Genomic DNA, 55,689 nt, shown 5'->3' on the forward strand with positions numbered 1-55,689 from the left:
GCAGGGGGCAGGGAAGAAGAGAGAAGAAGCTCAAAATATTATTATCAATTTTTTGGTGTGCTGCAAGACAGACGTTTATGGGTAAGTGTGATAGTCTCAGTGCCAACTTTGCAAACTTCGATCGCGGATATCCAGTTTGCTTTTTCTCTTTAAATTAATTATCCTTTCTGTCTAGCAGAGTATTTTTAAACACAACAAGAGATATTATATGTATCGGTTCCAGGTAAGGGCGCACACGCAAAGGGGAGAATTCATAGCACTTGTCGGTTCGACTCCTGAGTTAGGAATGTGGGATATAAATAAGTGTGTACCTCTACATACCAGTGGCGAAAGTTACCCTTTGTGGTGGACGGAAATTGAAATCAAGACACCTTTGTTGTTGGAGTCACCCGATAATCAAAACATTCAATACAAGTATGTGCGATTTAGTGCAAATGGTAGTGTCCAATGGGAAGCTTGGGGCGAGAATCGTTGGATACCGATCGAATCTGACCTACCACCATCCCCAATTATTGTAGAAGATGGTTGGTTTGGCTGGTTGCGGCATTTTCCCTACGGATATTTTCAAGAACCTGTTGCCCAAAAACCAGTTATTAAAGGAAATGAAGGTCTAAAAATTGCGGTTATAGGCAGTTCTGTAGCCTTGGGTTGCAATTCCTGGTTGTTACGCGGTTGGGCTTGGCATTTGTCACAAGCATTGCAGGAAAAATACGGTCACATACTGGTGAATGTATCAGAAGTGGGGGCTAATGTCAGCAGGACGATCGACAGATTTCCTTTGGTAGTTGCGCCAGAACAACCGGATATGGTGATTATTGCCCTTTCTCTGGGTAATGAGGGGTTGGCTTATTGTCCGCCTCAGCAAAGACGGGTGGTACAACGCCGTTTTGAAAGGGGATTGCAGCAACTTGTCAAAATGACCAAGGAATTGGGAGCAATGCCGATTTTAGCTGGATTATACCCAAATGGGGATTACTATGCAGAACATAATTGGCTGTTGCGAGATACGCACCATCGAATGCTGAGTTGGGGCGTTCCGGTGTTAGATTGGCTTGATGTACTTGATGATGGGGCGGGGCGTTGGAAACCTGGGATTTCGTCCGATGCGGCTCATCCTAATAGTTTAGGGCATCGTTTGATGTCTGAGGCGATCGATCTGCGCTTATTCGACATCAATAGAAACAAATTAACTCAAGCGAAGCAATTTTCTACTCAAAAGCAGGAATTACCAATTTATCGTGATAATTTAGGTTTCCATGTTTTTGCTTGTCAAGAAGAGAAGAGTTTGCGAGTTATTAATACGGCAAAAAATACTTATACGATCGCAACCTATTGGGAAGAATTACAAGCACATATTCAAAGTAAAGCGGGATTAATACCTGGGATTTATATTAGCAAAAAGGTGGAAAAAGATACACTTCCCTACTTTTGGGTGCGAGAGGATGGTGCGATCGAAACCAGTGTCAATATTCCTCCTGGCGCGGACATTGAATATAGCGCCGCTTTCAATTTATTTTCGCCAAAATCCGCACAAGTTTTACACTACGACGAACTTTTGGGATTATGGAAAGAAAGCGATACTACTCTGCGAATAATCAACGAATCAGACCACGAATATAACATCCACCCAATGTGGAAGGAAGTACGCAACGCCCTGAAACAAATGCCAGAGGGTGTTTATGAAGATTTAATGGAACCAAATCAACCTTTTCGCACTATGATGATTGGCAAAGATGGACTGGAAAGCCGAATTAAAGTACCAGCTAAATCATCAGTAATTTTTCAATACAAGTGTAAATTAACAGATATTAGCCGAGTGGCGATTCTTCCGTTAGGCGATCGATGTGCTGCCAGAATGTTGTTATACAAAATGGAATATGACGGGCCAGCTTTTCCCTTCGACCTAACACGAAGCACCAATCTTGGTGATGTAGCAGACATGATTGAAAATGGATTTTCTGATATGTGGAATCCTGAATTTCTACATTACAATCATGACGAAAGGAGAATTTATCACGGCAAATGGTCGGGTTTATCTTTCGCCCACGAAGTAGAAGAAACAGACGATCCATTAAATGATATGTCTCCCGTTTATGAAAGAATGCGTGTGCGTTATTCGGCACGTTCAGAACGCTTTTGGTATACCCTAAAAAAATGTGATGAAGTGTTGTTTATTCGCACAGGAATTACTAATCGCGGTTATGTACTCAATTTGGTGGATAAGTTGACAGCAAAATGTCAAGGAAAACCTTTCCGAGTTTTGTTAATTTCTCCCCAATCTTCCGATGAATTTGCCGGAATTCCTAATGTGCTGCATTATAATTTGGAGTTCAATCCAGATAAAATGTATGATGATTTAGGATATTGGATGTATTGCACAGATCTAATGCGAGAAATTATTGAATCGTTGGGAGTGACTAGTAAAAATTTGTTTTGGTGTCCGCCAAATCCGCCGAAAGATTGGTTGAAAGAGTGAGAGGTTTGCAGAAGAAGGAGTTTAAAAACGAAATGGAAGACGAATTATGTCCTGAATACGACTTTGCTCAAATGCAAGGAGGAGTTAGAGGAAAATATGCCGATCAATATCAATCAGGGACGAACTTAGTACTTCTAGAACCTGATGTTGCCCAAGCTTTTCCTAATGATGAAGCTGTGAATAACGCATTGAGATTGTTGATCCAGGTAGCCCAACGTCAGCTACCCAACAGTGGTGTACAAATGACAGAATAAAAAGCTGATTGTGGCGATCGCATAATTGATATTATTGGTTAGATGTCATCTGAAATAGAAATAGAAAGTGTCTCGCAACGATATTGACCGCATCAGAGAGAAAATTAGATTTGGTGAATATGATATGTCAGCCCATGCGATGGAAGAAATGGCAGAGGATATGCTGACTATCTTAGATGTGGAGGAGGCTATTTTAAATGGTCAAATTACGCGGGTTGAAAAAGACGACCCAAGAGGAACAAAATATATAGTAGTGGGGACTGCATTGGATAGACAAACACCTGTTGGAGTAGTTGGACGTTTTGCCAGTAATGGACGTTATCTCATCATCACTGTTTACGAAGTCACCGAGTTTGAGGGTTAAAGTATATGTACGGATATCAATGTGAATATTGCGAAGGAACCGTTCAACCTCGAATTGTGAAGCGCGAGGCATTTAAACATAGAGATGGGTTTGTTATTTTGGAAGATGTCACAATTGGTATTTGCGATAATTGCGGCAATCGCTATTATTCAGCTGATATTCTTCATGCTGTTCATGCTGTTGCAACTGGGGCGAAAAAACCTGAAAGAACAGAACAGATTCCAGTTACTCATTTAGAATCAGTGTAGAAGGAAATAATGTTAAAAATAATTGAAATCAAAGGCTTACGGGGATTTGCTACAACTCAATCTATTCAATTTGCTTATGCAGGACAGGGATTAGGTAGCGGTCTTACAATTTTAGTGGGAGCGAATAATACAGGAAAGTCAACAGTAATTGAAGCACTCCGCGCTTTAACTATAGCCCAGCAATACCAGCAGAGTCCTAGCTTTACTCAAGGAAGACGAAATCGAAAAGCTGGTGATATGGTGCAAATAATTATCAGAGATGAAAATGAAAATTTAATCGAGCTTCATAGTGTAGATTCTGGTTCAAGTGAAACAGAACTATGTCCCCACTTGTCAGCAGTAGATTTAAGTAAGGTTTTGGTTTTACCATCACGGCGTACATTCAACCCATATTTCAGTCGCTCTGAAGTTAAACGCAGCGAGTATATGAGGAACATAGGATTTCCTTCTATTCGTACATCTACTATCGATCAGTTTGCGTATCGACTGTTCACAGCCCTAAACAATAAAGAAGAATTCAATAAAATATTGGCGAGGGTGCTTGATCGAGTACCCGATTGGACAATCGATCAGATGGATAATGGACCGTATTTTCTGAAGATAAAGGCTGGGGATGCTTCGCACAGTAGTGAAGGACTTGGTGAAGGGCTAGTAAGTCTTTTCTATATCATTGATGCTTTATATGATTCAAATCCTGGTGATGCAATAGTCATTGATGAACCGGAGTTGTCACTACATCCATCATTACAGCGTAGATTAGCAACTCTTTTCACAGAGTACGCAAGGGATCGTCAAATTATCTTATCTACTCATTCCCCCTACTTCTTAAATCTTGAGGCACTGGAAAATGGTGCAACAGTAGCACGTATTTACCTAAAGGATGGTGAGTCAACAATTTCACAGTTATCGAAATCTTCCGCAAAAGGAATTTCCAAACTTTTGCGAAACTACAATAACCCCCACATCTTTGGACTAAACGCTCAAGAAGTGTTTTTTCTTGAGGACAAGGTTATCTTGGTCGAAGGACAGGAAGATGTTATTTTCTACCAAATTGTGCAAGAACAAATCAATGTACACTTGAGCGGAACTTTCTTCGGTTGGGGTGTGGGAGGTGCTGACAATATGGAAAAAGTCGCAAATGTTTTAAAAGATTTGGGTTTCACTCGCGTGGTTGGTATTCTAGATGGAAATCGTAACTCATTAGTACCCGATCTGTCTGTTAAGTTTCCTAATTTCCATTTTTTTGCAATACCAGCAGATGATGTTCGCACAAAAACTGAGCGGGTGATTAAACCTGTAACTGGTTTACTAGATGATGAAAATAAAAAAATTCGGATGGACTATGAAGATACAACACGCAAGGTATTCATTAAAGCTAATGAATACCTTGCAGCGCTTCCAGCATCCTGAAAATCCCAATGAACCCAACGGTTTTAGATCTATAAGCAATGGTATTCTTGCAATAACCAGCATAAATTAATTAACTAACGTGAATCTCCCATTGATCGATCGCGCCCAACAAAACCCAACCAAAACTGCAATTGTCGCCACTGAAGGAACTTTTACCTATCAGGATTTACTTCAAACTTCGGCTAAAATTGCTACTAAACTTTTAGATAATATAGAAGATTTGCAAGAACAGCGAGTTGCTTTTCTCATACCTTCGGGATTTCAATATGTCGCTACACAATGGGGGATTTGGCGTGCGGGGGGAATCGCTGTACCTTTGTGTGTTTCTCATCCAAAACCTGAGTTAGATTATGTTATTTCCGATTCAGGTGCATCAATTATTGTTGCACATCCGAGTTTTGAAAATCAATTGCTTCCTATAGCTGAAGAGAGAAATATCAGATTTATTCTAACTTCCGAAACTCTTCCCGAACAAGTTAGTTTGCTGCCAAAAATTGAGCTTACCAGACGAGCTTTAATCCTTTATACTAGCGGTACAACTGGAAAACCCAAGGGTGTTGTTACCACACATCAAAATATTCAAGCGCAAGTAACAAGTTTAATTTCTGCTTGGGGATGGACAAAGGACGATCGCATTTTGCACGTCTTACCTTTACATCATATTCATGGCATTATTAACGTCCTAACTTGTGCTTTGTGGAGTGGGGCTCAATGTCATATTTTACCTAAGTTTGATGCGGAAGTTGTTTGCGATCGCATTAGTCAAGGTGACTTAACTTTATTTATGGCTGTACCGACGATTTATGTTAAATTAATTGCAGCTTGGGAAAAGGCAGATGGCGATCGACAAAAAAGAATCTCCGCTGGTTGCGCTAAAATGCGGTTAATGGTTTCCGGCTCAGCAGCTTTACCTGTTCAAGTATTAGAAAAATGGCAAAATATTAGCGGTCATTTTCTCTTGGAACGCTACGGAATGACCGAAATTGGCATGGCTTTATCTAACCCTTTGCACGGTGAAAGATTCGCGGGATATGTGGGAAAACCTTTGCCGCAAGTGGAAGTTAGATTAGTAGATGAAAGTGGGGAATTAGTAACTCCGGGAACTCCGGGAGAAATTCAAGTTAAAGGCGCAACAGTTTTTCTGGAATATTGGCAAAAACCAGAAGCTACTATTAAAGCATTTCGCGATGGTTGGTTTTGTACAGGGGATTTTGCAATAGTAGAAAACGATAATTATCGAATTTTGGGGCGGATGAGTGTTGATATTATCAAAACTGGCGGTTATAAAGTTTCGGCATTGGAAATTGAGGAAGTTTTACGCACTCATCCAGAAATTCAAGATTGTGCAGTTGTGGGAGTGGAAGATGCCGAATGGGGTGAGCGAGTTTGTGCAGCTTTGGTATTAAAATCGGGTAGCGATCTAAGTTTAGAAACTCTCAGAAATTGGGCGAAAGAACGATTAGCTACTTACAAAGTTCCTAGTAAAATTATGGTGGTTGAAGAGTTACCTCGGAATGCGATGGGGAAAGTAACTAAACCTAGCGTGGCGAATCTATTCAAGTAATTCTGGCATTTTTCCCTACTTCGATTTATCATATAACCCAAGTGTGTCATTGTGTTGAAATTAGCGATTATCGCCAAAACTGTAATAAGTGACGCATCCTACAACTGATTAACTTGATTAAATAACTCAAGTTGCTAGTTACAAGTCTGGCTCTTTCTTAGCCCCCCTTGATAAGGGGGGTTGGGGGGATCAAAACCCAGTAATCACAGCGTTAGATCCCCCCTAGCCCCCCTTACTCAAGGGGGGAACTCCGAAAGAATTAATAACTAGCAACTTGCGTTAAATACTTAATTGCGCGATCGATCTTAGGGAATTTGAGGAGACATTAATGGATCTTTCACAGTCGAACACTGCTAAAAACTTAGAAGCTGCTTTTGGTGGCGAGTCAATGGCGAATCGCAAATATTTGTTTTTTGCGGAAGTGACTCGGAAACTAGGGATGAGTGAACTGTCAAAGTTATTCAAAGAAACAGCGAATCAAGAGACAGAACACGCTTTTGCACATTTTCGCTTGTTGCATCCTGAATTAATTGTGGACGATCCAGCTAAACTGAGTGAGGAGGAAAAAAAAGCGATCGCTGCTCGTTGTCTAGAACTGGCGATCGAAGGAGAAACTTACGAATACACTACCATGTATCCCGGTTTTGCGGCAGAAGCCAAAGCTGATAAAGATAGTGATGCTGTCGCCGAGTTCACCGCACAGACAGAGGAATCTAAAGAACACGCTACCATGTTCCAAACCGCAGCCAAAAATTTTGGTTTGTTAACGCACATTGAGCAACACCACGCCCAACAATACACCGAAGCGTTGGGTGCTTTGGATGGTAAAGCTGCTTTCCCCAGATCTGCAAGCGAAGATCCGGCTATGCAAAAATGGATTTGTCGCCAATGTTCGATGATTTACGATCCTGTGGAAGGCGATCCTGATTCAGGAATTGCTCCCGGAACTCCTTTTGCTGAGATTCCAGAAGATTGGCATTGTCCAATTTGTGGAGCGAAAAAGAGTATGTTTGTCGTGTTTCAAGAAGTAATCGCCGCTTAAAATAATCGTCCGTTGTGACGACTTCAGTCGTTTCTTTGTCAAAAAGAAGGACTAAAGTCCTTACAACAAACTGTTCGTTGTGACGACTTCAGTCGTAAGAAAAGGACTGAAGTCCTTACAACGGACTGATTAACTATTAATTCCTTTAAACCTTTCTTTTGCTGCTTTAAAAGACTCTTTCATGACATTTTGAATCTTCTTAGGATCGGGTTTTTTCCCACCGATTAAATCTCCGAAATAAACACAAGCAGCTTCACCTAAAGCCCAAGTATAAGCAGCTGCCCAAGATGCAGCAATGACGCTACCAAAAATGGGGATAAATTTAACTAATTCTCGTCCGATCGCTTGCGCTAAAAATCCACCTGCGATCGCACTTACAATCCCACCTGCTTGGGATGGGGTGATAGTTTGCCCATACAAATTTCCTAATAAAGTTACCATTGAAACTTGCAAAGCCGTTAATACAGGCATGGTAGCAAATGGCAAAGGTACTGCGGCTAAAGTAGCAGCCATAATCGAAAATGCCGTTATATAACGCCGTCCCACATCTCGATAAAGATTACCTAGTTTTCTGCCAGTTTCTTCTCGATCTAATAATTGATAAATCGCGTTAGCTTCAGCTTCTGGGAGTAAATCTGCTAAAGCATCTCTCAACGCTTCTAAACCGTAAAATACGGGAGTGTAACCATCTTCTTCTAGAGTGAAGTCGATTTGGATTGCGCGATCGTACAAACCCGAAAAAGCATTTTTTAACGCCGTAAATGTGCGATTAACTTCCTCAAAATCAGGCGGATAACTCGGATGATTATCTGTACCAGGCGGGTAAACTTCATGCAAACAAGTTACCGCCAACACACAGGGAATATCGGGATACTTTTTCCGCAATTCTTCTGCGATTTGGCGTAAAGTATCAGTAGCAAAATCATTACTTTTAACAGTCAGAATTAAAATTTTGGCGCGATTTGTTTTTTGTAAATCTCCAATTAATTCATCAATAATTCCCTGTGTATTCTGATTAACATCTCCCAAACCTACCGTATCAGTAAAAACCAGCAACGGCAAATCATTGGAAGGATAAACATAACGTTGAGTATTTTGGGTGTGAGGACGAAAACCTTGACCAACAATTTCCGCAGAAACGCCTGTTAGTCCGCGAACGATCGAACTTTTTCCCGCTTGCGGTTTACCAATTAACAAAGCTTCTGTTGTCGGTAATTCCGCCTGAACAGTTGCCAGAATTTCTGCTACTTGAGACTCGCTGACACTAAACAATTCTACAATTTTTTGTGCCACAGGCTCAACAGGTAGGAGTTTTTTAAACTCATTCAAATTATTACTAGTATTGTTCCAAACCTCAGCAATACGACCTTGCCAAGATTCATCAACTGGCTGTTTGGTAATGTTAGCAGTTGGTTGATTCAATTGCTGAGAATCATCTGATGGTAAATTAGTATCGTTTGGTTCTGTCATTGGCATCAAAACCGTGATTAGTTGACGACTCCATTTTGTCTCAAAATCAAGGATTGAGATTATTAAAATTAGGAGTTACACTTAATAATTCTAGATGATTAAATAAAAATCTCTATTTCGGTAAACTCTCCCAAAATTTCGGTAATCAACACCATGACGATTCAAATTTACGGCATTCCTAACTGCGGCACTTGCAAGAAAGCTCTGCAATGGCTATCTGATAATAATATTAAATATGATTTCATTAATACAAAAGAAAATCCTCCCTCTCGCCAGATAATTGAAAGCTGGGTGCAAACGCTTGGATCAAAACCAATGCGAAACACATCAGGACAATCTTACCGCGCATTGGGGGAAGTAAAACAAACTTGGACAGACGAACAATGGATTGATGCTTTTGCTAAAGATGCGATGTTACTTAAAAGACCTTTGTTTGTTAAAAATGGCACAGCAGTATTAGTTGGTTTCCGAGAAAAACCGGAAATCATTAAACAAAAATTAGAGTAAATAAAAACTCGGTTTCTTATTGATTATCTAATTGTTTGTTACAGATGCTTGGGATGGGCGGGTTTTGATTTGAATCTTATTCCTGGGTATTCCAAACTTTTGGCTAAACCCGCCCCTACACATTTGGATCGATCGTTTGTATAAACAAATATAATTTCGTGATTTTTGTAGGGGCGGGTTTAGCAGATAACATTTCCATCTCACAAACAATCTTTCAACAAAACCCGCCCTAATTAGGTTAAGAACAAAAAACTGGGTTTCTAAAGTCATAACAAAAGTGAATATGCTGAAGCTAAACTGCAAGAAATTACAGGTAATTAGAAATGGTGGGAATGGTGGAAATGGTGGAGTAAATAAAATCTTTTATAGCAGTTTCAACAATTTTTGCGACAGATAAGATCCCCCTAAATCCCCCTTAATAAGGGGGACTTTGAATCCGGTTCCCCCCTTTTTAAGGGGGACTTTGAATTTGGTTCCCCCCTTTTTAAGGGGGGTTAGGGGGGATCGAATTAAGAAGGGGGACTTCAGATTAATTAGAATTTGGCTCAACTTTTTAGAGAAATGCTAGGAGAACCAATTTCTTGAATTAATTGGGCGTAAGTTTCCGAAGGTCGATCGCCTAAATGGTCTTCAATTATGCGATCGCTATTCTTAGCAAAATCAATACTAAAAAGTCCAAACCGAGGTGTATAAGAACCCCATTCATAATTATCAGTTAATGACCAGTGCATATAACCAATTACAGGCACATTTTCATTTAATAATCTTTTGATTTGGTGAATGTGTGCTTTTAAAAAGTCACTGCGTTTAATTTGATCGCGACGATAACTAGAAAGACTATTGTCAGGTTTGCGACGTAATGCCATGCCATTTTCGGCAATCATAATTGGATAACCTAATGTTTCGGTATAATATTTGCAGAAAAAGTGTAATCCTTCTGGTAGCGATCGCCAATCCCACCATTTACTAGTAATTCCACTCATTAACCAACCGCGAAAATCTTTGGTTTCAAATTCAAAATCAGAGAAATCTGGTAGTCGAAAGATGTGCGCCAGAAAGGGATCGTAATAGTCAATAGCTAGGTAGTCGAAGATTTGCGATCGCGCAGATTTCGCCAACTCTTGTAGATAAACATCCAAATTTTTGGGATCGAAAATTCGATATCCTAATTTATTGGATATCTGATGAACTAATTTGCCTAGAAAATAAGGTAAGTTGCGACGAAAAGGCAACTTTGCCTGACTTAAAGTGCGGTCTAAGTGTTGGGCATTATTAACAATGTAGTCTGGTAAATCTTGAGTTTTAATTCCTACATTTTGATGATTCATTAAATCCCAAATTACCTTTTCTGACCAATACAAATCGCTACAATAAGTATTAAGAGTAACTTGGGGCGTTAGCCAACCTTCAGCAGCATAAAGGTCATGAATTACATTATAAGCCCGCACATGAGCCGCTAAAATGTGATTGTAACCTTTCATCATTGCCCCAATTCCCATAGCGGAACCTGCGGGAAATTGACCGCTTAAATAGGTATTGGATAGTAAAATATTTGGTTCATTTATGGTAATAAACCACTTAATTGGCGGCAGTTGATAGTAATCAGTTAAGCGGCGATTTATGTGAGCGATCGTCACTCGAACATATTCTACAAAACACTCAATTGTATCTGTTGATAACCAAGCATCTAAACCTAGCCATGCTGGATGGGTAAAATGATGTAAGGTAACAATTGGTTCTAAATTATGTTGATAACAAGCAGCAATTATTGACGTATAAGCATCTAAAACATCGGTGTCAAAGGCAGGCGCAGGGGCAGTTTCAGGGCTAGTAGAAGGTTGAATTCTCGCCCATTCTAAGCCTAAGCGGAAAGAATTTAAACCTAACTTTTGACAGGTTTTAAAGTCTTCTTGGTAGCGATGCCAAAATTCTGTAGCATCTTTTGTTGGCATTACTTTACCTTGCTTTTCCCAGAATGTCCAATTATTTTGGGGTTGGGAAAAACCATTGTAACCGCCTTCGCTTTGATAACCTGATGTGGCAACTCCCCAAAGAAAAGCTGCATCTTTCTGGTTTTTTGTAGTAATATTTAGAGAATTTGACATAGTTTTAAATCTTGCTAGGTTGTAACATTTTGGTACGCGATCGCCAATCTGATAAAATATGTTCAGCTATGTTTAAAGCTGCACGAGGTTTGCCTAATTCCAATGCGGATTGACGCATTTGAGTTAGCCTTTCTGGGTGATTTAAAAGATACTTGACTGCTGGGGCTACCATTTCTAATAATCTTAATTGGACTCCAGCACCAGCGGCAGTAATTACATCAGCATTTTGTTCTTCTTGACCGGGAATTGGATCTACAATAATGGTTGGTGTTCCCCTTGCCAAAATTTCGCTGGTAATCAATCCTCCGGCTTTGGTAATAATTAGATCGCTAGCTACAATTAAGTCATCTACATAGTCAATTGTGCTTAATTTACGTAATCTCACATGAGGGCTATCTGTTAAATCTGTTAAAGTGTCTAGCAAGTCTTCATTTCTGCCAGCCACTACTACAATCATAGCGGAACTCAGAGTTTCTAACAAAGAGGAAACGATCGCATAAACTCTGCGACTATTCAACCCTCCGCCAAATAACGTAACTACCGATAAATCTTGGGGTAAATGATGACGCGATCGCACTTCTGCTTTAGATTTTGGCTTACTAATCTCTAGTTTAACCGGAATTCCGGTAATATGAATAAGTGACGGATTGACACCCCGTTGTTTAAGAATATTGGCGCTCAAATCGTTCGGTAAAAAATAACCATCTACACCATAATTTAACCAGGTGCTATGAGCAATTAAATCAGTCACAACGACATATTGTGGTTTACTTACTTGGTCTTCCGGTTCTAATAATTGTAGCAGTCGGCTGGGAATTTGTTGCACGCAGACGATCGAATCTGGCGCTGTTTCCCTAATCAATCTTCCCAAACGTCTAAAGAAAGGAAGTTCTAATTTTGCCCAAGCTAAATTACTATCTAAAGACCTTTCTAAATCAGATATATCACTTCCTTCATATAGAGCTTTGTAAAGTTGTGGTACTTTTTCGCTAGAATTTTTGTAAGCTTGAATAACAGCATTGCGATAAACTGAACTAGCATAAGCCAAAGCATCTTCACTCAGCACTTCTATCCCAGGAAAGCAAGAGAAAGCCTGACTTAAAGCGTTAGCAGCACTAATATGCCCCATTCCTAGTGAAGCATATAAAATCATTACTCGCATTGTTAAGTATCCTCACAAAATTAACTTTCTTATGATTGAATAGTTTATACCATATTGCTGAAAAGTAACCAATTAAAAGACCAGTGTCGATAAAATCAACCTCCTTATATAGGCGAACTTAAGCTGATGATTCAGACAAAACTAAACAGTGGTATTGAATAATTATAAATACCTGAGACTGCTAATCAATACCACAACTTGAATTTAAATTGCTATAAATTAGAAAGAATAACAATTCGCTTTAAGATTTCATATAGTCAAATTTTCGATTCTATGCTATTAGACAGTGAAACTACTGCATCAGATAATAATCAGTTGCCTAAATCTCCTACTGGAATTCAGGGATTAGATGAGATTACAGGCGGTGGTTTACCCCAAGGAAGACCAACCTTGGTATGTGGAACAGCGGGGAGTGGTAAAACTTTAATTGGGCTTAATTTCTTGGTTTCTGGTGCCATTTCCTACTCAGAACCGGGCGTGTTCGTCTCTTTTGAAGAAACACCCGAAGAACTGATCCAAAATGTCCGTTCTTTAGGCTGGAATTTAAATCAATTAATTGCCCAGAAAAAGTTTTTAATCAGTCACATTCATATCGATCCTTATGAAATAGAAGAAACAGGAGATTATAATCTTGAAGCTTTATTTATTAGATTAGAACACTTAATTAATGCGATCGCAGCCAAAAGAATTGTCTTAGATACAATAGAAACATTATTTGTTGGTTTGTCCAATGACACAATAGTTAGATCGGAATTACAACGTTTATTTCGCTGGTTAAAAAGCAAAGGTGTCACAGCAATAATTACCGGAGAAAAAGGCGAAAATACTCTCACAAGACATGGGTTAGAAGAGTATGTTGCTGATTGTGTGATTCGTTTAGATCAACGCATCCAAAATGAAATTTCTACTCGACGTTTACAGATTATTAAATATCGTGGTTCTAGTCACGGTACTAACGAATATCCATTTTTAATTAACCAAAAAGGTATTTCGGTATTACCTATTACCTCAGTAGGATTAGACCACAAAATTTCTACCGAACGGATCAGTACAGGCATACCTCGCCTCGATACAATGTTAGGAGGTCAAGGATATTTTCGAGGTAGTAGTATTTTAATAACAGGTACAGCGGGTACTGGAAAAAGTACAATTTCGGCTCATTTTGCTCAAGAAACCTGTCTTCGCGGTGAACCTTGTTTATACTTAGCTTTTGAAGAAGCACCTCAACAAATTCTCCGCAATATGTTGTCAGTAGGATTAGATTTACATCCCTTTGTCCAGAAAGGTTTGCTTAAGTTTCAGGCAGTACGCCCGACGGCTTTTGGTTTGGAAATGCACTTAATCCAAATTAATAATTTAATTAATGAATTTCAGCCTACTGTGGTGATTGTTGACCCAATGAGTAATTTAGTTATCGGCGATAATTTACTTCAGTCTAAATCATTTTTCATGCGGTTGATTGATTCTTTAAAGAGTCAACAAATTACGGTTATGCTAACAAATTTGATCGCGGGTAGTAGTTCATTAGAACATACAGAAATTGGCATTTCATCATTGATGGATACATGGTTAGAATTGCGAGTTACAGAAAATAGTGGAGAACGCAACAGAGTTTTATATGTATTAAAGTCTCGCGGAATGGAACATTCTAATCAGGTGCGAGAATTCGTGCTGACAAATCAAGGTATAGAATTAAAAGATGTTTATTTAGGACAGGGAACTGTGCTGACTGGTACAGCACGAAATGTGCAAGAAGCAAAAGAAAAAGCTGCTAGCTTAGTTCGTCAGCAAGAATTTGAACGCAAACGGCGCGAGTTGGAAAGAAAACAAGCATTAGTGCGATCGCAAATCGAAGCTTTACAAACACAATTAGAAAACGAAAAAGAAGAGTTTCAATTAATGATTGAACAAGAAAATCTATATCAGGATGTTATCCTCCAAGAGGAAAGAAAAGTGGCGGATTTGCGGCAAGCTGATGTAGATTAGTTAGTTTCTCAGCCTGAATGGGTAAACTAACTAAGTAGAGCCTATTTAGAGCTTTTTTTTATGAGGAAAATATGGCAGAGATAGGTAATAAAGTCACCACTTTAAAACTAAACTTAGGGAAAATTTATGGAAAAAGAAGATGTTACAAAATTAACGAAAATATTTAATAAACCTGTATTAAAACCGATGATCAATGAGCGATACTGTTTTCGTTTGTACATTGCTGGAACTACACCTAATTCCGTTCGGGCTGTAAAAAACCTGCAAAGAATTGCTGAAAAATATTTTGCCGATAACTATGAATTAGAAGTGATAGACGTTTACGAACAGCCCGAACAACTATTATTAGAAAATATAGTTGCGATTCCCACGCTGATAAAAGAATCGCCCTTACCTGTCAAAAGATTAGTGGGTGATTTGTCCAATACTAAAAAAGTTCTATCTTCTTTGGGTATTTTTTTAAAGAATAAAGAAACTCACTATAAAAAATTGCATAGCGATTGGTAAAATCAAATAACTGTTGTATTTTTAATTGTAAACTGCTCTTTTAACTTCTTCAAAATTGGTATTTTCTGATATTGATCGGAACGAACATTATCCCAATTTAACCCTGTGGGACGAGGATAGTTAGAATTAGTTTCGATTACTTCAAAAGGTGTAACAATCCAGTTAAGTGACCAATCATGAGCTTGCATTGGTAAGCAGGAATCTGGGACAATTTGTAATGGATGTACTGTAGTAACAATGGGAGTATTTGACTCGATTAATCCAAAAGTTTTTAACATCGCCAGTTCCAAATCTGCAAATCCTGCACCTTTTCCAGTGCGTCCACCATTGCGTGTGACAGCAACACAACCTACCATTACTAAATCAATTGGTTGCATTTCTGCAAAAGTTACTAACTTACCAAATTTTAGTGCTTGACGTGCGATCGCACCTTCCTTCAATTCTACATTATTCTGACCCAAAATTTCCGCCGTCAATTCTACAAAACAGCGAGTATTTGTTAATTTAGGAACCGCCATATACAAACGTTTCCCATTTTTCAACGCTTGTAATCTTACCGTAACTTGAGGTGAATCAGGATTACATTTAATAGTTTTTGCTTCTTGCCAAATTGGTAACTCCGCCAGCTTTTTCGCCGCACTTTCCGCACCCACAAAATTAGGAATATGACCAAAAGGATCGCAAATTGAAGCTTTTTCCTGTTTCAGTAAAGCCCAAATTTCACTTCTTAACTGATCCTTTTCTAAATTGTAGCCACTCCAAGCCATTCTTTTAACCTCGTATCCTTTTTAACACTTTATTCATCAAACTTTGTGCTTTAAGTCTGTAAATTCGCATTTTAGTTAAATCTTTAATTTCACTTGTAAAATCCCGTTTTTGGTCAAAAAAATCGTTGACTTCGCCTAAAATCACCTGTAAACGCTTAACAATATTTTCGGTTCTATACTCAGCAAAAAACTGTTCCGGTAATGTAATAGTTGTTGAAGCTTTTACTACATTTAAAATCCTTTGTACATCAAATTCCTTTGAGTATCCAGCAATTTTATGACAATTAAAACCAGGGTCTAAATAATCAGAAAGCCCACCATTCACACTGGAAAAAACCTCACAACCGCAAGCAAGCGCCTCCATCGGTTGTAAACCAAAACCCTCACTTACTCCTTGTTGCGCCCAGTATTCCGCAGAGTCATATAAATAAACTTGCGATCGATTAAACACCCCTGGCAAATCTTCCACATAAGACTCAATAACTTCTACTTTGCAATGCTTTTTTAAAGCGGGTATTAACTCTTTAATTAAGTAAGTCGAAGATTTCCTCGCTTGCACCAAAACATCAATATCGCGTGACAAATTTAAGTTGATAAACTCATCAGAAATTTGATTAGGTAAATAGTAGATTAGCGAATGAGGAGACTTTTGCCCCCAATATCCTAAAGTATTTCTGCTGACAGTAATAATTGGAATATTTGCCGGAATGCTAAAACCATAACCTGCACTGTGAGCATGATAAATTAAGTTATGACCTTTAAGCTTAGTGATAAGTTTTGGGACATCAAAACCCCAACTAATTACAAAAATCGCCTTATCTAAATTTGGAGTTTTTAGTACATCATCAATAAAAAGTTGGTCTTTCTCTCTTTGCCGATAAGTAACAACATTAGCATCACATATTTGTTGGGCTAACTTCACGGTTTTTAATTCTGCCCAAAGTCCACCACAAGCAAATTTTCCTTTGGTTCCCGGAACTAAAAAATAAAGCTTTCGCATCACACCACCTCAATTAGCGATTTTAATTTGTAGGGTGCTTCAGAATCATAAAATTATTGTGATTTACCAAAATTGTGGTGTCTGACGTACCCTACGGAATATAACTAACAACTTGCGTTATTATTACTTAAAGCGTTAATTAAAAACAATATGGATCGTGACTTGTTAGCTTTTTTTGGTGGAGTTGGTTTGCTAGTAATATATCTAATTTTTTCAGCGATGACAGAAATGGGAACAAAATTACCCTGGAAAAAATAGGAAACCCCACTGCTAAGGGTGGGGAAACACAGCATAGTTTTTTGGGAGACACAGGCATAAAGCTTGTATCGCCACTTAACTATATTCTCGCAAAATTGCAATTTTTGCTACTTCATCCATAAGATTCACCCGATCGGGTAATATTTACTGTAAGAAGGCGGAAGGGAAATAATTATCTAGATTAGCAGTAAGCTATTTTAGGGCGTTTTTTGCAATTTAACATGGCAACCATCAACGACAACTACCTGAAGCTGAAAGCTGGATATCTATTTCCCGAAATTGCGCGACGAGTCAATGCTTTTGCTGAAGCTAATCCTGATGCGAAAATTATTCGCTTAGGTATTGGTGATGTTACCGAACCTTTACCAGAAGCTTGCCGCACAGCTATGATTAAAGCTGTGGAAGAAATGGGCGATCGCAACACATTTAAAGGATATGGCCCCGAACAAGGTTATGCTTGGTTAAGAGAGAAAATCGCCACTAACGACTTCCAAGCGAGAGGATGCGAAGTAGACGCTTCCGAAATCTTCATTTCTGACGGTTCAAAGTGCGATACTGGCAACATTCTCGACATTTTTGGCGATAACAATATTATTGCTGTAACTGACCCAGTTTATCCCGTTTATGTAGATACTAACGTAATGGCGGGACACACGGGCGAGGCAAGTGAAAAAGGCGAATTTGCAGGTTTAATTTATTTGCCAATCACCGCCGAAAATAACTTTACCGCTTCACTTCCCTCGGAAAAAGTCGATTTAATTTATCTCTGTTTTCCTAATAATCCCACAGGTGCAGTTGCGACAAAAGAACATTTAAAAGCTTGGGTAGATTATGCCAAAGCAAACAATGCAATTATTTTCTATGATGCAGCTTACGAGGCATTTATTACTGAGGAAAATATCCCCCATTCTATTTATGAAATAGAGGGGGCGCGGGATTGTGCGATCGAATTTCGTTCCTTCTCCAAAACTGCCGGATTTACCGGAACTCGTTGTGCATTCACAGTAGTACCAAAAACCTTAACCGCCAAAGCTGCCGACGGTTCCGATGTAGAATTATGGAAGTTATGGAATCGTCGCCAATCAACTAAATTCAATGGCGTTTCTTACATTGTGCAAAAAGGCGCAGAAGCAGTTTATTCCGAAGCAGGCAAAGCACAAGTTAAAGCATTAGTCAGTTTTTATTTGGAAAATGCCCGAATTATCCGCGAACAATTAACATCAGCAGGAATCGCCGTTTATGGCGGAGTAAATGCCCCTTATGTTTGGGTAAAAACCCCAAATAATTTATCGAGTTGGGATTTCTTTGATAAACTGTTGCAAAATTGCAATGTAGTAGGAACTCCAGGTTCTGGTTTTGGCGCAGCAGGTGAAGGTTATTTCCGCATTTCTGCTTTTAATAGTCGGGAAAATGTGGAAGAAGCGATGAAGCGAATTACCGAAAAGTTTAAGGTGTAAGTTAAAATTTGGGTGGGCTTTGCTCACCCTGAATAAATAGTTACACTTAATCTATGAGTATTGATAATAAGTTAGATTCATCATGCAAGCTAATATTTATTTCTCTAAAGTCCGAAGCCTGAGCCTCCCTCCATCATTTTCCAGTCCACAAGGTTCAACAGAGATTCAAGCTAAATCAAGTGTTGTAGTAGTAGGAGCTAATGGTTCAGGAAAAACCCGTTTGGGATCTTGGATTGAATTAGAATCACCGCAAAAATCCTTAGTCCATAGAGTCGGAGCGCAAAAATCTCTTTCGATACCAGAATACTGCTCGACATCTTCTATGGACGCTGCTGAAAATATCCTTCTTTACGGTTACTATCAGCATAACTTACCCTTAGAACAAATACAAAATTACAAAATTGGGCATAGATGGCAGTCTAAGCCTAGCACTTATCTCCAAAGTGATTATGACAAGCTACTTACTTATCTATTTACGGAAGAATTCGAGAAAAGTACACAATATCGCCAACGGGCTAAAACCACAGAGGAACTGCAAACTCCTCCAGAAACTCGTCTTGATATTATCAAACGTATTTGGGAGTTTGTTCTTCCACATCGTGAGCTTATTATTGGTGCAGGAAAAATAGAAGCGCGTCCTAAAAATGGTGGAACTTCTTATCATGCCTCTGAAATGAGTGATGGTGAGCGAGTAATCTTCTACCTTATTGGTCAATGTCTTGCTGTGAGGGAAAACGGTATTGTGGTTATTGACGAACCTGAGCTTCATTTACATAAAGCATTACAGAGTCGCTTGTGGGATGCTGTTGAAGTTGAAAGACCAGATTGTTTATTTGTATACCTGACTCATGACCTAGATTTTGCAGTAACTCGCGTGAATGCTACAAAGATTTGGCTTAAGAGTTACGAAAATAATCAATGGGATTGGTATCTAATTCCTGAAAGCGAAGACATTCCTGAACGACTACTTCTAGAAATTCTTGGAAGTAGAAAACCTATTCTGTTTATTGAAGGAGATAGGGATAGCTTAGATTCTTTTATATTTTCGCATCTGTTTAAAAATTTTACTGTGACTCCGTGTGGGGGTGCCTCAGCAGTTATTCATTCAACTCGCTCATTTTCTCATCTCAAACACCTTCACAGTCTAGAGTGCAAAGGTATTATTGACCGTGATTTTAGGTCGGATGAACAAATCAATAATTTAAAGGGTTTAGACATATTTTGTCTTAGTGTTTCAGAAATTGAAAATGTTTTCTTGTCAGAAGAAGTGCTGAGGGCTGTAGCGGCATCCTTGCATCGAGAAGATACAGATAGCATAATTGAGCAAGCTAAAAACTTAGTACTCACTCACATGGAAAGAGAGAAAGAGCGTCTGATTTCTGCTATTGTTGCTGCTCGTGCTGAAGATAAATTTTCACACTTTAATGCTAAAGCACTTGGAGAAGTAGATCTAAAACAAGCACTTGAAGATATGTTAACTGAAATTAATATTTCGTCCTTGTACGCAGAAACAAGTGATTCTATAAATACTATATTGAATACTCAAGATTACTCTGCTGCATTACGCCTCTATGACAATAAAGGCTTGCTTCCTCAAGTTTCAGGTATTTTCGGATTTAAACCTCACGAACTGACAGAGTATATAAAACGATTAATTTCAAGCAAGAGTAATGAAGTTATCATGGAGGCATTACAAAGAACACTAACTGAGTCGAAGGCTATCCTCGTTTAGGCAACATGGATCTGAAAATTGCTGCGATCGCTCTGACTAACAACGCAATTTTACTCACCCGTAATCAGTCAGATTTTGGACAAATTGTAGAATTGCGAATAGAAGATTGGACAACAGTATAGAGGCAATTTTTATGACTATTCGTGATAGTGCGATCGCCAAACTACAACAACTTCCCGAACCACTCTTACAGGAAGTGAGTGATTTCATCGATTTTATTACCCAAAAACATCTTGCCAAAACTGCTGAAAGCCAGCCTGATGAAAAGCTTGTCGAAGCATGGTTAAAATGGTTTGGAGGTGTCGATCAATTAGAAGTAACAACCGCAGAACCAAGCAATAAGCAACTACGACCATTTGGTTTGTGTGCAGGTGAGTTTACAGTTCCAGATGACTTTGATACTCCTAATTCCAAAGAGAATGATTGGTGGTTAAAAGTTGCGGGTAGCTTTGAAAACGATCCTACCTTTGATGAAGCGGTTCGTCTTGGACAAGAATGGCGCAACTCTGCTGAATAGGTTGCCAACACTTTACAATGTATATTCTGGACAACAGTATAGAGGCAATTATTATGACTATTCGTGATAGTACGATCGCCAAATTACAACAACTTCCCGAACCACTATTACAGGAAGTGAGTGATTTCATCGATTTTATTACCCAAAAACATCTTGGCAAAACTGCTGAAAGTCAGACTGAAGAAAAGCTTGTCGAAGTAAAAGAAGAAACTCAGCCAAAATTGAAACGGGGAAATCTATCTCGACTGCGAGGCATCGCCAAAATTTCAGCAGCTACAGACGATCCCGATTCCAAAGATGATTATGTTAGCTACCTCACCGAGAAGTATAAGTAATGCGAATTTTGATTGATACTAATGTAGTTCTTGACTTTTTACAAGAGCGAGAACCGTTTGTGGAAAATGCGGCGAGACTATTTGAGCGTATTGATACTGGAGAGATTGAGGGATTTATTGCCGCAACAACAATCACCAATATCTATTACATTGTCCGTAGAGCAGCAGGAGCGGTAGTAGCTCAAAATGCTATTATCCAAGTGATGACCGATCTAAACATTTGTCCAGTGAATCGAGAAGTACTCGAACAAGCAATAGCACTGAATTTTCGTGATTTTGAGGATGCAGTGCAGTACGTTTGTGGAGTAGTGCATGGTGTAGACGCGATAGTGACTCGTGATAAATCTGGGTTTATCAGTGCAGAAATTCCAGTAGTCTTGCCTGAAGAGCTTGATACTATTAACCGTCATGAGTGAAGAAGAAGATCCAGAAGTCATTTTTGTGGAAAGTGATTTACCGGAAATGATTCAACAAAAACAGCAATTAGCTAAACAGATTGTCGGAGAAAGTCACCGATTCTCTAGTTCCCAATCCCCCATCACTCCGAATCAAGATATTCTCGATACAAAGATTGCAGCAAATTATCTAATTTTTCTTCAGGACAACACTCAATTAACATTTCAAAAGCTTCAAATAATTTGGCGGCGCTATCTCCCAAAAGAGGACTTAATCCCCAAACATCTTGCACCCAATCTTGAGGACTTGTCTCCTCAAAAATCATTCTTTCTAAAAGTTGCTTTGCTTCTGATTTGGAAATAGACATTTTTTAATAAGGTAGTTGGTAGTTGGTAGTTGGTAGTTGGTCATTAATAGAGAAAATTAGCGATCGGATGCCCAATTTAAAGATTGAATCTTCTTGTAAGCTGGGCATTTTGTCTACTCAGATCTGGCACCTGTCATTTTAGCCCGCCTGTGAATCTCCCGTACATAAAGTGACAAGTAAACCAGATTAATTAATCAAGTGCTTTCGACAATCAACCCAGTCCCTAGTCCCTAATCCCCAGTCCCTAAAACCAGGATTTTCCAACATAAGTACAAGAGAATCCCTATTTCTTGTATTTCCACTGCATGAACTTGATGTAATTTCCTTCAAAAGGTTGACCTTTCAACATCCGATTCCAATAAACCCAAGGTAAAATGTGTTTTTTCATGATCCACATACTCCAGCGTTCTTTAATCGGATTTAAGGGAAAACTGGACATCGGTGTAAAAGTATAACCATCAAATTCTGCCATTACTAACTTGTTGTAACCCGTAATTAACGGACAACAAGTATAACCATTGTAACGGTTTTCTAATGGTTTAGAAGTCATTAAAGCCAACAAATTTGCTACTAAAACTGGTGCTTGTCCGCGAATAGCAGCAGAAGTTTTAGAAGTTGGCAAGGAAGAAGCATCACCCAAAGCAAATACATTGGGATATCGATTATGTTGTAATGTGTCTTTATTCACATCCACCCAACCGAAAGGATTATTGGGAACTGCTAAGGGACTTTCTTTAATAAAGTCGGGCGCACTTTGCGGTGGTGCAACGTGAATCATGTCATATTTCAAGGTGATTTCTTCTACAGTTTCGTCATCCTTGGTGAGGTCAAAAACTGCTTCTTTGCTGTCAGCTTTGATTTCTTTTAAGTTGCAGCGAAACTTAACTTCTATGTTCCGTTCAGCGACTACTTTATCTAAAATGTCTGAGTATTCTTTGACAAAGAACATTTTAGTTAAAGTTGTGCAATACGTGACATTAGTTCGATCGCGCACTCCCAACTGGCGGAACATATCATCCGCCATGTACATAACTTTTTGTGGTGCTCCTCCACATTTAATCGGTGTATTAGGATAAGTAAATATAGCGTTTCCACCTTGAAAGTTTTGAATAAGTTCCCAAGTATAAGGTGCATAAATAGGCGAGTAATTACTGGTAACTCCATTTTTACCAAGTGATTCTTTCAAACCTTTAATTAAATGCCAGTTAATTTGAATTCCGGGACAAACAATTAAATAATCATATTCAATTTGTAAACCTTCTTTGGTTAAAACTGTATTGTTATCGGGGTCTAATTTCAGGGCATAATCTTTAATCCAAGTCACACCTTGGGGAATTAAATCTTTTTCATCTCTTACGGTTTCTTCAACTTGGAAAACGCCGCCTCCTACCATTGTCCAGCCGGGTTGGTAGTAATGTTTTTCTTCTGGTTCAACGATCGCAATATCCAGGGAATCATTTTGAGCTAATAACAGCGAGGCGGAGGTAATACCTGCTGCACCACCACCAATAATTACTATTTGATGATGAATCTTTTTTATTGATATTTCGCCATCGGAAGTGATAGTTGGAGATTGTTTTTCAGGTAATTTGACCATACTATTTTTTTGAGAGCTTTTTGCTAGGTTTGCTTTAATTGGCTATATAAGGATATAACTAAGTGAGGAAAATAGTAAATTTTGTAAATATACTTAACTTATACCAATTCTCTATGAAGATGCGCTTAATTCACCCCACCCCAAACCCCTCCCCGTAGACGGGGAGGGGCAATGATTAAGCGCAATTTTACGGAGAATTGGTATTAGTAACTTACTTCTGTATCCTTTTGTGAAGGCTCATTTTTAAGCACATCTACTTATCTGATGGTAAGCTATGTGCAAGCGATCGCTAAACATTTAAGTGAAGCAATGGCTAATCATGGAGTTTCATCTGATGGTATTAACCAAGCAATCACAAAAGTTGCCACTTTGAAAGAAGCTGTTTTGTACAAATAAATTCAGCTTAAATTTTTTCCTTTGACGGTGGCACAATGCCAAGTTTGCCTAAAGTTTCATCCAGTTCTCTAAGTAGTTGAAAATCTTCTTCAGGTAAAGGTTTAGTAGCACTAATCAAATCATTACTAACAGCAGGATTTTTCTCCAAAAAGTTGAATGCTTGGCGAAATTGTTGGGGAGTTGCGGAAATGGGCGCATCAAAATGACAGGGAATAATCCGCTGAAAATTCCATTGAGTAACTTGATTTGCCCAGTTAATTGTTTCTTGTGGGGCGCGATTCAAAATCAAAGCTTGTAGGATTGGTGCTACTAACAAATTCCCATCTCTTCGGAGTGCGTTAAATGAATGTTGCCAGCCATTTTTCCATTTGAAGGGATAGATGCCAAAATAAGCTTTTTTGGACCGATCGCCAACTTGGAAAGAACTCAGAAATGCTTGTCCTAATTTTACTGTTTCCATTGCGCTAGGACGGAAGTAAAACGCAAATAATGAGATGCGTTGCCAACCTTTCTGGCGGTTAGCTTGGTTGTCCTCAACAATTGAAAAAGCATCATCTTTGGCGTGAAAAAGTAAGGGATAAGGTTCAAGTAGAACGATTTCCGGGGGATTTTCGGGGACGGAAATTATCGAGTCAGTGACTAGGAGAGTTTGTGATCGCTTGTGGAAAAAAGCCACCTCGCCAAATGAACCTAAACCTAATCCAATAGGGCCTAAAATTCTATAATCAAACTCATTAGCAAAAGGAGTTTTACTGCTATCTTCTGGAAGTATTTGAGTGCGTTTGGAAGGAAAACCTAACCAACTCAAAGGTAAAGAAATGGGAAAACTCCATTGACCAGGGGCGATGAAAATTTGGGCTTGAGGAAAACGTCTCGCAAAAGGGCCAACAAAAACCTTATGTTCCAGACCGGAAACAGTGGGCAAAATAATATATTTTACCTCGCCATATTTTGCCACCAATTCTTTAACTAACCTAATACATTCTAAAGTTGGGGCGACTGGTGCATAAATTAACAAACCGCCTGTTTCCAGTCTGACAACAGTCATCCTAATTGGTACGGTAACATAAAAAATTCCTTGTAATTGGTCAAAAGTCCAAATAGTATCTGGAACTACTTCTTTACGAATAGTCCGTCTTTTGCTGTATGGATAAAGTGGTACTAGAGGCCAAAAAGCCCATGAAATATCTTGAGGATTGATGTTGTGATTAATAGTTTTTCCCTGTGTTTCTTGCCCTTTCATCTCAGTTTTATTGACTCTGGAATTGCTTTAGTTAATTTCTAAAATATAATTTTTAGTTTGTGTGGTGCGTCAGACACTACGATTTTAGCTTTGTAGAGACGTTGCATACAACGTCTCTATTCAGCAAATTAACCCATCAATATTACGCGATCGATTACGTGAATTACACCGTTATCCGCCTCAATATCTGCGGCAATAACAGTGGAATTTTTCACTTCCAAAGCCTCAGAAAAATCAATAGGAATAGGGGAACCTTCCAAAGAAGTGACAGAATTAAGTTTAGCTAGGTCTTCTTTCATTAATCTTCCTGCCACTACATGATATTTGAGAATCCTGCCTAACTGAGGAGGACTTTTCACCAAAGACTCGACTGTTCCTGGTGGTAGTTTGGCAAAAGCTTCATCATTGGGTGCAAAAACTGTAAAAGGGCCAGGACTTTTCAGCGCATCCACTAAACCAGCAACTTGAACAGCTGTTACTAAAGTCTGGAATGAACCTGCGCTAACTGCAATATCAACTATGTCAGCCATGAGTTTCAATTGATCTACTATAAAGATGCCTTATTGAGCTTATTAATATTCCTACGGGCAGAAGCGCGTTGGATTCTTGGCTCAATTTGTCACCTTAGCATGAAGCGAGTCTTCTTGCTCAACAATTCAAAATGTTTTGCTTCTGGGAACAGAAACGCTCACTAAAGAGTCAATTTATCATAGTATTGTAAGATTTTGTCAAAGCGAGATCAAAAATGAATTTTACTAAATTTATGCTGCCTTTAGCGATCGCAGGCAGTTTAATTTCTCAAACAGCTTTAGCCGAAGGAACTCTGGGTTTGGATGACATTATGCCGCTAGTTCAGCAATCCAGCAAACTCAACACTGAAGTAAATACTGCTTTGCGTCAAGCTGGTAAAAAACCTTCAGATATTACTTGTGTCGGAGTGAGATTGGGAAGTCAGTTTGGCCCCCTGAGTGCTTCCAGAGTTGCACCTTTTGAATGTAATTTTGGTAATAACAAAACTTTGAAAATTGAGGCAGATAATCTGGTGACTTTAAGAAACGGACACTCAATATTTTTAACTCAATTTTCCGAGTTACAATCAAAACCTGAGCAAGCAAATTTGGCCTTTCGGTTAAAATCTTGGAATTGGGAATAATGGGGATTGGTGATTGGGGACTAGGGACTGGGGAGTTTTTAATTTTAGGATTGAATCTAGTAAGCAAAAATTTCTCAGTCCTTAATTTCTTATAGTTTAAATCTTAGAAGATTGGCTGAATAATCAGCTAGTTAGGCTTGTAATCTAAAGTTCTTGTTTTTAGCACACTAATATCATGTCCGGTTGATTACCCATACTGTAGAGACGTTGCAGGCAACGTCTCTACAGGGTTTGCGATCGCAAATACTATGGTTGATTGGTCGGACATGATATAAGTACGGAAAACCCAATTACATACCTGGGCTAAGTGGGCATAGAAATCAAAAACTCCGAGCCACACCCAATACAGGAATTAACCTCCAACGTGCCGCCATGTTTTTCTACCACGATTTGGCGGGCGATCGACAATCCTAATCCAGTTCCTTGACCTGCCAGCTTGGTGGTAAACAATTGGTCAAAGAGTTTGTGCTTGATTTCCTCAGACATCCCCACTCCATTATCTTTAATCCGAATCAAGACGCAATCGCCTTTTTCATTCGCCGCAGTTTGGATGGTAATTTGGTTGGGATGAGCTTGAATTTCGCTAAAACTACGTTCTTTATTGGACTCTTCCAACGCATCAATGGCATTTGCCAAGATATTCATAAAGACTTGATTGAGTTGTCCTGGGAAGCATTTTACCAGGGGTAAAGTGCCGAACTCTTTGATGACCTGAATGGCAGGACGATTTTCATTGGCTTTCAGACGATGCTTTAGAATCAAGATTGTGCTGTCGAGTCCATCGTGAATATTGAACGGAACTGGGCGATCGCTATCTGCTCTGGAAAACGTTCTCAAACTTGTACTAATGTTACGAATGCGGTCAATTCCCTCGTTCATCGAGCCAATCAATTTAGGTAAATCTTCGCGCAAATATTCCAAGTCGATGGCATCAATTTCTTCTTCAATTTCTGCTCCTGGATCGGGAAATTTTTCTTGATAGATGTCGATTAAATTGAACAAATCTCGCACGTATTCTTGAGCAGGTTGGATATTGCCTGCCAGGAAGCCAACGGGATTATTAATTTCGTGAGCTACCCCAGCAACTAAATTACCCAAAGCAGACATTTTTTCACTCTGCACCAATTGCAATTGCATCTTTTTGAGGTCGTGGAGATATTGCTCTAATTTTTGAGCATACTCCTGGGATTGCTGGTAAAGTCGCTGAGATTGCTGGTATAAACGAGCGTTATCCAAAGAGATGGCAGCTTGAGAGCAGAGGATGTTGAGGATGGCAACGCGATCGCGTGTAAATGCTCCCGTTACCAGATTATTCTCTAGATACAAAATCCCCATCACTTTACCTTGATGGAGAATCGGAGTGCATAATACGCTCTTAGGTTGCCGCTGAATAATGTAAGGGTCGGAAGCAAAGGCGGTTTGAGTGCTGAGGTTATCAAATACCAAGATTTCTTTGGTACGTTTAACGTAATTAATTAAGCTCCCAGGAATTGCTTGACTCTCTTCAACGAGCAGCGATTCGAGATGGCAATCTTGACGATTTATACAGTGGACAACAACTCTCCAATTTCCCTCTTCATTTAAAATTAAGGTTCCTGTTTCAGCGCCAGCATTCTTAACAACTACTTGCATCAAAGTAGTCAGCAATTGCTCTAGCTCGATTTCGCTAGAGAGAGTTTGAGAAGCTTCAATCACGGTTGGCAAATCTACAAACTCCGAACTGCTAGTGCTGCCAATAATAGTCTTACTCGTGCTAGAGATAGATGATGCTCCATTGGTGGAGATGTGAATGGTTTCGTTTGGATGCTGGTGAGCTTGATTCGGTTGCAAAATAGTCGCAAGGAATTGGGGATAACGCTGTTCTAGGTGGTCAATTTTCGCTTTTGCTCCCCAACGAGTGTAAGCATAGTAGGCATCAATTAGATAGGGTTTTGCAAGTTTTTCTTTACCCCATTCTAGGTAAAATTTGGCGGCAAGTTCGTTAGCAAGTGCTTCTTCGTTGACATACTCGTTTTCTTTAGCAAGAGCAATGGCTTTATCGTAGAGTTCTATTGCCTCTAATTTCTCATCTAAAACCCGGTGCAGTTCTGCCTCTACTAAATAGAATTTGTGCAGATGATTCATTGGGGCATGATGCGCCCACTTTTGCATTTTTTCTTGATTAGCTTGTACTCTGTAGAGAAGTTTCTGTTGTTCTGACTCTGGAGTGTCAGAATACACTGCCAACCGCACTAAAGAATCGTAGAAATGGAAGACAGGAACAAGTGGCATTCCTACTACTGCATCTAAATACTTCTCTGCAATAGCGATATTCTCGATCGCTTCTGAATAATTTTCAAACCAATAACAAAGTAAAAGTTTGTTTAAATATATGTATGCAACTCCCGCTTTATCGTTCGCTTGCTGGTAAAGTGGCAACTTCATCTGCTCATCGCAAGCTTCACCCTTTAGAAGGCATAAATTCTCACTTTTTCCTAGCAAATTTAAGATAGCCTGCCTATAGATTTCTATATAATTAAGCGCTGTTTCTTGCTTAATTTTATGACTAGCTTCTCTGTTTCTTGCGATCTCTGTTTCAAGGACAGTCAATTCTTTACCGCTAAAGTAAGCAAAACAGGAGTACTGTTGTAGACAATAGCCTGCATATTCTAAATCTCCTGTCTCCATTCCGCTAGAGTAACTTGATAGGAAAGGCTCTAAGGTTTCTTTTAGATGCTCTTTCCAAGGTCGGATAAATAGATTTACGATGAAAACTGTCTTAGTTTTGATTTCTTGAGCATTTAACTTTGACATTAGATTTAAAGCTAATTGACCAAATTTATAACCTGAATCAATATCTCCCACAATGGCACAAAGAAGAAAACCATAATTGGCATAAGCAAAAGGAGAAACGGTAGCATTACCATATTCGATGGATAATTGTACTTGTTTGCACACCGTCAAGGGCAACAGTGTAGGAGCAGCAATGTATGCAGGAGCAAAGATACTTGATAAAAGTTTCATAGCTGCTAGTTTATAGCGATCGCTCATTTGAGGCAGCTCAATTAAGTCCTCAATTCGCGTTCCGCTCAAAATTGACGCGGTTTCTCCTAATGCCTGCCCAATATCAGACGGATTTGGCTCGGAGGGAAACTCTACCCCCAACTGTTTTAAAACTTGTAGTCCCGTATTCAGCGCTTCCTGTAACTTATTTTGCGCCATATAAGCTTGCACCTGTACTTCATATACCTTCACTTTGTCCAGTAGCATTTTGGCGCAGCTTTCCACAACTGATGCCAATTTTTCCATCCTGTCAAAATCACCGCTTAGATATGCCGCCTCTGCTGCTTCGGTATGCAGCGCTAATGTTAGTTCGTATTGATTCTGCCAACTATTTACTGCCAGTAATTCTCTACCAATATTGAAATATTCAACCGCAGCAGAATAGGCAGTAGCAGCTTTGGCTTTCTTTCCGGCAATCAAATTTAACTGTATCAATTGCTCCCGTTCTGCTTCATGGGTAATTAGCTCAACTCCCACATTTAAGTGGTTGACAATATCAAAGATTCTTTCTTCTCGATCGGCTTCTGGCGTATTTTTTAATAACAGTTGACCGATTTGTAAGTGAGTCGATCGCTTTTGCTCTTCTGGAATGAGAGAATAGGCAGCTTGTTGAATGCGATCGTGTAAGAATCTGTATTGAGGTAATTGGTCATGGGTAATTGGTAATCGGTTAGATTCTTCCCTATTACCGTTTTCTTCTTTTTCATTTACTTCTGCCTGATAAAACTTATAAACCTCGCTAATGGGTAATATTAAACCTTCTTGGAGAGCTTTCCACAGTTTAAGGGCGGTTTCTTCGGGTGATTTTTCATCAACAATCGCCAGCGTTGCTAAGTCAAATTGATTGCCGATACAGGCTGCTAATCTCAAAACTTCTTGAGTTTCGATAGGCAACTTTCGTAACTGAATTGCTACGAATTCCACTACATCATCTGTCAGCGCTAATGTTCTTACTTTTGCAATATCGCACTGCCAGTGACGGAGATCAAAATTAAACGAAATTAATCCATCTTCTTGCAAAGATTTGAGAAATTGAGTGCCGAAAAATGGATTACCTTTAGTTTTCTGATAAACCAGTTCGGTTAAAGGTTGTGCTAGCACTTTTGAACAACCAAGAGTATCAGCGATTAAAGCATTTACATCCGACTTCTGGAGCGGTGATAAAGTAATGGTATTCACCGTTGCTGCGGCTGTTTGGATGTCCGCCAATGTCAGCATTAACGGGTGGGCTGGAAACACTTCGTTATCCCGATATGCTCCAATTAAGAAAAGATAGCGGCTTCCTACGTTGCTCATTAAAAGTTGAATTAACTTTAACGAAGCTGAGTCTGCCCATTGCAAATCATCCAAGAAAATAACGAGGGGATGTTCCTTGGTGGTAAAAACTTGAATAAATTTTTCAAATAACAGATTGAAGCGATTTTGAGCAGCACTGCCGGAGAGTTCTGGTACGGCGGGTTGTTCTCCAATCAAAAATTTTAATTCGGGGACGATTTCTACAATTGCTCCTGCATTTTCGCCTAAAGCGGCTAAGATTTCTGACTTCCACTGCTCAATTTTTACATCGGGTTCTGATAGCAACTGTCCGATTAAATCTCGAAAAGCTTGGACAAAAGCTGAGAAGGGAAGGTTGCGTTGAAATTGGTCAAATTTGCCTTTAATAAAGTAGCCGCGTTGCCGCACGATCGGTTTGTGGACTTCGTTGACGACGGCGGTTTTTCCAATACCGGAGAAACCTGCGACTAGCATCATTTCTGTGTTGCCTGCACTAACGCGATTCTCCTTCAAAGACGCTACGCGATCGAATGCTTCTAGCAGGGTTTGGACTTCGGCTTCTCTGCCGTACAATTTTTCTGGGATGAAGAAGCGATCGCACAAATCTCGCTGTCCTAATTTAAAGGTTGCAATCTCTCCCGTCTCTCTCCACTGTTGCCAACAAGTTTCTAAGTCGTACTTGAGTCCGGTGGCACTCTGATAACGGTCTTCTGCATTCTTCGCCATCAGTTTACCAACTATTTCAGACAGTATCAGAGGAACTGCTGAGTTGAGTTCATGTATGGGAGTGGGTTGTTTTGCCAGGTGACAATGTACCAACTCCATCGGATCGTTAGTTTGGAATGGTAATTGTCCAGTCAGCAGTTCGTAGAATGTGATTCCCAAAGAATAGAAGTCGGTGCGATAGTCAATGCCTCGATTCATCCGTCCAGTTTGTTCGGGAGAAATGTAGGGTAGCGTTCCTTCTAAAACGTTGGGATTTTGGATTTCTTGGGTTTCGCGTGGCAGCAGAGAAGCAATGCTGAAGTCAATGATTTTAACTTCTTTGCTGATAGGATTAATGAGTATATTGGCGGGTTTGAGGTCTTTGTGGATGACGCGATCGCGGTAAAGTCTGTCTAACGTATCGGCAATCTGAATCGAAATGGGAAAAAATTCAGCGATCGGTAAACTAACATTCTCTGATTTGGTTTTACTCTCTGCCAAAGAAGCAACGTAGCGACAGAGAGAAATTCCATCAAAATCCTCCAAAATTAGAGCATAACGATTTTGATAGGTTTCCAGACTGTATGGCTTGATAATACCAGGGATATCCAGGCTTTTGGCAATTATATATTGGTTGCGAAAATGAAGCAATTCGCTGAAGCGGGGGAATTCATTCTGTAACAATTTAATGACAACAGGTTGCCGATCGGATTCTCGGACACCTTGATAAACTAAAGTTCGAGTTCCTGCATAGATTTGCTGACGAATGCTGTAGCCCAAAAGGTTAATCATTTTTTTCCCTTCAACACGAATTCCAACGCTTTGATTGTTTTTCAAAGCTCTTGAATTAGGATTCCCGATCCATATTGTAGGGCTATGTATTCATTGCATTTCTTAATATTTTGATGCGCGATATCTCTTCCGTTTGCTTCGGAATTATATCATGTATGGGCGAAGTATTCTGGCAATAATTTTTTGGTTTTGAACTAAAAATTTATTGCCAGAATGCTGATGCCTCCGGCACGCATTCGCCTTCGCCCTTATCCAATCAAGATTTAAATAATTCCAATGCAATCGGAAACGATATGAGGTAGTCAACGGCAGCTTCTATTTCCATCTCGTCTATTATTCCAGCTACTATTAATCTTGTTCAAATGTTTTGCCCAAAGCTGCCGGGGGAGTAATCCGAATTGTTTGGTTAATCCAACGGCGAATTGTTGGGGGTAATGGTAATTTGTTATTTACTAAAAAATCGCTAGAAGTGATTACCAAAACCATAATCATTAAAGCAAAAGGTGCGACGGTAAAAACTTGTGTGGGTACAGTAGGAATGGTGCTTTGGGCAACACTGGCTAAAGATTGTAAAATGCCAAATAAATAAACTCCAAAAGCAACTTTTAAGGGATGCCAACCGCCAAAAATTACGATCGCTAGGGCAATCCAACCATAACCAGCTGTGTGGCGATAGCTCCAACCTGCTTTAAAATCTAAGGAAAAAGCGGCTCCGGCAATTCCCATTAATGCACCACCTAAAATTGTGTAAAAGTAGCGCCATAAAATGACGTTTGTGCCTCTAGCAAAGGCGGCTAATGGTTGGTTTCCTACGGCTCTTAATGTTAGTCCGGGTTTGGTATGGTAAAAATAAAACCAAGTTAAAATAATTAGTAAGTAACTGATATAAACTAACAAATCACTTTGAAAAAGTAGCTTTCCTAAAATTGGAATGTCTTGGAATATAGGAATTTTAAAACTAGCTACTGTTGGCCCTGGTACTCTCACGATTGGGTTGCCTAAAAATGATGATAAATCTGTGCAAAGTAGGGCGAGGACAAAGCCGATCGCTACTTGTGATTGTTTCAGGGTAATTGCACCAAAGGCGATAATTAAAGCAATGATTGCGCCAATTATTGCTGCACCTAAAAAGCCTAATAATAAGTTATCGGTGAATTTGGCGATCGCAAATCCCGTCATTGCACCCATCATTATTGTGCCTTCGGCAGAAAGGTTAATTACTCCTGCTTGTTCGGAAATTGTTTCGCCAATGCAAGCAAAAATTAAGGGTGTGGAAGTGGCGATCGCTGTAGCTAAAATGGTTAGTATTTCGTTCATTATCCCTGTTGACAATTAATTACTATCGTCAGTGATTTGTGATTTTATTAACTATTTGTTGATGTCCAAAAGTATTTTTACCTCGTCTTGCCGATCGACGCGCCAACATTAGGCTACTAACTATAAGTTCAGACTAATTCAATCTATAAAATATATCTAATATTGACTCAACAAATTATATGATATATTTTGCCTAACAAACAGAAGAAATTTACAATTTTTAGGTCTACTCAATGAAAGCTAGCAACGAAAACAACGGTCTGAGGGTTGCAGAGAAGATTTCAGTTGGTGCTAGTGTGGCTGGAACGCTGGCGGCAGTTTGGTCACAACAGATGATTGTAGCGGCGGCTCCTCTGACTTTGGCTCTGTCGCTGAATTTGATCAATAGAGGGAAATTTCAGCAAAAGTTAGAAGATGATATTACGGCGATCGTTTCGGAAATGGACAATCGTATCCAACAGGTAGATAAAGAAGTTGCTGGAGAAATGCGATCGCTACAAGCTTCAGTTCAAGATTTATCACTTTCAAGCAAAAATGTAGATCCTCAACCTATTAAAGCAGAAATTTCTGACCTGCAAAAACAATTTGTTAGTCTGGAAGAAGCATTGAGTAACGTTACTTCCACAATCACTAAAGAAAAGCCAGCGATTCCACCAAATCTGGCGACATTTGACCCAACTTATCTTGAACAACAAATTTATGATTTGAAAGCAGCAATTGTAGAATTAGAAGGCATTATTCACCAAAATGAAGAAAAGGATAAAATTGCCAAATTACAAGCAGATATTGCTAAATTAAGTGCTGATTTTCAAGAGCGAACAGAGTTACATGAAATAACAGAATTAAGAAAAAGTACTGCTTTGATTCAACAAAGAATAGCTGAACTACCGACAACAACAGCTAGTGTTGATACCAGTTACTTAGATCAAGAAATTAATCAGCTAAAACAAAACTTAGCGCAGTTAAATTCTGAGTTTAAGGAACGGGAGTTACAACAAGTTTCTGAGTTAAGGCAAATTACAGATACAGTACAAGAAAGACTAGCTACATTAACTTCTACCACAAGTTTTGATGCAAGTAACTTAGAACGAGATATCAAACAATTAAAAGATTATTTTGCTGCGTTGTCTGTTGAAGTTAGGGAACGTTCTGAGTCACAACAAATCGCAGAAATAAGACAAATTGTAGAGACGTTGCAACAAAAATTAGCAGCTCAAACAACGGAATTGGAAACAGGAAAACCTGAATTTAATTCTAGTTATTTAGAGCAAGAAAATCAGCAACTAAAGTTAGAGATTGCATCTCTCAAACAACAGCTAACTACTTCCAATGAACAAGTAGCAATGATTCCTCAATTGTTAGAAAATTTTGCTCAAATGCAACAACAATTGCAGGAATTACAGCAAAAAACTGAGAAACTAACCCCGAAAATTCCTCAGTTTCCGCCAAGTAAAGCACCCAAACCTGTGCAAAAAAAAAATGACAGCTTCGCCATTTCCAGATTCACGGACTTTGCAACTTATTATAACAGTGGAAAATTGAGTTTAGAGTCAATTTTACGGATAGCTGAGGAAAATGGGATTGGTGAAGAGTTTCAATCAATACTAAAAATCGCCAGTCAGCACCAATTGACTTTTGCTTCTTGGCCTACTAATTTAATGATTAGTCCCCCTAAAAATCGAATGCTATCTGCTACCAGTAATTGTTCAAAATGCTTGTTTATAGTTTCAGCAAAGCCGTCTGATGAGGGAAAATTGAAAGTGTGGTTATCGCCAAATGCGATCGCGAAATTTTACCCAACAAACAAGCATAATCTCTCTTTAATTTTTGGTGAAGAGGGCTGGCGAGAAATGGGTAAAGCTGAGGTGGAAAACTTTGTTGCTACTTTGAATCAGTTGCTTGGCTGATCGATTCAGATAAAAGTAAAAGATATTTGCAATCCAAATCCTGCTGCTAGTAAGTATAGGCTTGCGGCGCAGGATTTTTGCTATGAGCTAAATTAATAAATAAGAGTTGGGTAAATGGATTTTGTCAGATGGATCAAGAACAAGAGTTTTACAATCGGGGATTAGAAAAGGCGCAGGCGGGAGATTTTGCAGGCGCAGTGCGAGAATTCGATCGCGCTTTGCGAATCAATCCCCAATTAGTTGAGGCATATTATAAACGGGGAAGGTGTCGCTTTGAGTTAGGCGATCGCACAGGCGCAATTGCTGACTACAACCAAGCTTTGCAATTACAACCGGAAAGAACGGAAATTTATTTAAGTCGCGGATTGACTAAATTAGCATTAAAAGACAATGCTGGGGCGCTTGCTGATGCGGAACAAAGTTTGAAATTAAACAACAATTTAGCTGCTGCTTATAGTTTACAAGGAACAGCTTACCGTCGTTTGGGGAATTTGGCAGAAGCGATCGCCAGTTTTAAGCAAGCTGCTAACATTTATTTGGCAGAAAAAGACAAGCAAAATTGCCAACGTTGCATTGATAGTATTACAGAAATTCAAGCAGAACAAAATCGCGATCGAACAGCATTAGTTACCCATACGGGTTTTTATTATCAGGTTTTACAAAAAGTGCAACGAGGCAACTTAAGAGAAGCTTGGGAAGATTTAAACTGGCTAATTCAAACCGATCCTAATGACGCTCAAGCATATTCTTATCGAGGAATGGTGTTAAGTAAACTCGGTTATTATCAACAAGCAATTAATGATTTAAATCAAGCATTACAACTCAACTCTCAAAATTTAAAAGCTTATTGTTATCGGGCAATTGTACGCATAGAAATGGGTGATTATGGCGGCGCTATTAATGATTGCGATCGAGCATTACAGATCGATCCTAATTACATTGATGCTTATATTTATCGCGGTAATGCTCATCATAAATCTGCTAATCATCGGTTAGCAATTGAAGATTATTCTCGCGCGATTCAAGAAAAATCAGACGATCCGCAAGCTTATTATCAAAGGGCATCTGTGCGTTTAGATTTTGAGGATTTACCAGGGGCAATTGATGATTATCAACAAGCTGCGAATATTTACTTTAATCGCGGAGATTGGCAACAATACAGAAAGGCATTAGATCAAATTAAAAAAGTACAATCTCGTCCCCAACGTTCCCAAAGAAAAAATTCCTCTGATTTCTTTTCTCAAACCAAATCTACATCTTTAACAGAATTACAAAATCAACTAATTAGAATGGTTGGTGGATATCGAGATATTGCGGAACGTTTGGTGGATATTGCGCGTTATAAATATCCCGGAATGCCGGAAGAATGGTATTGGGAAAAGGCAATGCGAGATTTGGAACGCGATCGCTAATCAAGGCAGAAGGGAAGAAAGGCAGAAGGCAGAAGGCAGAAGGCAGAAGGTAAAAATTCTCCTTGTCCCCTTGTCCCCCTTGATACTAGCGAAGCGGCGCGTATAGCCTATCGGCATGGCTTCGCTAAAGCGCGGGGATTTAGGGGGATCTTTGAGTTGTGGTATTCTTTTTTCTATTTGATATTATTAAATGCCCTTGCCAGTAGAACAAATAATACCAAACTTCCTTGAATAACTCCGGCTAAAGATGACTCTAACTGTAAGGATAAAGGTAATTGTAAGCTACCCACATTTAAGGCACTGAAAAAGAAAGCTACTGGCAAAATCCATAAAATCCCATTTCCTACTAACATTCCGATTAGTAAAGCCAAAAAACCAAGGTTACTTGAAATATTAGGAATTAAGCGATGAAATACTGCCAAAACTTGTAACGATCCAGCTATTCCACCTAAAGCACCGCAAATAGCAAAAGCACCTAAAATTCGGCTATAAGCGGGAATTCCTAATACATAAGATGCGCGTAAATTTTGCCCGACAGCACGCAATTGTAAACCAAAATAAGTACCGCGAATAACGATCGCTGTCACCACTAATCCTAAGACTGCTAAAATTAATGCGATCGGACTAGCTTCAGTGTTTCCAATTGTCGGCAACCAAACAGTTTCTTTAAACTGTTCTGTGCCACTCATTGAAGCTACACCAGGACGTTTCCAAGGGCCAAAAACTAAGTACAATGTTAATCCTTGGGCAACAAAGTTTAAGCCTAATCCGGCAAAAATTTCATTTACTTTACCATAAACATTTAATACCCCAGCAAATAGCCCCCATAAAGCACCACCAGCTATGCCAAAAATAATTCCTAAAAGTATTGCTAAATAGCTGGGAATTATATCTTGAAATATGCGTAATGCGAAGGTAGTCGCGATCGCACCCATGATAATTTGCCCTTCAATTCCCAAGTTATAAAGCCCTGCCATAAAGGTAAAAACTAAGCCACAAGCACACAATAATAATGGTGCTAAAGTTGATAGTACACGGGCAAATTGATCGGCGCTAGAAATTCCTTGCCAGAGAGCAACAAATACCTCTTTTGGTGATGCACCAGCAAGGAAAATAATTAGGGTAATGAATAGGAAAGTAAGAATTAATGTCCCAAAACGTAAGGAATAATCTTTGATTTTCAGTTGGTTATTTTCCATATATTTTTTACCACAGATATCCACAGATAAAATTTATTTTTCCCTAGTCCCCAGTCCCCAATCCCCCATCTTCAAACTTTCCACCAATCATTTGACCAAGTTTATTTACTGTTAATTCTTTAGTATCAATTGGTGCAGAAACATTACCACCACTGAAGACTAAAATGCGATCGCTATACTGCACTATCTCATCTAAATCTGAAGAAGTAAATAAAATCGTTGTCCCAGTTTGACAGCGGGCAATTAACTGTTGCCAAACCCAAATTGCTGATTCAATATCTAAACCTCTTGTCGGATGTTCCATTAACAATAAATTTAAAGGTATGGGTAACAAAGCTAATTGGGTGCGTTGTTGATTTCCTCCTGATAATCTCTCAACTTTACTATCAGCTTTTCCGCGAATATTGAACAAACTAATTTTGTCTTTAGTTACGGTTAAAGTCTCTTTCCAATTCACAAAACTGCGTCTTCCTATTGACTGACGCAAAGCGACATGATCTTGAATAGTTAACCCATTTACTAAACCTTCTTTTAATCTGTCTGCGGGTAAGAAACCTACTCCAGCTTTCAGGTAATTTTGATATGTTTGATTGGTCATATCTTGACCATTAATAATCAGATTTCCTGATGTTGCTGGCAACAAACCTGCACACATTAACAGTAACAATCTTTGTCCGCTACCTTCTAATCCGGCTAATCCAATTACTTCGCCAGATTGTATAGTTAATTTTTCAATTTCTATAGTTAATCGATCGGTTTTTAGTATAATATTATGCAACTGTAAAGCCACTTCCGCAGTAGCAGTTTTGGGCTTATTAGGACTTGCTAATTCTCTGCCAAACATCATTTCAACTAAGCGATTTTCTGGACAAGGAATTTCCGCTTCACCAACGACTTTCCCTTGGCGCATTACGGTAACGCGATCGCACAACACCGCCACATCTTCCAACTTGTGAGAAACAAAAATTAGCGATTTACCTGAATCCGCTAATTTTCGCATTGCGGCAAACAAAGCATCTTTTTGCGAAGCAGAAATTCCCGTAGTTGGTTCGTCAAAAATCAGTGTATTCACCCCTAAAGACAACAACCGCAAAATCTCTAATTGTTGCCTTTCTCCTACTGTTAAATTACCCAATATCTCGTTTACATCCAGGGAGAAATTGAAATCAGATGCTAAGTACTTCAACTCCTTTGTTGCTAGCTTTTTAGGCAGAACAATAGACGAAGTTTTATCCTTTCCACCTTCTCTGCCAATCATAAAATTATCTAAAACAGATAAGGTGGGAAAGTCAAGCGGATCTTGGTGTAACATTCCAATTCCGGCGCGAATTGCAGCAGCAGGAGTTTTAATTTCTCCAGGTTTTTCGTCGAGTATAATTGTACCGCGATCGCGCCCAATAAAACCACTGATAATTTTCACTAAAGTACTTTTTCCGGCACCATTTTCTCCTAAAATTCCATGAATTGTGCCAGCCTCTACAGTCACAGAAACATCATCATTTGCAAGTACATTACCAAAACGTTTTGTGATATTTCGCAGTTCTATTTTCATGGAGTAGGTAATAGATAGGGAATATTTTTAAACCGCAGAGGCACAGAGGACACAGAGAAGAAAAAGAGAGAGTTTGTTTGTGATGATTCACTCAGTTATATTTGATTATTTACTCTTACCCTCAATTCCTTGAATTAACTGCGGCATATACCAAATTTGTTGTGGTGTAGCCTTTTCTCCAGCTTTCAAAAAGTCAGTACCATCTTGAAATTTTAGTAGCCCTTGGTAAAGATTAATGCTACCATCTCCTAAACTTTTAATAAATTGTTCCAAAGTTTTTTTGTTTTCCTCAGTCAAGGCTTTACCAAACACAAAACCTACAGCCGAAGTATCAGGGTTATTAATATTACTCCAATCAGGTTTTCCCAAAATAAATTCTGGTTTTATTTGACCTGATTCGGCTTTTCTAATTGTATCTAAATATAATGGCCCCCAGTTGTATATTGGTACACCTAAACAAATATCTGGTGCCAAATCGCAACCTGTTTTTAAAGTGTAATGCAAGAACTTCACTTGTTTCCCAGCCTCGGCTGCTTTTTTTCCTTGAACTGCGGCTTCTGGTGTATCAATTCCTGTCATTACTACATCGTAACCACTGTTATAAAAGTCATCAGCGACTTTAGTAGGATCTAAAGTAACGCCTGGAATATTAAACCAAAAACCGATCCATGTGACTTTAAAATTTAAGTCTTTGATGTCTTTTTTTCGATAGTTTTCCCAACAGTATTTTGACCCCAAATAAGCAGCAGAAACTAAGCGGCGAGTTTCATCATTAATTAATGGCGCTAAAAAGCCAATTTTGCCTGTTTGCGTACTCAAAGCAGCCGCACAACCTGTAATCATTCTGCCGTATTCCATTTGCGGCATAATATTTACTAAATTCTGCTGATTTTTAAAGTTTTTCCCCTCTTTCCAAGAGTAATCACCAGTAGCATGAATTACTGGAATATTAGGATGTTTTTTCGCTGTTTCAAAAGCATCATCTTTTAAGTCATCTGAGTTGAAAATAACTAACTTTGCTCCCTTGGCAATTAAGTCATCAGCTACTTGTGAACCTTTCACATTAGGTCGATCGCTCGGATTAACTTTATCTACATATTCTAATGCTACATTCGGCTGCTTTTTGATGACATACTGCATCGCTTCATAATGTGCTTGACTCCAACCAGCATCATTTTTTGGCCCGACTAAAACTAACCCAACTGTAAACTTATCTGTCGGTTGAGAACTGGCTGGAGTTGCCGTTTGTGTATTTTGTGTACCACTTTGGGTGTTAGTGGGTGCAGGATTGTTGCAAGCAGTTAAAATTAATCCCAAAACTGCAACCCATCCGAAATATTTAAAATTATTTAATTTCATCTTTTTATTTATTATGTACAACTTAATATATTCTTGCTTAACTTTGATTGAAACAGTAATAATTTATACTCTTTTAATGGTTACTTATAATACAGAAAAAGTGTTAAAATCTATTGCGTCTGCTTTTAACCAAGGAATTGAGTAGTAGATGAATTTACCCGCATCAAGCCGACTACAATTTACGCCAGATTTAAATATTTGTCGCATCTTAAACGGAATGTGGCAAGTGTCGGGGGCACATGGAAGAATTAACCCAAAAGCTGCGATCGACACTATGTTTAAATACGTCGATGCAGGATTTACAACTTGGGACTTAGCCGACCATTATGGGCCAGCAGAAGATTTTATTGGCGAATTCCGTCGTCAGCTTGTTGCTAGTCGTGGAGAAGCCGCATTATCTAACATTCAAGCTTTCACTAAATGGGTACCAAGACCAGGAAAAATGACCCGAAAAATAGTGGAAGATAATATTAATATCTCTCGCCGCAGAATGGGAGTTGAATCTCTGGATTTAATGCAATTCCACTGGTGGGAATATCGCGATTCTAATTACTTGGATGCCTTAAAATACATGGCCCAATTGCAAGAAGAAGGAAAAATTAAGCATTTAGCTTTAACCAATTTTGACACAGAACATCTACAAATTATTTTAGATAATGACATCAAAATTGTTTCCAACCAAGTGCAATTTTCTTTAGTCGATCGCCGTCCCGAAGTCAAAATGATCCAATTGTGCGAACAACACAATGTTAAACTTTTTACTTACGGGACAGTTTGTGGGGGCTTTTTATCGGAAAAATACCTCGATCAATCAGAACCAAATCCGGCAACTTTAGAAACAGTTTCCTTGCGGAAATACAAAAATATGATTGACGCTTGGGGAGGTTGGAGTTTATTCCAAGAATTACTTAAAGTTTTGCAAAGAATTGCCAGCAAACACCAAGTTAGTATTCCTAATGTTGCGGTTCGTTATATACTTGATAAGCCAGCAGTTGCAGGTGTAATTGTCGGTGCAAGATTAGGAATTGCTGAACATATTGCGGATAACGCTAAAGTGTTCAACTTCAACTTGGATCGAGATGATATTGAACAAATCAATACTGTTACACAAAAAGCACAAGATTTGTTCCAATATATTGGTGATTGTGGTGACGAATATCGCCGATAGCAACTAATTCAAATTTACAAAAAATCGGGGAATTTTAGATAGTTAATTTAAAAGTTCCCCTTCATTTACGGAAATAAAAAAATGGAAAATAAAACTGAATTCCTTCTGAAAATATTCATTCTTTCCGCAGTTTTGTCAGCTATCACTAAATATGTTTGTCCCTATTTCAATGTTCCCGCAGAATCACAAATTGCCCTGATTGTTGTATTGTTGCCTACTGTAGTATTAGCGATCGCTCTTTGGTGGCGATATCAACAACAGCAAAATTCAGTTAATGAGTAAATTTATCATGTCAATTCAACCACGAAATAAGCGAATTATTAGGGAGTGAACACAGTGAAATTCGGTCAAATAATCGGTCTATTAGTTTTTATTATTTGTTTATATGTCCTTTGGGAAATTCGGCGAGTGCTGTTGCTGGTATTTGCAGCTATTGTATTCGCCACTTCCCTAAATCAATTAGTTCGCTGGTTCACCAAAAGATTAAAAGTCCCCAGATTTTGGTCAGTAATACTTTCCTTGGTTCTATTTTTTGCGGTTACTATTGGCTTTTTCTTTTTAATTGTACCGCCCTTTATCGCTCAATCTCAAGAACTTATTGTGCTGTTTCCGAAGGCGATCGACCTTTGGAATACTAGACTCAGACAACTGATTAATGACTTACCACCTTTGATAAATCAATTTATACCTCGACCTACTACTAATACACAAGTTTTCCGACCTAGCCAACAATTATTTCAACAATTACAACCTTTAGCACAGTCATTAGTTGGTAGTGCTGGTGTATTTGTTTCTAATACACTAGGGATTATTTTGAGCTTTTTATTGGTACTAGTTTTAACAATAATGATGTTAGCTCAACCCTTAGCTTATCGTAAAACATTTGTGCGGTTATTTCCCTCTTTTTATCGAAGACGAGTAGAAGAAATTTTAACCGAATGTGAAGTAGCATTAGGAAAATGGGTAATTGGTGCCATCATTAGTATGACTTTGGTTGCCTTATTAAGTTTTATTGGACTCTCAATTATTGGTGTTAGATTAGCCTTAGCACAAGGAGTTTTAGCAGGATTACTCAACTTTATTCCTAATATTGGCCCGACATTAAGTGTCGTATTACCAATGGGTGTTGCACTATTAGATAGCCCTTGGAAATCTCTTTTTGTGTTAATCCTTTACATATTTATTCAACAACTTGAAAGTAACTTCATTACTCCTTATATAATGGCGCAACAGGTAGCACTTTTACCTGCAATTACCTTAATGTCTCAAGTGGTTTTTGCTACGTTCTTTGGATTTTTGGGATTAGTTTTAGCCTTGCCAATCACGGTGGTAGGACAAGTTTGGATTAAGGAAGTCTTAATCAAAGATGTGCTGGATCAATGGGGTAAAAAGAAAGAAGACCGGACAATTGAAGTTGTAGTAATACCAAATGAGTCGCCAAAAGAAGAATTAGCAGCACAAAATACCGACCCTAAAGAAGACGATCAAAATATCACAGATCGGCAAACTTAAAAGATGTGGTAAAAAGGTGGTTGGTAATTATAAAAACTGGAAATCATGAAAAAGCCTTTATCTTTGCTATTACTACTTTTGTTATTTTACCCCCAGGTTGCCAAGGCACAAGAAAATCCCTTTATGCCTTCAGATCAATCTAGTCAAAACACTGATTTTTGGCAACCAGCACAGCAACTAGTACAGGAACAAATTTATTTAGTTTCTCAGTTAGAAAAGGCGATCGCAAGTGCCGATCCTAATTTTATCAGAGGAGTACGATCGCAACTTTTCTTGCACACCTCAGCAGTCGATCGCTTCTTGAGAAACTATTATGCTTACCCAGTTAATCTTTGCCGAATAGTTAGTTTAGGAAACTCAACTAACCTGCCACCATTTGTTAATTTAACATCCGAACAATTACAACTTTACTGTTACCTTTATAGTTCCACCTCCACATTAGAAACCCTCAAACCAACCATCGACGGAAGATTAGTTAGATTGGGTGATGTACAACCAATTTCTCCCCCAGCAATCTCACCTTTACCTTCTCCTGAACCGCCGTTAATTGGCAGAGAAGCAAAACAACCAATAGAGGGATATTTACCACCAGTTTTACCTGCGATCGCTATTTCCATCGAAGCAACCCAACCACTTTTAAACACCAGAAGATTACTATCCCAAGCAACCTTACTCTTTCCCCCTTCAACCAAATTTAATTTTCCCAATCAACTCACAGAAGATCCTTACAACATTTCCGAAGCAATTAATCAATTATACCATCCATTTCTTACCTTACCTAACACAGGAATTGCCCGGATTTTACCCGCTGAATTTTATCGTCAAGATGCTAAAGAATTACGGAGTAGATTATTAGCTAGCAGATTAGAACGTTTTCCTTATCCACCATTAGCAGAAAGCGGCGTATTTCTGCCCCGATTAGAAATTCAACTGGATAACGATCGATTTCAAATAGTCCAACGAGAATTAAATTATGGCTTTATGGAAGATTTAGGAGATGTAGCGATCGAAAATCTCGATCCTACTCTATTAAATGTTGCTGAACCTACGAGAGAATTTTTCCTCAAATATCAACCACCCGATAAATTAGAAGCATTGCAGATCGATCGCCGCTTATTCATCACCGGAAAAATCGAAGACTTATGTTGCATTAAACTTTTTGCCCAATCACCAGCAGTTTTAAACCACACCTATTTAGTGCGATCGGTCCAATTTCAACTACCAGAAGCAGTTTTAAACAATGAACGAATTCCCAAAGGACAACGCCGCAACCTGGAATTATTGTTAACAACACCCAGCAGCGATTTACTCATAGCATTTCGTCCAGTTTCTCTTAATTCTGATGGTAGTTATACAGTACTTTGGCGCATTATTAACCGCTTTCCCGATCCTCAAATTACCGACTTAGACAAGTATGTGATTCTAGAATAAATTTATTTTTTACCACAGATATCCACAGATAAATACAGATGTAGGCGTAACCTTCCCGTAGGACAGGCATCTTGCCTGTCATTCCCAGCTAACGTATGCTTTGGTACGATTAATTATATAATGAGAATCATTCTATAATTAATCTGCCGCCATGACCTCAAACCCTGATTCCTCCGTACCAAACATAACCCATCGCCCCCGTCGCTTGCGGCGTATCCCTGCCTTGCGACGCATGGTAAAAGAAACCAATCTCAGCGTCAACGACTTAATTTATCCCCTCTTTGTCATGGAAGGAGAGGGAAAAAAAGTAGAAATCACATCAATGCCGGGATGTTATCGTTACACCCCAGATTTACTATTAGAAGAAATCGCTGGAGTTGCCGAATTAGGAATTAACGCCATCGCCCTTTTTCCTGTAATTCCCGAAAGCAAAAAAGACGACACAGGCAGCGAAAGTTACAACCCCAAAGGATTAGTACAACAAACAGTTCAAGCAATTAAAAAAGCAGTACCACAAATTGTTGTAATTACTGATATTGCCCTCGATCCTTTCACCACACACGGGCATGATGGATTAATAGATGAAAACGGCACAATTCTCAACGATCCTACCGTCGAAGTGTTAGTAAAAATGGCACTTTCTCAAGCCGCATCTGGGGCAGATATGGTAGCACCTTCTGATATGATGGATGGCAGAATTGGCGCAATTCGCAAAGCTTTAGATGCCGAAGGATATATTAACGTTGGCATTCTCGCTTACTCCGCAAAATATGCCTCAGCTTATTATGGCCCCTTCCGCGATGCTTTAGATTCTGCACCCAAATTTGGCGACAAAAAAACCTATCAAATGGATGCAGGAAACGCCAGAGAAGCATTAAAAGAAACATTCTTAGATCTTGCCGAAGGTGCAGATATTGTCATGGTAAAACCTGCCTTAGCTTATCTGGATATTATTCACCAAATTCGCAGTGAAACAAATCTGCCAGTCGCCGCTTATAACGTTAGCGGTGAATATGCCATGATTAAAGCTGCCGCCCAGCAAGGTTGGATTGATGAAAAACAAGTAATGTTAGAAACTTTGTTGAGTATTAAACGTGCTGGCGCTGACTTAATTCTCACCTATTTTGCCAAGGAAGTAGCAATGATTTTAGGTTAGGAAAAATGCCACAATTACCAGATTCATTAGCCAAAATAGTGCAACGTTTTGCCCGTCAAACTGATGCAAAATTGCGTTACGAACCAATGGGTTTTACAACATCTTTCAAGCCATGCAAAAACAGGCGCTTTCCTATCAATTTAGCACTTCTTAATTATGAAAAAATTAATAATAACAGAGCAAAATTTTCTGGCGGAAATTCCCAAGCGAGGAATGCCTGCTACCATAATTACGGGTTTTTTGGGTAGCGGGAAAACTACCTTGGTGAATCAAATCCTCAAAAATCAGGAGAATTTGAAAGTTGCGGTTTTAGTTAATGAATTTGGCGATATTAATATTGACAGCCAGTTACTTGTTTCTTTAGAAGAAGACATGGTAGAATTGAGTAATGGCTGCATTTGTTGTACGATGAATGCAGGTTTAGTCGATGCAGTTTATCAAATTTTAGAACGACAAGACCGCATTGATTATCTGGTAATTGAAACTACAGGTTTAGCAGATCCTTTGCCGATCGTTATCACCTTAGTTGGTACAGAATTAAGAGAGTTTATAACTTTAGACTCGGTTTTAACTGTGGTGGATGCTGAGAATTTTATCCCTGATGATTTGGAGAGTCAGATCGCACTTAATCAGGTGGCTTACGGTGATATTATCATCCTCAACAAAACAGATTTAGTCCCAGAAGCAAAAGTTGTAGAATTAGAAAACTTTTTTGATACGATCAAAGGTGGAGCGCGAATTTTACGATCGCAATACGGACAAGTTCCCCTACCCCTAATTTTAGATGTCCAACTCTCCCCAACCGAATTTTACCAAAATCTCGATTTAGCCAATATTCCAAATAATAGCAATCATATCGCTAATGACGGATTTGTTTCGCTTTCCTTTCGTAGCGATCGCCCTTTCGCCGTGAAAAAATTTCAGGTATTCTTACAAGATAAACTCCCAGTTGGTGTGTTTCGGGCTAAAGGGATTCTTTGGTTTAAAGAAAGTTCCAGAAGGCACATTTTTCAACTTAGCGGTAAACGTTACGACTTAAAAGATGAAGAATGGCAAGGAAAACCCAGCAATCAAATAGTGTTTATTGGACGTTCTTTAAATGCGCTGGAAATTAATCAGCAACTTAATAACTGTTTAACTCGTTAATTCGATAGAAGAAAGTTAGCAAAATTAGAGGCGGGTTTTGTTGTGAGGTTATCTATTGGCTAAATCCGCTGACCTTACCACCTTTGTTAATGAACCGCAAAGAACGCAAAGTAGAGATTTGTGGTTAACAACACATCTTTACTTACCCAAAAAAACCAGACAATCTTTTTTCCTAACAGTTTGAACCACAAACCAACATCCACAGTCTAAACAAACAGTATTGTCTTTTAGACTCATATCTTGCACCAGTCCCAAAATCCGCCTGCAAATCAATTCAGAGGGCTAAATACTGGGAATCAAAAGCTTTCAGTTAACTTAAGTGATGGATTTCCGGGTGGGCTAAAACGGCAGATGCAAGAAGAGAATAACCAAAAGCTAATTGAAGTGTGCAGTCGGTTAAGGGGGATCTCAGATATGGCAGTTGGACTGATCAAAGAGCGAATTAAGTTAAAACTTAATGTACCAAAATGGTTGCTAGGGCTTTTACTTCTCAGTGCTTTAGCTGCTACAGGCTATATTACCTACACTCAGATCGCAACTACTAACCAAAGGCAGGAAATGAGGCGACGCATTCAAACGGTAACAGTTGAACGGGTTACTTTACCGATGAGAATTACTGCTAATGGTACAGTGCAACCAGAGCGATCGGTAAATGTTAGCCCCAAAAACTCTGGAATTCTTAAACAATTATTGGTGAAGGAAGGCGATCGCGTCAAGGAAGGACAAATCCTCGCCTACATGGATAACTCCAACCTCCAAGGACAACTCACCCAAGCTAAAGCCCAACTAGAAACCGCCCAAGCCAATCTTGATAAACTACTAGCTGGAAATCGTCCGCAAGAAGTCGCCCAATCCCAAGCACAACTAGCATCCGCCCAAGCAAATCTCGATAAACTATTAGCGGGAAATCGCCCCCAAGAAGTCGCCCAAGCCCAAGCCCAACTAGCATCCGCCCAAGCGAATCTCGATAAACTATTAGCGGGAAATCGCCCCCAAGAAGTCGCCCAAGCCCAAGCACAACTAGCATCCGCCCAAGCAAATTTGCGCCAAGCAGAACTTAACTACAATCAAAATCAACGACTTCAGACAGCAGGTGCCATCTCCCTACGCGAACTAGACACCTCTCGCACAGCCTATGATACAGCCAAAGCACAGGTAGAACAAGCAAAACAAGCATTAAACTTGCAAAAATCTGGCACTCGCCCTGAAGAAATCGCCGCCGCCCGCGCCCAGGTAGAACAAGCAAAACAGGCATTCAACTTGCAACAATCCGGTACTCGTCCTGAAGAAATCGCCGCCGCTAGAGCACAGGTAGAACAAGCAAAGCAAGCTTTGGAACTGCAAAAAGCCGGGGCACGTCCTGAAGAGATTGCTGCTGCACGCGCTCAAGTTATGAATGCTCAAGGAGCATTGCAAACAATTCAAGCACAACTTAACGATACTGTGATTCGTGCTCCTTTTGATGGCGTTGTTACCCGCAAATTTGCTGACCCTGGTTCCTTTGTTACACCTACTACTTCGGGAAGTTCCGTTTCTTCAGCTACGTCTTCTTCCATTTTGTCCTTAGCTGCCAAAAACCAAGTAATTGCTAAGGTTGCGGAAACAAGCATCCCGAAAATCAAAGTTGGGCAAGATGTGACGATTGAAGCTGATGCTTATCCCCGGCAACCTTTTTCTGGCAAGGTGATACAGGTGGCAACTCAGTCCACTGTAGACCAAAACGTGACGAATTTTGAGGTGAAAATGTCTTTGGACGATCCGAAAAATTTGTTGCAATCAGGGATGAATGTTAATGTCAAGTTTAATGTTGGGACTTTGGATAATGTGGTGGTTGTACCAACGATCGCGATCGTTCGTCAAGAAAATGGCACAGGTGTTTATTTAATGGGTAGAGGCGAAAATCGTCGCCCCAGATTTCGACCTATCACCACAGGCGCAACTGTTGAAGATAAAACAGTTGTGGTTTCTGGGATTGAAGAAGGTGACAAAGTTATGATTAGTTTCCCTCAAGGACAACGCCCAGCTTCTCGAACTCCTTCGATGTTCCCCGGAATGGGTCCAGGTGGCGGTAGACGTGGGGGATTTTAATAGTTTTGGGAGAAGCTGGAAATCTTTTTTAGTACGCAGATGAATGCAGATGAACGCAGATAAACGCAGATGTTGTTTGAGGTTCTTGGTTATGTACTGAATTCTTGGTTTTTTTACCACAGATATCCACAGATGAACACAGATGAATATATAGCAATCATAAATCAAGTGTGAAAACTTCTTCTTCTCTTTCTTCGTGTCCTTCGCGTCTAAGTGCTACGCACCGCTACGCGAACGTGGTTCAAAAAAAATCTGTTTCACAAATCCAACAGTATTACTATATCGAGTTTTTCCAGGCGGTATTAAACCGTTAAATCTAACATCTAAAATCGAAAATTGTTATGGGCAAGTTAGGTCGCATTCCTATTAAAAAAATATCTCTGCTATCAGTTTTGTCGATGGCAGTAGAAGCACTATGGAGTAATCGTTTACGGACAAGTTTGACGATGTTGGGCATTATTATCGGCATTGGTTCTGTGATTGCCGTAACATCGGTAGGACAAGGTGTGCAAAAGGCAACTGAGCAACAAATTCAAGCATTGGGAACCAATGTAATGCTAGTGTTGTCAGGGGCGGCACGTACTGGTGGGATTAGTCAGGGTTTTGGTTCTGCAACTACTTTAACTTGGGAAGATGCTAGAGCGATCGCGCAACAAGTACCCGCAGCAGAAGCAGTAACAGCATATTTGCAAAGAGGCGGACAAGTTGTATATGGCGATCGAAATGATTCAACTTCGATCCTGGGTGTTGATTTAAACTATCCCGATGTGAAAGAAATACATCCGAAAGAAGGGCAGTTTTTTACTCAGGAAGATATGGATAATGCCGAACCTGTAGTAGTTTTAGGTAGTAAGGTGCAAAGTGATTTATTTACTTCGGGAGAACCTGCGATCGGTGCTAGTATTCGGATTCAAAATGGAAGTTACAGAGTGGTCGGGGTGATGGAAGCAAAAGGTTCGGTAGGTGGTCAAGATCAGGACGATCGAGTATATATTCCCCTCACTAATATGTCTTCGCGAATTGTTGGTAATAATGCAATTAATGGAACGGGAATTAGTGGATTTTGGGTGAAAGCAAAAGACCAAGTTCAACTAGAAGCAGCACAATTTCAAGTGACAAATTTACTCAGAATTCGCCATAATATTTATCCACCTAATCCCGATGATTTTCGCATTAGTAATCAGATTGATATTATCAATACTTTTAGTAATGTGGTGGGTTTGTTTACGGTGTTGGTAAGTGCGATCGCAGGCATTTCTCTAGTCGTTGGTGGTATCGGGATTGCTAATATTATGTTGGTTTCTGTTGTCGAACGAACCCGCGAAATCGGGGTTCGCAAAGCAATCGGTGCGACAAACAGCGCGATTTTGCAGCAGTTTCTCACCGAAGCAATTTTAGTATCGCTTTTGGGAGGTGCGATCGGAGTTATAATCGGTGTTGGTCTAGCTTTTATATCTGCCCAATTATTTAGTTTTCCTTTTGTGATCTCCCTTTGGTCAGTGTTCGCCGGACTTGCCCTCGCCTTAGTTGTAGGACTTGTTGCTGGAGTTATCCCCGCCGGACGTGCAGCACAACTCGATCCGATCGCCGCATTACGGAGTGAGTAAAATGGCAACAATGATTTGGATGGAAGAGATTACCAAAAGCTACCGTTTGGGAGAGAACTCGATACCAATCCTCAAAGGAATTAATCTAAATATTGAAGAAGGCGAATATGTCGCCATTATGGGAATGTCGGGATCTGGGAAATCTACCCTGATGAATATCATTGGTTGTCTCGATCGCGCAACCGATGGACTCTACATTCTGGAAGGGAGAAACCTAACCACATTAAATAATGATGAATTAGCCTATATTCGTAATCAAAGAATTGGTTTTGTTTTTCAGCAATTTAACTTGCTTCCCCGCGCCACTGCATTAGAAAATGTCATGCTACCAATGATATATGCTGGTGTTTCCAAAACTCAACGACGACGCAGAGCAGAAGAAGCATTAACTCGCGTTGGATTAGCAGAAAGACTATCAAACCGTCCTAATCAACTTTCTGGAGGACAACAACAACGAGTTGCGATCGCCCGCGCTTTAGTAAATCGTCCCGCCCTCGTCCTCGCAGATGAACCAACTGGCGCTTTAGATACCCAAACTTCTGAAGAAGTAATGGAATTACTAACTGACCTAAATCATCAAGGTATTACTATTGTTATTGTCACACATGAACCGGATATTGCCGCCCGAACTCGTCGCATAATTCATGTGAAAGATGGTTTGATTGTAGGTTAAGAAACAATAGCCCGAATATTTTATAGATTAAAATGCGATCGGAAATCTCGGTTTAGGGCGAGTAATTTGCGATCGCATTCTATTTAACAATATTGTTGTCGGGAATGTCTAGTAACTCAAGTTGCTAGTTACAAGTCTAACTCTTTCTTAGCCCCCCTTATTAAGGGGGGTTGGGGGGATCAAAACTTAGTAATCACAGCCTTAGATCCCCCCACTACCCCCCTTACTCAAGGGGGGAACAAGAAAGAATTAATAACTAGCAACTTGCGTTAGTACAAAAGATATTTACAACCCTTTCTTGTTTAAACCTGGGAATACAGGTTGTGGCATTGTTTGAGGCATCCCTGGTACAACCTTCAAAGCACCATTAATATTTGTCAGTCGTTCGTCTAGATTGATCTCTGTCTTTACCTGTTGTTGCCCACTAAGGCACTTACAACTCAACCAAACTATTCCCCTGTGGTGCCGTACTTCGCAAGATCTACAGGTTTGGGTAAAATTTCCATTTGTTGCCCAAATCAAAGTTCCGTTGTTGTTTGCTATGTGCTTATTAAGGGATATAACGGTAAACGCTGATGGGAGGCAATCTGCTTTTAAGAAGGAAGTGTTGTTGTTAAAATTTATATTGCTACAGGATTCCGAAAAATTCCCCCAATTTGGTGAGCGAATTAAATCCGGTTCCCTAGCAATGGCAAGATTTTGCAACAGGAAGCCAATGATGAAAGCGGCGCTAAAGATGGTAGTACGTTTGAACATGAAACATCCTATTTTTTCAGGAAAAGTTTGATATCCGAACTATATCAGTTATCAAAGTAGCGATCGCAAATTTCCCAAAACAACAATTGCATAATTTTATTTATTCTCACCTATTAACGCAAGTTGCTAGTTACAAGTTTAACTCTTTCTTAGCCCCCCTTATTAAGGGGGGTTGGGGGGATCAAAACCTAGTAATCACAGCCTTAGATCCCCCCACTACCCCCCTGACTCAAGGGGGAAATTCCGAAATAATTAATAACTAGCAACTTGCGTTATTACAGAAATAAAACAGGCTAATATCCTGTTTTTCATTCAGAAAATTTTTGGACTATGTGCGATCGTAAATTAAAATATAAAATTTATTTGTAACTATAAACGAAGATGCTATCTTTAAATTAAAATTAGATAAAGTGCGTCAGACAAGTTATGAATCTGCAAAGTTCTGACCAGGAATATCAAGTAGGTGGTAGTTTACCAGCGGATGCAACTACTTATGTCCGCAGGCAAGCTGATGAGGAATTTTACCAACAATTAATTGCTGGGGAATTCTGTTATGTGCTGAATTCTCGGCAAATGGGTAAGTCTAGTTTGCGGGTGAGAACGATTAAACGTTTAAGGGAGGAGGGTTTTGCTTGTGCGACTGTGGATATTACTGCGATCGGCACTTCCGACATCACCCCTGAGCAATGGTATGCTGGAGTTATTGATTATTTAATTAACGATTTTGAACTGTATACTAGTTTTGATTTAGAAGAATGGTGGACGACTCACAGTTTACTTTCTCCTGTACAAAAGTTTCGCAAGTTTTTAGGAGAAGTATTACTCAAAAATATAGAGAAAACCATCATTATATTTGTTGATGAAATTGATAGCGTATTAAGTTTACCATTTAATATCGATGACTTTTTTGCCGTCATTCGCGAATGTTATAATTATCGGGCTGATAATCCTGAATATCGTCGTTTAACCTTTGCTTTGATTGGCGTTGCTACACCTGCGGATTTGATTAGCGACCAGCAACGCACACCGTTTAATATTGGTCGGGCAATTGAGTTAACTGGCTTTCAATTAGCGGAAGCACAACCTTTAACAGTAGGGTTAGCAAATAAAGCTGAAAATCCCCAAGCGGTGCTTGAAGCGGTATTGTCTTGGACTGGGGGACAACCTTTTTTAACCCAAAAGATTTGTAAATTTATTCGTCAATCACCTGATGAAATTACAACGGGTAAAGAACCTGAATCAGTAGCAAACTTGGTACAAAATAATGTGATTGTAAATTGGGAAACTCAGGATGTACCAGAGCATTTAAAGACAATTAGAGACAGAATTTTCCGCAACGAAAAACGCGCCAGCAGGCTATTAGGAATATACCAACAAATCCTCCAATCCCAAAGCAATCCCGTAGGACAGGCAAGATGCCTGTCATCCCCAGTCCCCGCAGACGACAGCCCAGAACAAATAGAATTACGCTTAACCGGATTGGTGGTAAAACGTAACAGTCAATTGCAAGTTTATAACCGGATTTATCAATCTGTGTTTGACCTAACTTGGGTAAAGAAACAATTAACGAATTTACGCCCTTATGCAGAAAGTTTTGATGCTTGGCAAGATTCTGGTTATCAAGATGAATCGCGATTGTTGCAGGGACAAGCGTTACTGAATGCTCTAAGTTGGGCGACTGGTAAAAGTTTGAGCGATTCGGATTACCGTTTTTTAAACTTAAGTCAGGAGTTAAATAACCAAATAATTCAGACGGAATTAGATGCACAGAAGCAGGCTAATCAAATTTTAGATAAAGCGCGAAAAAAGGCGGGTTGGATCACTGGAATTTCCCTTGGTCTATTGGTTTTTTCCATTGTCGCGGCGCTTATAGTTTTTGAGGAACGGAAAGCAGTAGAAGTGAGACTGAAAGCTACATCTTCCAGAGAACAACTTGTCTCAGGTCAAGGATTCACAGCATTATTGGAAGCATTGCAGGCAGGACAACAACTTAAACAACTGAATAAATTACCTTGGCAAAAGGACGACATTCAGACGCAAGTACTAGTTGCACTGCGACAAACCCTTTATGAAGTGAGACAACACAATACTCTATCAGGTCATCAGAGTTATGTTACGGATGTGAGTTGGAGTCCTGACGGTGAAACTCTGGCGACTGCAAGTGGTGACAAGACGGTGAAACTGTGGGATAAACAAGGGAAACTGCTGCATACTCTTATAGGTCATCAGGATTCTGTTGGTAGTGTGAGTTGGAGTCCTGATGGTCAAACTCTGGCGACCGGAAGTGATGACAAGACAGTGAAACTGTGGAATAAGCAAGGGAAACTGCTGCCTACTCTTATAGGTCATCAGGATTCTGTCACGAGTGTGAGTTGGAGTCCTAACGGTCAAACTCTGGCGACTGCAAGTGGTGACAAGACAGTGAAGCTATGGAACCTACAAGGGAAACTGCTGCATACTCTTAAAGGTCATCAGGATTCCGTCGATACTGTCAGCTGGAGTCCTGATGGTCAAACTCTGGCGACTGGAAGTTCTGACAAAACAGTGAAACTGTGGAACCCTCAAGGAAAGTTGCTGCATACTCTTAAAGGTCATCAGGATTATGTCGATAGTGTGAGTTGGAGTCCTGATGGTCAAACTTTAGCGACTGCAAGTGGAAGTAAAGACAAGACGGTGAAACTGTGGAATCTTCAAGGGAAACTGCTGCATACTCTCATTGGTCATGAGGCTTATGTCGAAAGTGTGAGTTGGAGTCCTAATGGTCAAACTCTGGCGACTGCAAGTGACGACAACACGGTAAAACTGTGGAACAAGCAAGGCAAACTGCTGCAAACCCTCACTGGTCATCAGAGTCCTGTCTGGAATGTGAGTTGGAGTCCTGACGGTGAAACTCTGGCGACTGGAAGCGCTGACAAGACGGTGAAACTGTGGAATCTTCAAGGGAAACTACTGCAAACTCTCACTGGTCATCAAGCTTCTGTAAGTAGAGTGAGTTGGAGTCCTAACGGTCAAACTCTGGCGACTGCAAGTGAGGACAACAAGGTAATACTGTGGTACAAACAAGGGAAACTGCTGCAAACCCTCACTGGTCATCAGAGTTCTGTCTGGAATGTGAGTTGGAGTCCTGACGGTGAAACTCTGGCGACTGGAAGTGCCACTTGAAAGAAAAAATGGCACTAGCCTAGAAGGATAAAATGGCACTCAAGAAGCCGAGGATAGTAATTCCTTCGTTCCAATAAGAAAGCCATTACAAAGTAGCTAGAATCATAAAACGGCACA

The 55,689-nt window shown here is 39.5% G+C and carries 44 protein-coding genes; 29 read left to right on the forward strand and 15 right to left on the reverse strand.

The genetic code is table 11. The features are described from left to right. Positions 1-208: 208 nt before the first annotated feature. From IQ264_RS11845 to IQ264_RS33690, 7 genes are all read left to right on the forward strand, one after another. The gene (locus tag IQ264_RS11845) at positions 209-2,476 is read left to right on the forward strand and encodes a DUF1796 family putative cysteine peptidase (protein WP_193980986.1); all 2,268 of its coding nucleotides are present in this window, start codon (positions 209-211) and stop codon (positions 2,474-2,476) included. 32 nt (positions 2,477-2,508) lie between these two features. After that, positions 2,509-2,730, forward strand: coding sequence for a hypothetical protein (locus tag IQ264_RS11850; protein ID WP_193980987.1), 222 nt, complete (start codon positions 2,509-2,511; stop codon positions 2,728-2,730). Between the two features lie 67 nt (positions 2,731-2,797). Further along, complete coding sequence (locus IQ264_RS11855; protein WP_193980988.1) at positions 2,798-3,094, forward strand: DUF4258 domain-containing protein; 297 nt, start codon at positions 2,798-2,800, stop codon at positions 3,092-3,094. Positions 3,095-3,099: 5 nt separating this feature from the next. Continuing rightward, positions 3,100-3,342 (forward strand): YgiT-type zinc finger protein, encoded by a 243-nt coding sequence (locus tag IQ264_RS11860; RefSeq protein WP_193980989.1) that lies wholly within the window; start codon positions 3,100-3,102, stop codon positions 3,340-3,342. 9 nt (positions 3,343-3,351) lie between these two features. Beyond that, complete coding sequence (locus IQ264_RS11865; protein ID WP_193980990.1) at positions 3,352-4,752, forward strand: ATP-dependent nuclease; 1,401 nt, start codon at positions 3,352-3,354, stop codon at positions 4,750-4,752. Positions 4,753-4,831: 79 nt separating this feature from the next. Beyond that, positions 4,832-6,316, forward strand: a complete 1,485-nt coding sequence (locus IQ264_RS11870) for an acyl-CoA synthetase (protein WP_193980991.1) — start codon at positions 4,832-4,834, stop codon at positions 6,314-6,316. Between the two features lie 328 nt (positions 6,317-6,644). Continuing rightward, positions 6,645-7,358, forward strand: a complete 714-nt coding sequence (locus IQ264_RS33690; RefSeq protein WP_193980992.1) for a rubrerythrin family protein — start codon at positions 6,645-6,647, stop codon at positions 7,356-7,358. 129 nt (positions 7,359-7,487) lie between these two features. Here the strand turns inward: IQ264_RS33690 and IQ264_RS11880 are convergent, their stop codons facing one another. Next, a complete protein-coding gene (locus tag IQ264_RS11880; protein ID WP_193980993.1) occupies positions 7,488-8,828 on the reverse strand; it encodes a YcjF family protein in 1,341 nt (446 codons plus the stop codon). A gap of 153 nt (positions 8,829-8,981) precedes the next feature. Between IQ264_RS11880 and IQ264_RS11885 the strand changes: the two genes are divergently transcribed. After that, positions 8,982-9,335, forward strand: coding sequence for a Spx/MgsR family RNA polymerase-binding regulatory protein (locus IQ264_RS11885; protein WP_193980994.1), 354 nt, complete (start codon positions 8,982-8,984; stop codon positions 9,333-9,335). Positions 9,336-9,880: 545 nt separating this feature from the next. Here IQ264_RS11885 and IQ264_RS11890 read toward each other — a convergent pair. Next, entirely contained in the window at positions 9,881-11,440 is a 1,560-nt protein-coding gene (locus IQ264_RS11890) for a glycoside hydrolase family 1 protein (protein WP_193980995.1), read from the reverse strand. Positions 11,441-11,444: 4 nt separating this feature from the next. Next, positions 11,445-12,602 (reverse strand): MGDG synthase family glycosyltransferase, encoded by a 1,158-nt coding sequence (locus IQ264_RS11895; RefSeq protein ID WP_193980996.1) that lies wholly within the window; start codon positions 12,600-12,602, stop codon positions 11,445-11,447. A gap of 273 nt (positions 12,603-12,875) precedes the next feature. Here IQ264_RS11895 and kaiC point away from each other — a divergent pair, with 273 nt between their 5' ends. Then, entirely contained in the window at positions 12,876-14,588 is a 1,713-nt protein-coding gene (gene kaiC / locus IQ264_RS11900; RefSeq protein WP_193980997.1) for a circadian clock protein KaiC, read from the forward strand. A 126-nt stretch (positions 14,589-14,714) separates the two neighbouring features. Further along, positions 14,715-15,095, forward strand: a complete 381-nt coding sequence (locus IQ264_RS11905; protein WP_193980998.1) for a circadian clock KaiB family protein — start codon at positions 14,715-14,717, stop codon at positions 15,093-15,095. Between the two features lie 2 nt (positions 15,096-15,097). Here IQ264_RS11905 and IQ264_RS11910 read toward each other — a convergent pair whose 3' ends face one another. Both IQ264_RS11910 and IQ264_RS11915 read right to left on the reverse strand, forming a co-directional pair. Further along, complete coding sequence (locus IQ264_RS11910) at positions 15,098-15,862, reverse strand: 5-formyltetrahydrofolate cyclo-ligase (protein WP_193980999.1); 765 nt, start codon at positions 15,860-15,862, stop codon at positions 15,098-15,100. Between the two features lie 4 nt (positions 15,863-15,866). Next, positions 15,867-16,862: a glycosyltransferase gene (locus tag IQ264_RS11915; protein WP_193981000.1), complete on the reverse strand. Its 996-nt coding sequence runs from the start codon at positions 16,860-16,862 to the stop codon at positions 15,867-15,869. Positions 16,863-17,341: 479 nt separating this feature from the next. On the opposite strand from IQ264_RS11915, the gene IQ264_RS11920 reads away from it, so the two are divergent. The 5 genes from IQ264_RS11920 (at position 17,342) to IQ264_RS11945 (ending at position 21,577) form a co-directional block, all read left to right on the forward strand. Next, positions 17,342-18,577 carry an LL-diaminopimelate aminotransferase gene (locus IQ264_RS11920; RefSeq protein ID WP_193981001.1) on the forward strand — a complete coding sequence of 412 codons (1,236 nt, stop codon included), beginning with the start codon at positions 17,342-17,344 and terminating at the stop codon, positions 18,575-18,577. An 82-nt stretch (positions 18,578-18,659) separates the two neighbouring features. After that, positions 18,660-20,309, forward strand: coding sequence for a DUF4435 domain-containing protein (locus IQ264_RS11925; RefSeq protein ID WP_193981002.1), 1,650 nt, complete (start codon positions 18,660-18,662; stop codon positions 20,307-20,309). 133 nt (positions 20,310-20,442) lie between these two features. Further along, complete coding sequence (locus IQ264_RS11935) at positions 20,443-20,826, forward strand: DUF2281 domain-containing protein (RefSeq protein WP_193981003.1); 384 nt, start codon at positions 20,443-20,445, stop codon at positions 20,824-20,826. Positions 20,827-20,879: 53 nt separating this feature from the next. Then, on the forward strand, positions 20,880-21,161 hold the full coding sequence (locus tag IQ264_RS11940) for a DUF2281 domain-containing protein (protein WP_193981004.1): 282 nt from the start codon (positions 20,880-20,882) through the stop codon (positions 21,159-21,161). Then, positions 21,161-21,577, forward strand: a complete 417-nt coding sequence (locus tag IQ264_RS11945) for a type II toxin-antitoxin system VapC family toxin (RefSeq protein WP_193981005.1) — start codon at positions 21,161-21,163, stop codon at positions 21,575-21,577. The genes IQ264_RS11940 and IQ264_RS11945 overlap by 1 nt, the downstream gene beginning before the upstream one ends. Before the next feature lie 122 nt (positions 21,578-21,699). Here the strand turns inward: IQ264_RS11945 and IQ264_RS11950 are convergent, their stop codons facing one another. Both IQ264_RS11950 and IQ264_RS11955 read right to left on the reverse strand, forming a co-directional pair. Continuing rightward, positions 21,700-21,924 carry a hypothetical protein gene (locus tag IQ264_RS11950; RefSeq protein ID WP_193981006.1) on the reverse strand — a complete coding sequence of 75 codons (225 nt, stop codon included), beginning with the start codon at positions 21,922-21,924 and terminating at the stop codon, positions 21,700-21,702. A 283-nt stretch (positions 21,925-22,207) separates the two neighbouring features. Continuing rightward, complete coding sequence (locus tag IQ264_RS11955) at positions 22,208-23,521, reverse strand: NAD(P)/FAD-dependent oxidoreductase (protein ID WP_193981007.1); 1,314 nt, start codon at positions 23,519-23,521, stop codon at positions 22,208-22,210. A gap of 264 nt (positions 23,522-23,785) precedes the next feature. On the opposite strand from IQ264_RS11955, the gene IQ264_RS33410 reads away from it, so the two are divergent. Continuing rightward, complete coding sequence (locus IQ264_RS33410; protein WP_265583031.1) at positions 23,786-23,917, forward strand: hypothetical protein; 132 nt, start codon at positions 23,786-23,788, stop codon at positions 23,915-23,917. A gap of 7 nt (positions 23,918-23,924) precedes the next feature. Here the strand turns inward: IQ264_RS33410 and IQ264_RS11960 are convergent, their stop codons facing one another. Together IQ264_RS11960 and IQ264_RS11965 are read right to left on the reverse strand one after the other, a co-directional pair. Next, complete coding sequence (locus tag IQ264_RS11960; protein ID WP_193981008.1) at positions 23,925-25,160, reverse strand: DUF4336 domain-containing protein; 1,236 nt, start codon at positions 25,158-25,160, stop codon at positions 23,925-23,927. A 128-nt stretch (positions 25,161-25,288) separates the two neighbouring features. Continuing rightward, positions 25,289-25,690, reverse strand: coding sequence for a fasciclin domain-containing protein (locus IQ264_RS11965; RefSeq protein WP_193981009.1), 402 nt, complete (start codon positions 25,688-25,690; stop codon positions 25,289-25,291). Between the two features lie 215 nt (positions 25,691-25,905). On the opposite strand from IQ264_RS11965, the gene IQ264_RS11970 reads away from it, so the two are divergent. Beyond that, complete coding sequence (locus IQ264_RS11970; protein WP_193981010.1) at positions 25,906-26,313, forward strand: hypothetical protein; 408 nt, start codon at positions 25,906-25,908, stop codon at positions 26,311-26,313. Between the two features lie 303 nt (positions 26,314-26,616). Here the strand turns inward: IQ264_RS11970 and IQ264_RS11975 are convergent, their stop codons facing one another. Next, positions 26,617-32,127 (reverse strand): trifunctional serine/threonine-protein kinase/ATP-binding protein/sensor histidine kinase, encoded by a 5,511-nt coding sequence (locus tag IQ264_RS11975; RefSeq protein WP_193981011.1) that lies wholly within the window; start codon positions 32,125-32,127, stop codon positions 26,617-26,619. 348 nt (positions 32,128-32,475) lie between these two features. Beyond that, positions 32,476-33,444: an ABC transporter permease gene (locus IQ264_RS11980; protein ID WP_193981012.1), complete on the reverse strand. Its 969-nt coding sequence runs from the start codon at positions 33,442-33,444 to the stop codon at positions 32,476-32,478. A gap of 233 nt (positions 33,445-33,677) precedes the next feature. On the opposite strand from IQ264_RS11980, the gene IQ264_RS11985 reads away from it, so the two are divergent. Together IQ264_RS11985 and IQ264_RS11990 are read left to right on the forward strand one after the other, a co-directional pair. Beyond that, positions 33,678-35,351, forward strand: coding sequence for a hypothetical protein (locus IQ264_RS11985; protein WP_193981013.1), 1,674 nt, complete (start codon positions 33,678-33,680; stop codon positions 35,349-35,351). 128 nt (positions 35,352-35,479) lie between these two features. Beyond that, a complete protein-coding gene (locus tag IQ264_RS11990; protein WP_193981014.1) occupies positions 35,480-36,763 on the forward strand; it encodes a tetratricopeptide repeat protein in 1,284 nt (427 codons plus the stop codon). A gap of 173 nt (positions 36,764-36,936) precedes the next feature. Here the strand turns inward: IQ264_RS11990 and IQ264_RS11995 are convergent, their stop codons facing one another. The 3 genes from IQ264_RS11995 to IQ264_RS12005 all read right to left on the reverse strand — a co-directional run bounded on the left by IQ264_RS11995 (position 36,937) and on the right by IQ264_RS12005 (position 40,873). Continuing rightward, entirely contained in the window at positions 36,937-37,962 is a 1,026-nt protein-coding gene (locus IQ264_RS11995) for an ABC transporter permease (RefSeq protein ID WP_193981015.1), read from the reverse strand. A gap of 43 nt (positions 37,963-38,005) precedes the next feature. Further along, a complete protein-coding gene (locus IQ264_RS12000) occupies positions 38,006-39,514 on the reverse strand; it encodes an ABC transporter ATP-binding protein (RefSeq protein WP_193981016.1) in 1,509 nt (502 codons plus the stop codon). A gap of 105 nt (positions 39,515-39,619) precedes the next feature. Continuing rightward, entirely contained in the window at positions 39,620-40,873 is a 1,254-nt protein-coding gene (locus IQ264_RS12005; RefSeq protein ID WP_193981017.1) for a BMP family lipoprotein, read from the reverse strand. 148 nt (positions 40,874-41,021) lie between these two features. Between IQ264_RS12005 and IQ264_RS12010 the strand changes: the two genes are divergently transcribed. From IQ264_RS12010 to IQ264_RS12050, 9 genes are all read left to right on the forward strand, one after another. Beyond that, entirely contained in the window at positions 41,022-42,041 is a 1,020-nt protein-coding gene (locus tag IQ264_RS12010) for an aldo/keto reductase (protein ID WP_193981018.1), read from the forward strand. 81 nt (positions 42,042-42,122) lie between these two features. After that, positions 42,123-42,323 carry a hypothetical protein gene (locus IQ264_RS12015; protein WP_193981019.1) on the forward strand — a complete coding sequence of 67 codons (201 nt, stop codon included), beginning with the start codon at positions 42,123-42,125 and terminating at the stop codon, positions 42,321-42,323. A 54-nt stretch (positions 42,324-42,377) separates the two neighbouring features. Next, on the forward strand, positions 42,378-43,553 hold the full coding sequence (locus IQ264_RS12020; protein ID WP_193981020.1) for an AI-2E family transporter: 1,176 nt from the start codon (positions 42,378-42,380) through the stop codon (positions 43,551-43,553). 45 nt (positions 43,554-43,598) lie between these two features. Beyond that, positions 43,599-44,984, forward strand: a complete 1,386-nt coding sequence (locus IQ264_RS12025; protein WP_193981021.1) for a hypothetical protein — start codon at positions 43,599-43,601, stop codon at positions 44,982-44,984. A 151-nt stretch (positions 44,985-45,135) separates the two neighbouring features. Further along, positions 45,136-46,140, forward strand: a complete 1,005-nt coding sequence (gene hemB, locus IQ264_RS12030) for a porphobilinogen synthase (protein ID WP_193981022.1) — start codon at positions 45,136-45,138, stop codon at positions 46,138-46,140. Positions 46,141-46,296: 156 nt separating this feature from the next. After that, the gene (locus tag IQ264_RS12035) at positions 46,297-47,286 is read left to right on the forward strand and encodes a CobW family GTP-binding protein (RefSeq protein WP_193981023.1); all 990 of its coding nucleotides are present in this window, start codon (positions 46,297-46,299) and stop codon (positions 47,284-47,286) included. A gap of 414 nt (positions 47,287-47,700) precedes the next feature. Then, positions 47,701-49,374, forward strand: a complete 1,674-nt coding sequence (locus tag IQ264_RS12040) for an efflux RND transporter periplasmic adaptor subunit (RefSeq protein WP_193981024.1) — start codon at positions 47,701-47,703, stop codon at positions 49,372-49,374. Between the two features lie 341 nt (positions 49,375-49,715). Further along, complete coding sequence (locus tag IQ264_RS12045; protein WP_193981025.1) at positions 49,716-50,981, forward strand: ABC transporter permease; 1,266 nt, start codon at positions 49,716-49,718, stop codon at positions 50,979-50,981. 1 nt (position 50,982) lies between these two features. Then, positions 50,983-51,654, forward strand: a complete 672-nt coding sequence (locus IQ264_RS12050; protein ID WP_322744670.1) for an ABC transporter ATP-binding protein — start codon at positions 50,983-50,985, stop codon at positions 51,652-51,654. 285 nt (positions 51,655-51,939) lie between these two features. Here IQ264_RS12050 and IQ264_RS12055 read toward each other — a convergent pair whose 3' ends face one another. Beyond that, entirely contained in the window at positions 51,940-52,410 is a 471-nt protein-coding gene (locus IQ264_RS12055) for a CVNH domain-containing protein (protein WP_193981026.1), read from the reverse strand. 426 nt (positions 52,411-52,836) lie between these two features. Here IQ264_RS12055 and IQ264_RS12060 point away from each other — a divergent pair, with 426 nt between their 5' ends. Then, positions 52,837-55,572 carry an AAA-like domain-containing protein gene (locus IQ264_RS12060; RefSeq protein WP_193981027.1) on the forward strand — a complete coding sequence of 912 codons (2,736 nt, stop codon included), beginning with the start codon at positions 52,837-52,839 and terminating at the stop codon, positions 55,570-55,572. The last annotated feature ends 117 nt before the right edge of the window (positions 55,573-55,689 follow it).

Source organism: [Phormidium] sp. LEGE 05292 (assembly GCF_015207735.1).
GTDB lineage: Bacteria > Cyanobacteriota > Cyanobacteriia > Cyanobacteriales > Aerosakkonemataceae > Floridanema.

What these genes read in the sequence shown, in the direction of transcription:
- IQ264_RS33690 (WP_193980992.1), top strand. Translation starts at nt 6,645, where the DNA reads ATGGATCTTTCACAGTCGAACACTGCTAAAAACTTAGAAGCTGCTTTT.
- IQ264_RS12015 (WP_193981019.1), top strand. Translation starts at nt 42,123, where the DNA reads ATGGAAAATAAAACTGAATTCCTTCTGAAAATATTCATTCTTTCCGCA.
- IQ264_RS12050 (WP_322744670.1), top strand. Translation starts at nt 50,983, where the DNA reads ATGGCAACAATGATTTGGATGGAAGAGATTACCAAAAGCTACCGTTTG.
- IQ264_RS11880 (WP_193980993.1), bottom strand. Translation starts at nt 8,828, where the DNA reads ATGACAGAACCAAACGATACTAATTTACCATCAGATGATTCTCAGCAA.
- IQ264_RS12060 (WP_193981027.1), top strand. Translation starts at nt 52,837, where the DNA reads ATGAATCTGCAAAGTTCTGACCAGGAATATCAAGTAGGTGGTAGTTTA.
- kaiC (WP_193980997.1), top strand. Translation starts at nt 12,876, where the DNA reads ATGCTATTAGACAGTGAAACTACTGCATCAGATAATAATCAGTTGCCT.
- IQ264_RS11995 (WP_193981015.1), bottom strand. Translation starts at nt 37,962, where the DNA reads ATGGAAAATAACCAACTGAAAATCAAAGATTATTCCTTACGTTTTGGG.
- IQ264_RS11865 (WP_193980990.1), top strand. Translation starts at nt 3,352, where the DNA reads ATGTTAAAAATAATTGAAATCAAAGGCTTACGGGGATTTGCTACAACT.
- IQ264_RS11985 (WP_193981013.1), top strand. Translation starts at nt 33,678, where the DNA reads ATGAAAGCTAGCAACGAAAACAACGGTCTGAGGGTTGCAGAGAAGATT.
- IQ264_RS11890 (WP_193980995.1), bottom strand. Translation starts at nt 11,440, where the DNA reads ATGTCAAATTCTCTAAATATTACTACAAAAAACCAGAAAGATGCAGCT.
- IQ264_RS11940 (WP_193981004.1), top strand. Translation starts at nt 20,880, where the DNA reads ATGACTATTCGTGATAGTACGATCGCCAAATTACAACAACTTCCCGAA.
- IQ264_RS11885 (WP_193980994.1), top strand. Translation starts at nt 8,982, where the DNA reads ATGACGATTCAAATTTACGGCATTCCTAACTGCGGCACTTGCAAGAAA.
- IQ264_RS11910 (WP_193980999.1), bottom strand. Translation starts at nt 15,862, where the DNA reads ATGGCTTGGAGTGGCTACAATTTAGAAAAGGATCAGTTAAGAAGTGAA.
- IQ264_RS12010 (WP_193981018.1), top strand. Translation starts at nt 41,022, where the DNA reads ATGAATTTACCCGCATCAAGCCGACTACAATTTACGCCAGATTTAAAT.
- IQ264_RS12000 (WP_193981016.1), bottom strand. Translation starts at nt 39,514, where the DNA reads ATGAAAATAGAACTGCGAAATATCACAAAACGTTTTGGTAATGTACTT.
- IQ264_RS11960 (WP_193981008.1), bottom strand. Translation starts at nt 25,160, where the DNA reads ATGAAAGGGCAAGAAACACAGGGAAAAACTATTAATCACAACATCAAT.
- IQ264_RS11945 (WP_193981005.1), top strand. Translation starts at nt 21,161, where the DNA reads ATGCGAATTTTGATTGATACTAATGTAGTTCTTGACTTTTTACAAGAG.
- IQ264_RS12035 (WP_193981023.1), top strand. Translation starts at nt 46,297, where the DNA reads ATGAAAAAATTAATAATAACAGAGCAAAATTTTCTGGCGGAAATTCCC.
- IQ264_RS11935 (WP_193981003.1), top strand. Translation starts at nt 20,443, where the DNA reads ATGACTATTCGTGATAGTGCGATCGCCAAACTACAACAACTTCCCGAA.
- IQ264_RS11860 (WP_193980989.1), top strand. Translation starts at nt 3,100, where the DNA reads ATGTACGGATATCAATGTGAATATTGCGAAGGAACCGTTCAACCTCGA.
- hemB (WP_193981022.1), top strand. Translation starts at nt 45,136, where the DNA reads ATGACCTCAAACCCTGATTCCTCCGTACCAAACATAACCCATCGCCCC.
- IQ264_RS12005 (WP_193981017.1), bottom strand. Translation starts at nt 40,873, where the DNA reads ATGAAATTAAATAATTTTAAATATTTCGGATGGGTTGCAGTTTTGGGA.
- IQ264_RS11920 (WP_193981001.1), top strand. Translation starts at nt 17,342, where the DNA reads ATGGCAACCATCAACGACAACTACCTGAAGCTGAAAGCTGGATATCTA.
- IQ264_RS11970 (WP_193981010.1), top strand. Translation starts at nt 25,906, where the DNA reads ATGAATTTTACTAAATTTATGCTGCCTTTAGCGATCGCAGGCAGTTTA.
- IQ264_RS11965 (WP_193981009.1), bottom strand. Translation starts at nt 25,690, where the DNA reads ATGGCTGACATAGTTGATATTGCAGTTAGCGCAGGTTCATTCCAGACT.
- IQ264_RS11895 (WP_193980996.1), bottom strand. Translation starts at nt 12,602, where the DNA reads ATGCGAGTAATGATTTTATATGCTTCACTAGGAATGGGGCATATTAGT.
- IQ264_RS11990 (WP_193981014.1), top strand. Translation starts at nt 35,480, where the DNA reads ATGGATCAAGAACAAGAGTTTTACAATCGGGGATTAGAAAAGGCGCAG.
- IQ264_RS11980 (WP_193981012.1), bottom strand. Translation starts at nt 33,444, where the DNA reads ATGAACGAAATACTAACCATTTTAGCTACAGCGATCGCCACTTCCACA.
- IQ264_RS12045 (WP_193981025.1), top strand. Translation starts at nt 49,716, where the DNA reads ATGGGCAAGTTAGGTCGCATTCCTATTAAAAAAATATCTCTGCTATCA.
- IQ264_RS12055 (WP_193981026.1), bottom strand. Translation starts at nt 52,410, where the DNA reads ATGTTCAAACGTACTACCATCTTTAGCGCCGCTTTCATCATTGGCTTC.
- IQ264_RS11925 (WP_193981002.1), top strand. Translation starts at nt 18,660, where the DNA reads ATGCAAGCTAATATTTATTTCTCTAAAGTCCGAAGCCTGAGCCTCCCT.
- IQ264_RS11955 (WP_193981007.1), bottom strand. Translation starts at nt 23,521, where the DNA reads ATGGTCAAATTACCTGAAAAACAATCTCCAACTATCACTTCCGATGGC.
- IQ264_RS12025 (WP_193981021.1), top strand. Translation starts at nt 43,599, where the DNA reads ATGAAAAAGCCTTTATCTTTGCTATTACTACTTTTGTTATTTTACCCC.
- IQ264_RS11905 (WP_193980998.1), top strand. Translation starts at nt 14,715, where the DNA reads ATGGAAAAAGAAGATGTTACAAAATTAACGAAAATATTTAATAAACCT.
- IQ264_RS12040 (WP_193981024.1), top strand. Translation starts at nt 47,701, where the DNA reads ATGGCAGTTGGACTGATCAAAGAGCGAATTAAGTTAAAACTTAATGTA.
- IQ264_RS11975 (WP_193981011.1), bottom strand. Translation starts at nt 32,127, where the DNA reads ATGATTAACCTTTTGGGCTACAGCATTCGTCAGCAAATCTATGCAGGA.
- IQ264_RS11950 (WP_193981006.1), bottom strand. Translation starts at nt 21,924, where the DNA reads ATGTCTATTTCCAAATCAGAAGCAAAGCAACTTTTAGAAAGAATGATT.
- IQ264_RS11915 (WP_193981000.1), bottom strand. Translation starts at nt 16,862, where the DNA reads ATGCGAAAGCTTTATTTTTTAGTTCCGGGAACCAAAGGAAAATTTGCT.
- IQ264_RS11845 (WP_193980986.1), top strand. Translation starts at nt 209, where the DNA reads ATGTATCGGTTCCAGGTAAGGGCGCACACGCAAAGGGGAGAATTCATA.
- IQ264_RS33410 (WP_265583031.1), top strand. Translation starts at nt 23,786, where the DNA reads ATGGTAAGCTATGTGCAAGCGATCGCTAAACATTTAAGTGAAGCAATG.
- IQ264_RS11850 (WP_193980987.1), top strand. Translation starts at nt 2,509, where the DNA reads ATGGAAGACGAATTATGTCCTGAATACGACTTTGCTCAAATGCAAGGA.